This is a genomic window from Rathayibacter sp. CAU 1779 (genome assembly GCF_054551755.1).
Genome location: NZ_JBTOLK010000001.1, coordinates 1,567,927 through 1,617,242 on the forward strand (window position 1 = coordinate 1,567,927; position 49,316 = coordinate 1,617,242).

The following is a 49,316-nucleotide window of genomic DNA, read 5'->3' on the forward strand; positions in this document are numbered from 1 at the left end:
CATCCCCGAGCTGCAGGAGAAGGGCCGGTTCGTGCGGATCACGTCGGCGTCACTCAAGGAGAGCCACCCGCACGACGTGCAGATGACGGTCGAGGCGCCCAACTACTCGCGCTGATCCGACTCATGCTCGAAGCGCCCGGCCAGAAGGTCGGGCGCTTCCTGATCTGAGGCCGTGGTGCGACACGTGTCCGCCACCCACCCCTTTATCGTCGAGCCACCCGTCTCTTGCGCGTTCATTGCGGGGTGGTTCGGCGATAAAGGGGTGGCTCGGCGGACGGCGCGCGTCAGCGGCGGCGGCGGTACTCAGCTCCTGGTCCGTAGATCACGATGCCGCACAGTGGGACCAGCAGGAAGAACAGCCAGCCCCAGGCCCATCCGTTCCAGGCGAATCCCGCGATGAAGAACAGCCCAAGCGCGAGGAACGGGACGAACGCCATGATCGTGGCGCCTACCGCGCCGCCGAGGGCACGGGAGTGGCGGCTCCAGTCATCCTGGAGCGCGGGCGCAGGCGGTCGGGGGAGATCCTTGAACAGGGGAGCGAGGTCGCCCCAGGTCACGGCCGTGCGAGCGAAGTCGGAGCGCTCTTCGAACTCGGCGGACGACAGCCTGCCCTCGTCGCGGGCGGTGGCCAAAGCTGCCACGGCATCCGCGCGGTCGCGATCGGCGACACGTTCGGCGGGACGGAGGGGGTTCGCGTAGTCGACCATGACCCCAGCTTGGTCGCCGCGCGCCCCGGATGCCAGTGCCTCGCCGGTGCCGATCCGCATGAACGTGGCGAGCGGGCGAACGTGGCGAACGAGCGAACTAGCGAGCGACCGGGCGGATCGGCCGGCAGATCCATTGCGTCCACCGCTCGACTCTCTGCGCTCGCCAAGCGAGCTCGGGGGTCTGGTCCTCGCGCGCATCCGCGACAAGACTGGATGCGAGCGAGAGCGTCGAACGCGCTCGCCGATTGGGGGAAGCCATGAAGGCACTGCAGTATCGCGCCGTCGGCCGGGAGCCGGAGGTCGTGGAGCTCGAGACACCGGAGCCCGGGCCGGGCCAGGTGAGGCTGAAGGTGACGGCGGCCGGCGCCTGTCACTCGGATTCGTTCGTGATGAGCCTGCCGGAATCGGCGGCGGAGAACTACCATCTGCCCCTCACTCTCGGACACGAGGGCGCGGGGATCGTCGACAAGCTCGGCGACGGCGTGATCGGCGTGTCCGTCGGAGAGGCCGTTGCGGTCTACGGGCCGTGGGGCTGCGGATACTGCTACACCTGCGCCCAGGGCAAGGAGAACTACTGCGAGAACGCGGCGGCCCTGGGCATCCAGCCCCCAGGGCTCGGCGCACCCGGCGCGATGGCCGAGTACCTCATCGTGGACAACGCGCGTCACCTGGTGCCGCTCGGCGATCTGGATCCGGTGCAGAACGTCGCGCTGACGGACGCCGGCCTGACTCCGTACCACGCGATCAAGGGTGCGCTGGACCGCCTCGCGCCGGGTTCGACAGCTGTGGTGATCGGCGCAGGCGGGCTCGGGCACGTGGCGATCCAGATTCTGCGCGCCATCACGAGCGCGAGGGTGATCGCCCTTGACGTGTCTCAGCAGAAGCTCGACCTGGCACGTGAGGTGGGCGCGCACGAGGTGTTCTCCTCGGATGCCACGGCTGCGGACAACGTGCGTTCCGTTGCCCCGCACGGCGTGGACGCCGTCTTCGACTTCGTGGTCATCCAGCCGACGATCGACCTCGGGCAGGCGATCTTGGGCAGCCAGGGACGCCAGGTGCTCGTCGGAGTCGGGGCGGGATCCGCGAAGGTGGGCCTGGTCAGCGGCAACCCGTACGAGTCCTCGATCATGGCACCGTACTGGGGCAGCCGATCCGAACTGTTCGAGGTGCTCGAACTGGCGAGGAACGGCAGCGTGAAGGTGGAGACCGAGGTCTTCTCCTTCGACGATGCGCCAGAGGCGTATCGACGCCTGCACGACGGAACGCTGCGCGGACGGGCGGTCGTCGTGCCCTGAGCGGTGGTGCCCGCCTGCGCTGTGACCTGTGCCGCTGTGACCCGCTGCGCTGTGACGTGCCTCAGCGGTGAGGCCGAGCATCCCCGTGCGTTGTCGCGTCGGGCTCGGTCGGACGAGCGACGAGACGAAGCGGAGCCGCGAGGTCGGCGACGGCCGCACCGAGGTCGGGGAACGCGGGGGTCTCGAGACTCTCGAGCGGGACGGGCGCGCCCACGAGCATCCGTCGGTACTCGCCGAGGCGTCGCGCGAGCGCGCCCGCCTGGCGCGACTCCGCGGCGCTGAGCAGGTCACGGTGCTCGACGCGTGACGCGACGGCATCCGCCGGCGGAGAGCAGGCCTCGAGGGCGGGGATCACGTCGGCGCGGTGGTCCTCGGTGCGTCGTCGCATCCGGGTCGCGCGCTCCAAGCGCAGTGTCGGACCGAGCTGCTTCAGCCGGGTGATCGCTTCGTCGAGGTCGGCGCGGCGGTGGGGAACGGCGTCCGGTTCGCGGATGCACGCCAGCAGCAGGTCGGTCAATGCGGCGAGTGCGGCAGCCGTTCGCGCGCGCAGCGCGTCGCCGGTGCGCACCGGGAGCACCCACCACGCGACCGCGACCGCGAACGCGCCTGCGACCACGATCGCGGCGAGCCGCACGAGCATCACGGGCCCCGGCTGGGTCCCGGTGAGCTCCTGCAGGATCGAGAGCATGGCGGTCATCGCGGCCGCCCACCAGCCGTAGCCCGCAGGACGCAACCACAGGCCGAGCGCCAGGATGACGGCGATGGTGAGCACCGACATCCCCGCCGCCTGCGGGCTCATCGGGCCGGTCGCGGCCAGCAGCGACAGCACCGCGGCGACCACGGTTCCGGCCGCCGCGCCGATCGTGCGGTGGATGCCCTTGTACACGACGTCGCCCCGCCCGCGGTTTCCGCTCGCGACGAGGTACGCCGTCAGCACGCACCAGAACCAGTGCTCGCCGAAGACGAGGTGCCCGATCAGGAATGCACCGGTCAAGGTGACCGCCAGCTGGATGGCCATCCGCGTGCTGGCGATCGGGCGCATCCGTCCCCTGGCGCCTGCGGCGCCAGGGCGTTCCGAGCCCGCGGATGCGGCTGCGGCCGCCGGTGCTTGGGTGGTTGCCCTTGCGTCCGATGGCATGGCCGAGGCAGACGTCGTGACAGCCGAGCGCGGAGCAGCGGGAGCCCGCGGCGGTCGCGCCCGCCGCGGTGTCACGCCGGTCAGCCGCGCCAGCCACTGCACGAGCAGTGCGACGACGGCGACGAGCAGCGCCACCACAGCGCCCCAGAGCGAGAATCCCGCCCCCGGCTGCACCGGCGCGGGAACGACGAGCACCGCGATGAAGGGCAGAGCGACGAGCGTGCCGATGCGGGACGCCGTCGGGCCGTAGCGCCGCACCCAGATGCCGGCGGACAGCACGACGACGAACACTGCATCGCCCAGCACCGGAACGCCGACCATCAGTCCCGCCACCGCGACGGCGGCGATGCCGACGAGTGGCAGCATGCCGAGCGAGATCCAACGCTGGGCGGCCGTCGCGCCCGCTCGTTCGTCCGTGAAGCTGATCGACAGCATCACGGCCAGCACCACGATCGACGGTCCGATGCCGAGCATCGCGGCAGGGATGCTCGCGAGGGCGCCGCAGATCACCGCCGTCGCGTAGGTGACGGCGGCGGTCCTCAGGCGCAGGAGCCCGGGATCCGCCAGGCTGCGAGCCAGCATCCGCCACACGTTCCGCATGCTCCGGGGTCCTGATCGGTCGTCAGCCTGCGGCGCGGGCGAGGCGGTCGACGGCCTCGGTGAGCACCTCGGGCGAGCATCCGATGTTGAGGCGTACGAATCCCGCTCCCTCACGACCGAACGTCAGACCGCTGTTCACGGCCACCCGTGCGCGTTCGAGGGCGACGGCGGCGGGATCCTCGCCCCAGCCGATGGCCGAGAGGTCGAGCCACGTCAGGTAGCTCGCGCGGGGTTCGCGGTAGCCGACCTGCGGCATCCGCTCCGCCAGCAGCGACGTGAGGAGGCGACGGTTGTGCTCGATCGAGGCGATCACGCCGTCGAGCCAGGCGTCGCCGCGCTCGAACGCGGCGGTGGTCGCCATGCGGCCGAAGAGGCTCGTGCGCACCTCGACCTCCTCGGGAAGTCCCTTGACGAGCGCGGCCATGCGGTCCGAGGCGGTGACGAAGAGGGCGCACTTGAGGCCGGCGAGGTTGAACGCCTTGCTCGCGGAGTGGGCGGCGATGGTGTGCTCGCGAGCGGCATCCGACACCGTCAGGTACGGCACGAACGTGGCGTCGGAGTGCGTGAGCGGGGCGTGGATCTCGTCGCTCAGCACGACCCCGCCGTGCCGCTCGACGACGTCGCTCAGCGCGGTGAGTTCCTCACGGGAATGCACCAGCCCGAGCGGATTGTGCGGGTTGCAGAGCAGAACGGCGCGGGCTCCGGATGCCAGTGCCCGATCGACCGCGTCCAGGTCGATGTGGTAACCCCCATCGTCGGTGCGTGCGAGCGGAGCCTCGGCGACGCGACCTCCCGCCTCCGGGATGAGCTCGAAGAACGGCGGATACACCGGCGGCATGATCACGACGCCGTCGCCCGGCTCGATGAGAGCACGGAGTCCCTCGGCGATCACGACGCTGACATCCGTCGTGGTGCGAACGCGGTCGGCGTCGACGGTCCAGTCCCAGCGACGGCGGGCGAAGGCGGCGAACGCGTTCGCCGTGGCTCCGCCGTCGTCTCCGATGTAACCGGTGTCCGATCGGTCGATCGCCGCGTGCAGCACGGATGCCACGGGCTCGGCGAGCGGGAAGTCCGACTCCGCGACGAACAGCGGGAGAACATCCGGCGGGTACGACGTCCACTTCTCGCTGGTGCGGGTGCGGAGCAACTCGAGCGGCTGGGCGGCGACACGGTCCATGGGTGCCAGCATGCCATCCGCGGATGACGACCCCGACCCTGTCATCACCTTAACTATCGCGGCTGCGCCGCTCATGGGCTCAATCAGCGTGGAGGACGTGAGCAGAGCTCCCGTCCTCCACGCTTCAATCGCCCATAGACTTGCCGGGTGACCATGGAAATCGAGATCGGCCGTGCCAAACGAGCTCGACGCGTCTATGCGTTCGACGATGTCGCCGTGGTGCCCAGCCGCCGCACGCGCGACCCGGAAGACGTCTCGATCTCGTGGACCATCGACGCCTACACGTTCGAGGTGCCGATCGTCGCAGCGCCCATGGACTCCGTCGTCTCGCCTGCCACCGCCATCATGATCGGGCAGCTCGGCGGCCTCGGAGTGCTCGACCTCGAGGGCGTGTGGACCCGCTACGAAGACCCTGAGACCGTGCTCGCCGAGATCCGTTCGCTCCCGCCGGAGCGGGCCACGACGCGCATGCAGCAGATCTACGCGGAGCCGATCAAGGCCGAGCTGATCCGCGATCGGCTCGCCGAGATCCGTGAGGGCGGCGTCACCGTCGCCGGATCCCTGTCACCGCAGCGCACCCAGGAGTTCTACAAGACGGTGGTCGAGGCGGGCGTCGACCTGTTCGTCATCCGCGGCACGACGGTCTCGGCCGAGCACGTCTCCAAGAACCAGCAGCCGCTCAACCTCAAGAAGTTCATCTACGAGCTCGACGTCCCGGTCATCGTCGGCGGCGCAGCGACCTACACCGCGGCCCTGCACCTCATGCGCACCGGCGCGGCCGGCGTGCTCGTGGGATTCGGCGGAGGCGCGGCGTCCACGACCAGGGCGACTCTCGGCATCCACGCTCCCATGGCGACAGCCGTCGCCGACGTCGCGGGCGCTCGCCGCGACTACCTCGACGAGTCGGGCGGACGGTACGTGCACGTGATCGCCGACGGCGGCCTCGGCTCCTCCGGCGACATCGTCAAGGCGATCGCGTGCGGAGCGGATGCCGTCATGCTGGGCACGACGCTGGCTCGCGCCACAGACGCCCCAGGCGGCGGCTGGCACTGGGGTGCGGAATCACACCATCCGCAGCTGCCGCGCGGACACCGCGTCGAGGTGGGCCAGACCGGAACGCTCGAGGAGATCCTCTACGGCCCGGCCCGCGTCGCCGACGGCACAGCGAACCTCGTCGGTGCGCTGCGCCGTTCGATGGCCACCACCGGATACTCGGACCTCAAGGAGTTCCAGCGCGTCGAGGTCGTCGTCGCCCCTTACCAGGGGCACTGATCCGCCGGAGACACCTCCCTTGACGTTTGAGAGCTTCACCGACGCGGCAACGGAGCCTCGTACCAGCATCGAATCGAACAAGCACTGACGTAACAAGCACTGACGTAACAAGCACTGACGTAACAAGCACTGACGCGTAGTCGTCCGCAAGGAGATCTCGTCCATGGCCAGCCGTGAGCCGATCGAACAGTCCGCGAAGCTCGGCCCCGCCCAGCGTGCAGAGGCCATCGCCGCGATGCGCGCCGACGAGCTGGACGTGCTCGTCATCGGCGGCGGGATCGTCGGCACCGGATCCGCTCTCGACGCTGTCACCCGCGGCCTCAGCGTGGGACTCGTCGAGCAGAGGGACTGGGCGTCCGGCACCTCGAGCCGGTCGTCCAAGCTCGTGCACGGCGGCATCCGCTATCTCGAGCAGCTCGACTTCCGACTGGTGCGAGAGGCGCTGATCGAGCGTGGGCTGCTCCTGCAGCAGCTTGCCCCGCACCTCGTGAAGCCCGTGCGTTTCCTGTATCCGCTGAAGCGTCGGGTCATCGAGCGTTTCTACATCGGCAGCGGGATGCTCCTCTACGACCTGTTCAGTTACACCGGTCTGCGCCCGCCAGGGGTGCCGCACCACAGGCACCTCAGCCGCAACCAGGTGCGCAAGCTGTCGCCCTCGCTCGCGACGGATGCCTACATCGGCGGCATCACGTACTACGACGCCCAGGTGGACGACGCCCGGTACACGGCGTCCGTCGCCCGCACGGCAGCGCACTATGGAGCGCACGTCGCCAACCGCGTGCGCGTCGAGGGATTCCTCAAGGTGGGCGAGCGTGTCGTGGGCGTTCGGGCGCGGGATCGCGAGACGGACGAGCTGTTCGAGATCCGCGCGAAGCAGGTCGTGAACGCCACCGGCGTCTGGACGGACGACACCCAGTCCATGGTCGGCGAGCGCGGCAAGTTCAAGGTGCGTGCGTCGAAGGGCATCCACCTCGTCGTGCCGCGGGATCGGTTCCAGTCAGCATCCGGACTGCTACTGCGCACCGAGAAGAGCGTGCTGTTCGTCATCCCGTGGGGCAGGCACTGGCTCATCGGCACGACGGACACCGACTGGAAGCTCGACAAGGCGCATCCGGCAGCCACGGCCGCGGACATCGACTACCTGCTGGGCCACGTGAACGCGGTGCTCGGCGTCCCCCTCACCCGGGAAGACGTCGAGGGCGTCTACGCCGGACTCCGTCCGCTGCTGGCCGGCGAGTCGGACCAGACGTCGAAGCTCTCCCGCGAGCACATCGTGGCGCACGCTGTTCCGGGGCTCGTGGTGATCGCCGGCGGCAAGTGGACGACGTATCGGGTGATGGCGAAGGATGCCATCGACGCGGCCGCGGCCGCTCTCGACGGCAAGGTGCCGGCATCCGCCACCGCAGAAATCCCGCTCGTGGGTGCCGTCGGATACCGCGCCGCGTGGAACCGCAGGGCACGGATCGCGCGCAAGGCCGGCGTGCACGTCACTCGCGTCGAGCACCTGCTGAACCGGTACGGAACGCTCGCGCAGGAGGTGCTGGACCTCATCGTCAGCCGCCCGGAGCTCGCGGAGCCGTTGCCAGGCGCCGACGACTACGTGGCGGCCGAGGTCGTGTACGCGGCGTCGCACGAGGGCGCGCTGCACGTGGACGACGTTCTGGCCAGGCGCACCCGCATCTCGATCGAGGCGTGGGATCGCGGCGTCTCCGCCGCTCCCGTCGCCGCGCGCCTGATGGGCGAGGAGCTCGGCTGGGACGAGGAGCGCATCGAGCGTGAGGTCGCGTACTACCTGCGACGTGTCGCCGCCGAGCGAGCGTCGCAGGAGCAGCCGGACGACGCCTCAGCCGACCGCGTCCGCCTAGAGGCTCCCGACCTGGGGTGAGCAGCGTCGCGTTCACCCAGGGCGGAGGCCCGCCGGGCGGCGGGTCGCGGAGCGCTGACTAGACTGGAATGACGCAGATGCACGGGAGTCCACACGATGGTTGACGTTCGACGGGTGAAGCTTCCCGGGGTCGGTGTGCTGCACACATTCATCACGGACGACGGCGGCAAAGTCGGCGTGATAGCTCACCGCTCCGGGCATTCAGACCTTATCACGTTCTCCGACAACGAAGACACGGCCAATGTGACGAAGGTGTCTCTTCGTCTCAACGAGGACGAGGCGCACACCCTCGCCGAGCTGCTCGGTGGAACGCAGATCACGGAGTCGCTGACGGCGCTGGATCAGATCCCGGGGCTCTCGATCGACTGGTTCACCGTGGACTACGAGGACTACATCGCCGGCCAGCGCCTCGGCTCACCGGCGGAGGTCGGCATGGTCGGCCTCACCGTCGTGGCCGTGGTGCGCGGCGACTCGACCAACCCGGCACCCGCCGCCGACTTCAAGGTCTTCCCCGGCGACACTCTGGTCGTCGCGGGATCTCCCGAGAAGGTCGCCAAGGCGTTCACGTACTTCCGCACCGGAGAGGTGGCCAAGCCAGCCCTCGCCGACGCTCCGCCCGGAGTGTGACGTGACCGTCGCCGTCGTGCCCGCTTTCCTTTCCGCCCCCGGCGACGACATCGCCGCTCGACTCACTGCGCCGCACGCGGCTGTGGCCGCCGCATCTCACGCGACGGACTCCGTCGCCACCGACCTCATGGTGCTGGGCGCACTCTTCGTGATCGCCTATGTGCTCGGCCGTCTCGGCAAGCTCATCGGGCTGCCCGCCATCCCGATCTACATGGTCGTCGGTCTGCTCGCGAGCCCGAACACCGGCTTCTTCCCGCTGAACTTCAACTCGGGTGACATCGGCCTGATCGCCGTGTTCGGCCTGATCCTGCTGCTGTTCAACCTCGGCCTCGAGTTCGATCAGGACGAGTTCTTCGGCAACGCGGGCCGACTGCTCATCTCCGGCGGCACGTACATCGTGCTCAACATGGGCATCGGCTTCCTGTTCGGCGAGTTCGTCGGCTGGGGCACCCGCGAAGCGCTCATCATCGCCGGCATGGTTGGCACCTCGTCGAGTGCCATCATCACCAAGATGCTCATCGAGCTCGGACGTCTCGCGAACAACGAGACCCCGGCCATCCTCGGCGCCACCGTGATCGGTGACGTCTTCATCGCCGTCTACCTCGCGATCGTCTCGGTCGTGCTCAGCGGCCAGACGGAGTTCTGGCCGGTGGTGCTGCAACTGGGGATCGCCGCAGCATTCCTCGTCGTCATGTTCACGGTGGCCAGATACGGAGGGCGATTCCTCTCGCGGTTCTTCCGCACTCGTGACGACGAGCTGTTCACCATTCTGTTCTTCGGCCTGGCAGTGCTCTTCGCCGGCATCGGCGAGCTCATCGGAGTGACGGATGCCATCGGCGCGTTCCTCATCGGCCTCGTGCTGGGTGCGACCCGCTTCTCCGGCAAGATCGAGCGCATCTCGATACCGCTGCGCGACGTGTTCGCGGCGTTCTTCTTCCTGAACTTCGGACTCGCCCTGAACATCGCGGAGTTCGGCAGCGTGGCGTGGATCGTGGTGATCGCCATCCTGCTCACGGTGGTGCTCAACGTGGTCTCCGGACAGCTGATCGCGCTCTTCAACCGGCTCGATGCCCGAGACGGCGTCAACATCGCCGCGGTGCTGATGAACCGCGGCGAGTTCACGCTGATCCTCGCGACGCTCTCGCTCGCGGCCGGTCTCAACGAGAAGCTGGAACCGTTCGCCGGTCTCTACGTGCTCATCATGGCCATCCTCGGACCGGTGCTCACAGCCAACTCTGAGAGGATCGGTGCTGCACTCATCAAGCCGCGTCGACGCGCGGTGACGAAGGAGCGCAACCCCGTTCTCGACGAAGAGGCCGCGCTCGTCGACGCGGTGACCAGCGGTCAACTCGACGACGAGGGCGGCGAGTCCGACGGCGGGGATGCCGATGGCACAGACGTGCGCACTGGCGAACCCAGCAAGGCGACGATCGACCGTATCGTCGAACAGGCGATGCGTCAGACGGACGCCGATGACAGACGAAAGCAGAACTGACATCTCCGGCAACAACCCCCCAGCGGCGAGACCCGCGCCGCCGAGGATCGAGTCCCTGCCGCGCACCATGGTGCGGCCCAAGTGGGTGGCAGCGCTCCTGCTGGCCCTCGTCATCGCCGGCGCGTTCGCGTGGCTCGGCCAATGGCAGCTGGAACGCGCGGTGGAGTCGGGTCACGTGGTGGAGCATCCGACCGAGACGGTCAAGCCGCTGAACGAGATCGCCACCGTGAACTCGCCGCCCACGACGGCAGGCGTCGGACAGCTCGTGACGGCACGCGGCACGTTCGCGGCGACGGACTACGGAATGCTCACCGGCCGCCTCAACGACGGCGCGGCGGGCTACTGGGTGATCGCCAGGTTCACACCGACAGCGGATGACGCGCACGGCAAGACCGCGCAGCTCGCGGTCGCCCGTGGCTGGGCGCCGACGGAGCAGAAGGCGAAGGCCGCGATCGCGCAGCTGCGCGACCAGCCGACGACGACCGTCATGCTCACCGGTCGGCTGCTGCCGTCCGAAGCGCCGGAGGCGCCGAAGGAGAACACCGACCCCTTCGTCATGAAGGACATGGCGGTGGCGGCCCTGGTGAACACGTGGCACGGCATCGGCGACTCCGACATCTACAGCTCCTACCTCGTGGAGCACGGCACGCCGCCCGCCGGACTGACCGCGATCTACTCGCCGCCGCCCGTCGAGCAGGCCACCGTCAACTGGTTGAACATCTTCTACGCGGCCGAGTGGGCCATCTTCGCCGGCTTCGCGATCTTCCTCTGGTACCGCGTCGTGAAGGATGCCTGGGAGAAGCAGCGCGAAGACGCCGAGACCGCCTATGAGGCGGAGCTGGCCGCGTGGCGTGGCGACCCGGTGGGCGAGCCGGCCACCAGCAGAACCGACACCGAGCAGAACTAAACTGGATCCCATGCCGAACCCCCCTCAGAACACGGACGGCGGCAGCCTGCTCCACCGCACCATCGAGCAGTTGCGCTCGGCGAACTCGGCCCGTCCCCGGGCGGTCGACATCCCGAAGATCCCCGGCGCGCTGACGTTCTACCGAGTCACCGCGTACATCACCGGTGTCATGCTGCTGCTCCTCGTCGCGGAGATGATCCTGAAGTACGGCGTCGGGTACTCCGTGTATGCCTTTGCACCAGGCAAGCCGGCCATCGCCCTCGTCGCCTACGACCCGGCGAACACGGGGCAGGCGGGCTTCGACGTGTCGACGGCCATCTTGATCGCGCACGGATGGCTGTACGTGCTCTACCTGATCGCCGACTTCAGGCTGTGGTCGCTCATGCGCATGTCGTTCACGAAGTTCGTGCAGATCGCGCTGGGCGGCGTCGTGCCGTTCATGTCGTTCATCGTCGAGCACTTCATCACCAAGCAGGTGAAGCGTTTCCTCGCCGAGAATCCCGTCCCGTCGGCATCCGAGCCCAAGGTGGAGGCATCCCATTAACGTGAACACAGCCGTGAACACGGCCGAGAACGCAGCCGAGAATGCAGCCCTGAACGCAGCCGGGAACGCGGGCGAGCATCCGGTTCTCGTGGTCGACTTCGGGGCGCAGTATGCGCAGCTGATCGCTCGGCGGGTGCGCGAGGCGTCCGTGTACTCCGAGATCGTGCCGCACACCATCACGGCGGCCGAGGTCGAGGCGAAGCAGCCTGCCGGCATCGTGCTCTCCGGCGGGCCGTCGAGCGTGTACGAAGAGGGCGCTCCGAGCTTCGACCCGGCGATCTTCGAGCTCGGCGTGCCGACGCTCGGCATCTGCTACGGGTTCCAGGTGATGGCGACGGCACTCGGCGGCGAGGTGTCGAAGACCGGAGCACGCGAGTACGGATCCACCGACGTGCGCGTCACGGACGCCGGAACGCTGCTCGACGGCCAACCGGCCGACCAGACGGCGTGGATGAGCCACGGCGACTCCGTGACGAAGGCGCCGGACGGATTCGAGGTGCTCGCGTCGACGGACTCCACGCCCGTCGCCGCGTTCGCGAACGACGAGCGTCGTCTGTACGGCGTGCAGTGGCATCCGGAGGTCAAGCACTCCGCGTACGGACAGGCCGTGCTGGAGAACTTCCTGCACCGGGCGGCGGGTATCCCTGCCGACTGGAACAGCGAGAACGTCATCGAGCAGCAGGTTGCAGCGATCCGCGCGCAGGTCGGAACGGGACGCGTCATCTGCGGTCTCTCCGGCGGTGTCGACTCCGCCGTCGCGGCCGCGCTCGTGCACAAGGCCGTCGGCGACCAGCTCACGTGCGTGTTCGTCGACCACGGCCTGCTGCGCCAGGACGAACGTGAGCAGGTCGAGACGGATTACGTCGCTTCGACCGGCGTGCGCCTCGTCACCATCGATGCGTCGGATGTCTTCCTCGACGCTCTGGCCGGCGTGACGGATCCCGAGGAGAAGCGCAAGATCATCGGCCGCGAGTTCATCCGAACCTTCGAGCGAGCCCAGGCGGAACTCGCCGCCGAGGCAGCCGAGTCCGGCGACCCGATCAAGTTCCTCGTGCAGGGCACGCTCTATCCGGATGTCGTGGAGTCCGGCGGCGGAACCGGAACCGCGAACATCAAGAGCCACCACAATGTTGGCGGGCTTCCCGAGGACCTGCAGTTCGAGCTCGTCGAGCCGCTGCGCACCCTGTTCAAGGACGAGGTGCGCGCGGTCGGCCGCGAGCTGGGCCTGCCGGAGGTGATCGTCTCCCGTCAGCCGTTCCCTGGGCCCGGGCTGGGCATCCGCATCATCGGCGAGGTGACGCGCGATCGGCTCGAACTGCTGCGCAAAGCGGATGCCATCGCCCGCCGCGAGCTGACCGCCGCCGGCCTCGACGGCGAGATCTGGCAGTGCCCGGTCGTCCTGCTCGCGGACGTGCGCTCGGTGGGCGTGCAGGGCGACGGACGCACGTACGGGCATCCGATCGTGCTGCGTCCCGTCTCGAGTGAGGACGCGATGACCGCGGACTGGACCCGCCTGCCGTACGAGGTGCTCGCGCGCATCTCGAACCGGATCACCAACGAGGTGGAGGGTGTGAACCGGGTGGTCCTCGACGTGACGTCGAAGCCCCCGGCCACCATCGAGTGGGAGTGATCAAGGCGGCCGTCGCCGCGAGCCACCCCATAAGTAGCGAGCCACCCCCGAATCGACACGAATTCGGGGGTGGCTCGGCAACAAGAGGGTTGCTCGCCGAGGCCTGGGTCAGCCGACCTCGGTCAGCCGGCCGTCGGCATCCAGCTCCAGCGTGAGATCGAGCCCCAGCTGCCCGAGGAACGCGTCGTCGTGGCTCACGACGACAACGGCGCCCCGGTAGGCGCGCAGCGCATCCACCAGCTGCCCGACCGTGTCGAGGTCGAGGTTGTTCGTCGGCTCGTCGAGGATCACCAGGTGCGGCGCGGGATCCGCGAGCAGCAGCGTGGCCAATGCCACGCGGAAGCGCTCCCCGCCGGAAAGGGCGCCGACCGGCCGGTCCATGGCCGTGCCGCGGATGAGGAACCTGGCGAGTTGATTGCGCAACTCCTTCTCCGGCACGTGCGGTGCGGCCGCCGCGACGTTCTCCACGACGGATGCCGCGTCATCCAGTCCGTCCACCCGCTGCGACAGGTAGCCGATCCGGTCGGTATGGGCGTGGGCGCGCAGGTCCGGATGCAGGTCGAAGAGCTCCGTGTCCGGATGCTCCGGGATCAGCTTCCGCAGCAGCGTCGTCTTGCCGACGCCGTTGCGACCGATCAGTGCGACCCGTTCCGGACCCTGGATCGCCCACGACCGGGAGACATCCTCGAGTGTCGCGATCCGCCTGGCGGACGACAGCCCGGGATCCGGCAGTGCGATCTTCATCGACGCGTCGTCACGTACCCGATGGCCGGCAGCGTCGAGGGCCTGCCTCGCCGTCTCCTCCTTCCCGGCGACCTCGGTGCGGAGCTTGCCGGCGGAGACCTCCGCCCCCATCCGGCGGCCGTGCGCGACGATCTTCGGCACCCTCTTCTCGACCTCGGCCTTCTTCGCCATGCGCGCCCTGGTGGCGAGCTTCGTCTCGGCCTCGATGCGCTGCCGCTTCTCCTTCTTGAAGACCTGCTTGGCATCCTTCTCGGCCTGTCGCGCGGCATCCTGCTCGGCGTCCAGCCAGGCACGCCACTCGGAGTACGGACCGCCGAACACGCTCAGCGCGCTGCCGTACAGCTCGGCGGTGTCGTCCATGAGTTCGAGCAGCGAGACGTCGTGGCTGACGACGATCAGCGTCCCGCGCCATCCGCGCACCATCTCGCCCAGCCGCGCACGCGCGTCCCGATCGAGGTTGTTGGTCGGCTCGTCGAGCAGGGTGATCGGTGCGCGACGAAGACGGATGCCCGCCACGGCGACCAGCACGGCCTCGCCTCCTGAGAGCTCGCCGACGGTGCGGTCGAGGAACGACGGATCCAGTCCGGCGTCCGCGAGCGCGACCTGCGCGCGCGCCTCGACGTCCCAGTCTTCGCCGACCGCGTCGAAGTGCGCGGGGTCGACGTCGCCGGCGGTGATCGCCCGCACGGCGTCGAGCTGCTCGGCGACGCCGAGGAGTGCGGCGACCCTGGCATCCGTGTCGAGCGTGAGCTGCTGCGGAAGGTAGGCGACGTCGCCGGTGGCGGAGACGGAACCTGAGGTGGGGATCAGTTCGCCGGCGATGAGGCGCAGAAGCGTCGACTTGCCGGAGCCGTTGCGGCCGACCAGGCCGGTGCGTCCGATGCCGAAGGCGCCGGAGACCGAGTCCAGGGCGACGGATCCGTCGGGCCAGGCGAAGGTGAGACGGTCGAGCACGACCGATGAGCTAAGTGGTGTTGACATGAGCGACTCCCGAGGATGTTGGGGGTGCGCTGAACAACGAGGTCGTCGACAGTGTCGGAGGACCGGTGCCGGAGCCGGAGGCAGAAGCCAGGTGCAGAGGCTAGATGCGGAAGCACTGCGTGCTCGGAGCCTGGTGAGGCGCGGCGGGAAGGATCGTCGGATCAGCGCGTGGACAGAGCGCGAAGGCGACGATTCAGATCAAGGGACTTCCCAACACGGCGGACAGGACTCATCGAGGTTATCGACCGGACGCGATTCGTGCAACCCGGGCGTGTCGCGTTCGCCGTGCGAAGCGGGTCAGTTCCTGGCGCCGCCTGCGATGATGGCGAACAGCCGCAGGAACTCGACGTAGAGCCAGATCAGCGTGACGGCGAGGCCGAACGCGCCGTACCAGCCCATGACGCGCGGGGCGCGGTTCTTCACGCCGTTCTGGATGAAGTCGAAGTCGAGCACGAGCGAGTAGGCCGCCAGCAGCACGGCCACGATGCCGATGATGACGCCGAGCGGGATGCCGAACAGCCACGGGATGGGCATCGACAGCGCGCCGAACGCTCCACCGCTGCCTGCCCCGAAACCGCCGAAGGCCATGATGACCAGGTTGATGACGCTGAACAGCAGGTAGCCGATCATCGCGACGAGGAAGACCTTCGTGGCCCGAGCGGATGCGCGCACCTTGCCGTTCGCGAACAGGATGAGCGTCACCGCGAAGACCGCCAGCGTGGCCAGCACAGCCTGGATGACGACACCGTTCCAGAGACTCTCGAACACGGCGGAGATGCCGCCGATGAAGAGGCCCTGCGCTGCACCGTACGTGAGGATCAGGGCTGGCGACGGCTTGCGCTTGAACGAGTTGACCAGGCCGAGCACGAAGCCGACGATCGCGCCGGGCAGCGTGAGGACCGGGAAGAACCAGCCGACGACGGCGGCCGCGAGGATGACGGCGAACAACAGCACCGTCTTCACGATGGTGTCTTCGTACGTCATACGGCCGGTGTCGGCCGAGGTGGCGGCCGGTGCCTCGTACAGCGACTGGATGCCCTCTGCCGTGGCGAGAGCATCCGTCTCGGTGGCCACGGCTGCGCCGGGCACGGGGTTGTTCGGCTTGAACGCCGGATTGCGCGAGAACGCGGGGTTGGAGAGGGCCATGAACCAACGTTACCGGGTGAGCGCCCGTCGGGGGCTGGGCTTCCGCTGGGGAATGGGGCGCCGCGGTGCGCCGGCCGCGAACACCCGCTGCGCAGCGGAGCGGATGTCGCACGTGAGGCACCGCAGCTGAACGATGTCGCAGCGTCAGTGGCGCACACGTTGGCAGGTGTTCATGACCGTGGCGGCCGCCGTGACTATGATCTCCGGCATGTCCGCCGCGCGTTCGCCCCTGATCATCGGCCATCGGGGGGCGCCCGGATACCGTCCGGAGCACACCAGAGCGTCGTATGAGCTGGCGTTCGCGCTCGGTGCCGACGCGGTGGAGCCCGACGTCGTCGCGACGAAGGACGGCGTGCTCGTGCTGCGCCACGAGAACGAGATCTCCTCAACGACGGATGTCGCGTCCCGCAGCGAATTCGCACACCTGCGAACGACGAAGACGGTGGACGGCATCCGTCGCACCGGATGGTTCACCGAGGACTTCACGTGGACGCAGCTCTCCACGCTGCGGGCCGTTGAGCGACTTCCGGATCTGCGCCAGGCGAGCTCGAGCTTCGACCGTCAGTATCCGGTGATGCGGCTGTCGCAGCTGTTCGACCTCGTCGATCGCGAATCGGAGCGCGCGGGACGCACCCTCGGGCTCGTCGTCGAGCTCAAGCACGCGACGTACTTCGACAGGCTCGGCCTGCCGCTCGACGAACTGTTCGCTGCGGCTGTGCGGGATTCCGGCTGGCGCGACGAGCAGAGCCGGCTCGTCGTGGAGTCCTTCGAGCGCACCGTGCTGGAGCGCGTCCGGGCTCGCTCGGTGCGGGCGAAGACGGTGTACCTCATCGAGGCGACCGGGGCACCGTACGACGCCGTGGAACGGGACGGCGCATCGGCCAGGACCTACGCGCAGGAGATCGACGGCGCCGGCCTGTACGCGCTGGCCACGGGCACCGGTGCCGCCGCCATCGACGGCATCAGCGTGAGCAAGACGCTGCTGTTGGATGCCGCGGGCGACGGCACGACCGATCTCGTCGACCGCGCGCACGGCGTCGGCCTGGGGATCTACACGTGGACGCTGCGTCCAGAGAACCGGTTCCTGTCCAAGCGATTCCGCCGCGGGGGCGCTGCCGAGCATTTCGGCGACTGGCAGCGCGAGTTCGAGGTCGTCATGTCGACAGGCGTGGACGGCGTGTTCGCCGACCATCCGGACCTCGCGGTGGTCGTGCGCGACTCGTTGTAGGGGGCCTCAACCAGCGGACGTCTCCCGCGACGCGGCGATGTCCTGGCGGTGTTCGACGGCCCAGTCGGCGAGGGCGGACAACGGCGTGAGCAGTGACCTGCCGAGCGGCGTGAGGCTGTACTCGACACTGGGCGGGTTGGTGGGGAAGACGTCGCGGTGCACCAGACCGTCCGTCTCCAGACCGCGCAGCGTGCGGGTGAGCATCCGCTGGCTGATGGTCTCGATCCCGCGGTGGAGCTCGTTGAATCGGTACGGCCGCTTGCCCAGCAGCACGATGACCAGCACCGTCCACTTGTCCCCGATGCGGCGCAGCACATCGGTCACGGGGCATTGCTCGTATTCGTCGGCGGGCACCGGATGCGGCAGGTCGGCCTCCACCATCGAGGGAACAGCGGTGTTCGTATCGGGCACGAAACTGCCTCCTTTCGCGGCCGAGGGCAGTTACCGATGATGGTAGTGCTTACAAAGAGTTACTACCTGGAGGTCCGTCATGGCCGATTCGCCGAGCCATCCGCTCGATCCGTCCGCTCGTTCCCGCGTCATCGTCGTCAGCGGCGGCACGGACGGCATGGGGCGAGCCCTCGCGCTCGCCCGCCTTCGACGCGGCGACAGCGTGGTCGTGCTCGGATCCAGTCCCGAAAAGGCGCAGCGAGTCGAAACAGACGCGGCAGAGTTCGGGGCAGGCGATCGGCTGCACACGGTTGTCGTCGACCTCTCCAGCGTGAGGGCGACCAAGGACGCCATCGACCAGATCACGGCGCACCATGACCGGATCGATGCGCTGGCCCTGTTCGCGAACCGACAGGCGCCGAAACGGACGGTCACGACCGAGGGACTCGAGCAGACGTTCGCGCTGTACTACCTCAGCCGGTACCTGCTCGGTCACGGTCTGTCGCCGCAGTTGGAGCGCAGCGAGTCGCCCGTCGTCGTGAACGTCGCGGGGGTGGGGATGACGAGGGGAGAGATCCACTGGGATGACCTGCAGCTCGAGCACGGCTACGGCATGGCCACGGCCCAGCTCCAGGCGGGGCGCGCCAATGATCTTCTCGGCGTCGCGCTCGCGGACCGACCGGGCACCGGCATCCGCTCCGTGCTCTACCACCCCGGCTTCACCAGGAGCGGCGACCTCAGTCCTCTTCCGGTCGTGCTGCGGGCATCGATCCGGATGCTGGCACGCGTGTCCGCTCGTCCTATCGCTGACTCCATCGCGCCCATCCACCGCTTCATCGACGACCCGCCGGCCGCGCCTCTGACGGCGGTGGATCGGGGCAGACCCGTGCCGCTCGATCTCGAGACGCTGGATCCGTCGAACGCCAGACGACTGGCGGATGTCACGCGCGACCTGCTGCGCAGCCTGCCGGTCGGGTCGATGGCCGGGTAGGCCGGACCGGCGGGGTGCCGCGCTGCCGCGATGAGTCGAGGCAGGCGCTCGGACGACCAGGCGCTCGGACGACCAGGCGCTCGGACGACCAGGCGCTCACGCGATCGCGCTCAGGCGATCGGGTGTCAGACTCCTTGCCCGGCCGCGGCCGACGCGGCGCCCGCGATCGCCTCGGCCGTCTCCTCCGGCTTCGACCACATCGGCCAGTGGCCGGTGATGACGTCGACGAGGTCGACGGAGCCGTACCGAGCCAGTTCCGCGAACCAAGGATGCCCGGCCGCGATGAGCTGTCGCACCTGCTCGGCAGGGAATGACGAGCACACCAGAGTGACAGGGATCGCGTGGCGGCGCTCGTCGTGCAGGCGCAGCGCTTCGCGCATCGGACCGGCCGGTTGCGGTACCGCCCGTTCGCGGAACCGGAGGAGCGTCGCCTCGTCCAGCCCGTCGATGCTCGACCCGGCTGCGGTGAGCTCATCCCACGACGGCAGCGCCACTTCGGCGATGTCCTCGGCGAGATCCGGAGCATTGACCGTGCCGTCGTACGACGGTCCGCTGTCCACGAACACCAGCGCGGCGACCGCGGCGGGCAGCCGATCGGCGACGCCGGTCACGATCTCACCCGCACCGCTGTGGCCGACCAGGACGACGGGGGAGCCCGCCGAGCGCACGACGTCGGTGACGGCATCCAGCTGATCGGCGAGGGTGATGGCGGCCCGGGGTGTGTCCGTGGACTCGAGGCCGGGCAGCGTCACCTGGGTCACGGGAAAGCCGCGGTCGCGCAGGCGGGCGGCGACGGCATCCCACGCCCAACCGCCGAGCCAGAACCCGGGAACCAGCACGATCGTCGGTGATTCGCTCATGGAGACAGAATGCCGCGGGCCTCCGACATCGGCAGCCGTGCTCAGCCGTGACGCCTCTTGCGCTGACGGATGCCGTCCCGCCGCGCGCGGACCGTGCGCTCCTGCGGCACTGCGCGCCGCTTCGCGGCGTGTCCCACTCCACGGGCGGCGTGTCGGTGACACGTGCCGCAGGAACGTACAGCACGGGCGCATCGGCGGTGGCCGACGCCGGTCGCGTGTCGGCGGCTCCACCTAGACTTGAGGCAGCATGACGACGCCTCCCGACTCCCCGGTTCTCGACGACGCGACGCGCGACCCCGAAGCGTTCCGGGCATCCGCTCCGATCATTCTCGACGGTGTCGACGTGGGCGCCGACGACCGCTCGTTCCGTCCCAACATCGTCGGTCCTGGCGTCGGCCCCGGCAGCGGATCGACCGGTGACTCTCTGCTCGACGGCCTGAATCCGCAGCAGCGCGAGGCCGTCGAATACCGCGGACCGGCTCTGCTCATCGTTGCGGGTGCCGGATCGGGCAAGACGCGCGTGCTCACGCACCGCATCGCCGGGCTCCTGGCCAATCGCGAGGCGTGGCCGAGCCAGATCCTCGCCATCACGTTCACGAACAAGGCAGCGGCCGAGATGCGCGAGCGTGTCGAGTCGCTCGTCGGCGAGACGGCGCAGGGCATGTGGATCTCGACGTTCCACTCCGCGTGCGTGCGCATCCTGCGCCGCGAGGCCGAGCAGTTCGGCTACAACCGCAACTTCACCATCTACGACTCCGGCGACTCGAAGGCGCTGCTCAAGCGCATCATCAAGGAGCTCGAGGCCGACACCTTCGGCTTCACGCCCGGCAGTGCTGCTGCCCGCATCTCCAAGCTCAAGAACGAGCTGACGGATGTCGAGTCCTTCGCGCGAACGGCGAACCGCTCCGATCCCAAAGAGGCGGTGTTCCTCGAGATCTTCCGGCAGTACAGCCGCGACCTGGAGCGCGCGAACGCCTTCGACTTCGACGACCTCATCGGCCAGACCGTCTACCTGTTCCGCGCGTTCCCGCACATCGCCGCGCTGTATCAGCGGCGGTTCAGGCACATCCTCGTCGACGAGTACCAGGACACGAACCACGCCCAGTACGAGCTGATCCACGAGTTGACGAAGCCGATCGAGCCCGAGGAGGTCGCCGAGCTCGAGGCCAAGGACTTCAGCATGCGCGGGCTCGTGGACGGGACGGGTCGCGTGCCGGGCGCATCCCTCACCGTCGTCGGCGACTCGGACCAGTCGATCTACGCGTTCCGAGGCGCGGACATCCGCAACATCTCGGAGTTCGAGCGCGATTTCCCCGGCGCCAAGGTGGTGCTGCTGGAGCAGAACTATCGCTCGACGCAGAACATCCTCTCTGCCGCCAACTCGGTGATCGCCAACAACTTCGATCGCAAGGACAAGAAGCTCTGGTCCTCCGGCGGTGACGGCGAGAAGATCATCGGCTACACCGGATACTCCGGGCACGACGAGGCGCAGTTCGTCGCCGACGAGATCGAGAAGCTGCACGCCGCGGGCATGCCGTACAACGAGATGGCAGTCTTCTACCGCACGAACTCGCAGACGCGTGCGCTGGAGGAGATCTTCATCCGCTCGGCGCTGCCGTATCGCATCATGGGCGGCACCAAGTTCTACGAGCGGGCCGAGATCAAGGATGCGATGGCCTACCTCATCGCCGTCGCGAATCCGGCGGACGAGATGGCGCTGCGTCGCATCCTCAACACGCCCAAGCGCGGCATCGGGCCCGCCACAGAGACCCAGCTCGCCGGATACGCGGAGGCCAACGGATTCACCTTCCGCCAGGCGATGCGGGATGCGGCATCCTTGGGGCTAGGCCCCAAGGTCACGAAGGCGATCGTCGATCTGGCGACTCTGCTCGACACGGGCGCCGAGATGATCGACCCCGGAAACCCGGCCGGTCAGGCCAAGGTCAGCGACGTGCTCGTGCACCTCATCAAGGGCTCCGGGCTCGTCGAGGCGTTGCGCGCGAGCCGTGACCCGCAGAACGAGGCACGAGCCGAGAACGTCGAGGAGCTCGTCGCCGTCACCAAGGAGTTCGAGCGGAACAATCCGGAAGGCGGGCTCGTCGAGTTCCTCACCGAGGTGTCGCTGGTAGCGGCGGCGGACGAGATCGACGACGCGAGCGGAACCGTCTCCCTCATGACGCTGCACACGGCGAAGGGCCTCGAGTACGACGCCGTTTTCATCACCGGCGTGGAGGAGGAGCTGCTGCCGCACCGCATGTCCGCGAACGAGCCGGGCGGTCCCGCCGAGGAGCGCCGCCTCTTCTACGTGGGCATCACGCGCGCCCGCAAGCGGTTGTACCTGTCGCTGGCGATGACCAGAGCCCAGTTCGGCGACGTCGCCGTCGCGCTGCCCAGCCGGTACCTGCAGGAGATCCCGGCCGAGCTCATCGACTGGCGGCAGTCGCCCGGATTCGCCAACTCGCGCGGCGGCACGCAGTCGCGGGCGCTGAACGCGCGTCGTCCGGCGCGCGGTCCTGACCGCGGGCTCACCGGAGCCGGCGGCTCGTTCGGAGCCAAGCCGGACGTGCCGGCCAACGCCTGGCCCAACCGTGTCACGGCCCAGGTGCGGGACAACGGCGACCTGACGCTGGAGGTGGGGGACCGCATCCGTCACGTGGACTTCGGCGACGGCCGAGTCGTGAACGTCACGGGCGAAGGTGCGAAGAAGGTCGCGCACGTGCAGTTCGACAAGGCAGGCGCGAAGAAGCTGCTCATCAAGATCGCCCCGATCGAGAAGCTGTAGGCCATGGTCGACACGTTCCGTGCGCGGCACGCCTCGGGACGTGCGACCTCGGGACATGCGATCTCGGGACATGCGACCTCGGTAGGTACGACCTCGCGCTGGACCGGCCGATGAGGCTGCTGCCGCCGCGCGTCCCTCGGCTGCGCGGACTCGACGTCGAGGTGGCGTTCCGTGCGGCGGTCGCGGTGATGGTGCCGCTGCTGATCCTGATGGCGATCGGCCGTCTGGACTGGGGCGCCTACGCGGCATTCGGAGCCTTCACGGCGCTCTACGGACGCAGCGAGCCCTACCGTCAGCGGATCGTCAGCATGACGGTCGCCGCCGCCGGACTCGTGCTCTGCATCGCGGCAGGCAGCCTGCTCGCGGCATCCGCTGCACCGCTCTGGTGCGTCGCCCTCGTGCTCATCGTGGTGACCACCCTCGGCACGCTCGTCGCGGCAGCCATCGACCTCCTCCCGCGCGGCCCGCTGTTCTTCGTGTTCGCCCTGCTCGTGTGCGCCGGGCTGCCGACTCCCGTGTCGGAGTTGGGCCAGCGGATGCTCGTGGCCGTGCTGTCCGCCGCCCTCGCCTGGGCCCTCGGCATGTCGGGCTGGGTGCTGCGACGTCTCACGCCTGGGCGCCTGGCCCGCGTCTACCGCCCGCTCGGGCGCGTGACGACCAGGCGATCGGTCCTCCGCAACCGTCGGGTCTGGCTCGCCGTCGCGCAGAACGGAGTCGGCGCGCTCGCCGCAGGCGCGATCGCGGTGACGCTGGGGATCGGACATCCGTATTGGGCAGTGGTGAGCCTCACGGCGGTGATCCCGCCGCCGCACGGTCCGAACTCCACGGTGCGGGCCGTCGAGCGCATCGTCGGAACGGCGCTCGGCGTCGGTGCGGCGGCGCTGCTTCTCGTGCCGAATCCGTCCGACGGTGTGCTCATCGTCGCGATCGGCGTGTGCCAGTTCGTGACGGAGCTGCTCGTCGGATGGTTCTATGCGGCCGCCCTCGTCTTCATCACGCCGCTCGCCCTGTCGGTGTCGGAGCTCGGCCGCACGACGGCCGTCGGCCCACTTCTTGGCGACCGTCTGCTCGAGACGGTGCTCGGCGCCGGCATCGGGCTGATCCTCGTGGTCATCGGCCGATGGATCGTGCGCGACGGCGGCCGGCGCGGCGATGCGTCCGCTGGGCCGTCCGACAACGCGTCGGGAGGCGGCGCCGGCGAGGCGTCAGGCGCCGCATCCGGCGCATAGTGTGTGGGGAGACGCCGTGCCGCGGCACGTCTCGCCGCGCGATGCGGAGACAGCGGCATCCGCGTCAGACGAACGGAGCACCAGTGAGTGACGACGAGCGCGGCGAGCTGCGCGACAGCCTGACGACCTTCGCGACGGAGGCGGTCAATCCGGCCACCCTCGACCTCGACCTGCTGTCGCTCGACGAACAGGTCGCGCTGCTCTGCGCGGAGAACGCGACGGTTCCGGATGCCGTGACCGCCGCTGCACCGCAGATCGCTGCGGCCATCGAGCTCACGGTCTCTGGCATGCGCGAAGGCGGCCGCATCGTGTACGTCGGTGCGGGAACGCCGGGGCGCCTTGGCGTGCTGGACGCCAGCGAGATCCCGCCCACGTACGGCATGGATCCGTCGCGCGTGGTCGGCGTGATCTCGGGCGGTGACCTGGCCATCCGCACCGCAGTCGAGAACGCCGAGGACGACGACGTCGCCGGCGCAGCAGCGATGGACGAGCTGGGGATCGCCGCCGACGACACGGTCATCGGGATCTCCGCCTCCGGGCGCACGCCCTACGTGCTCGGTGCGCTGCTGCGTGCGAAGGAGCTGGGCGCGGCCACCGTGGGATTCGCGTGCAACGCGGGATCCGTGATCGGCGCCGCCTCCGACGTGGCGATCGAGACGGTCGTCGGACCCGAGGCCGTCACGGGATCCACGCGCATGAAGGCTGGCACCGCGCAGAAGCTCGTGCTGAACACCATCTCCACGCTCACGATGGTGCGGCTCGGCAAGGTGTACGGCAACCTCATGGTCGACGTGCGGGCCACGAACGAGAAGCTCCGGGCGCGATCCGAGCGGATCGTCATGCTCGCCACCGGAACGGATGCCGCAACGGCGGCGGCAGCGCTGTCCTCCGTCGACGGCTGGGTGAAGGCGGCGATCCTGGTGGTCGTCACCGGGCTCGAAGGAGCAGACGCGGTCCGTCTCCTGAACGAGCGCGACGGGATGCTGCGCGACGCGATCGCGGCGGCACAGGGATAGGGCCGCGCGGTCGCTACTCGGGCGGCGAGGCCTGGTCCATCCACCACTCCGTGTAGGAGGTGGCTCGCCCGTCCGGGGCGAAGTCGATCACCCACAGATTGCTGTAGGTGGTGTCGGCATACACGGTCGTCCCCTGCACGAAAACGCGATCGCCGTCCTCGCCGGCCACCTCCCAGGTGAACGCGGCATCGCCCGGCTCGTCTTTGCGGCGGATCCACTCCGTCACGATCTCGTCGACACCGCGCCAGGGATCCCGGAACGGTGCCGTGCGATAGGTGGCGTCCTCGGTGAACAGGGCGCGGATGTCGGCCGGTGCGTTCGACTCCCACGCTCGGATGTAGCCATCGATCCAGCGCCGTACTCGTTCGCTCATGCACCCGGTGTACCGCGACCCACCGACATGGCGGGCGGCTCGTCCGCTCTCTGTTCGCACCGGTTCTCGGTATCGCGCCAGGTTTTCGGTATCGTGCCGGAAAAGATGGCGCGATCGCGCAGAGCCGGCGCAATTGTCGTGCCGATGAATGCGAGCATTCACCGGCACGCCTCAATCGCATGTCGGTGGCCGGACCGACCATGGAGACATGACCCGAGACGAGCAGTTCATCATCGAGAACGCGGCGGCAGACGACGACCTCGACCTGCTGCTTGCCACCCACCGGTGCGCCGTGTGCGCGGCCGACGCCTTCCTCGAGGCGGATGGCGAGTGGTTCTGCGTCGAATGCATCGAGTCGGTCGACCACGAGCAGGTCACGACAGATGTGCCCCGTGCGGCGTGAGCGTCCGTGATCACACTCACGACGGAACGCCTGCAGCTCCGACCCTGGACGCTCGACGACGTCGACTTTCTCTTCGACATGTACTCGCGCTGGGAGGTGCAGCGCTTCATCGGGCGTGATCCGCGCGTGATGACGGATCGCGCCGAGGCGATCGCGCGCGCGGAGCGGCTCAGCTCGATGGATCATCCGGTGCACGGAATCTGGGCGATCACCGAGCTCGCGACCGGGCGCCCGCACGGCGCGCTGCTGCTGAAGGAGCTGCCGGCATCCGGTCCCGACGAACCGCTTCGTCCATCCGGTGACACCGAGATCGGCTGGCATCTGCATCCGGATGCGTGGGGTCGCGGCTACGCGACGGAGGCGGCGACACGCGTGCTGCAGCACGCCTTCGAGGGCGGGCTCGACCGTGTGCTGGCGGTCACACATCCGCAGAACACGGCGTCGCAGCGCGTCGCGCTGAGGATCGGCATGAGCGACCTCGGCATCACCGAGGAGTACTACAACGTGACGTGCTCGCTGTTCGGGATCGATCGTCCCGAATCCTGAGCGGCTCAGCCTCGGAGTCGCTCAGACCCGGAGCCGCTCAGGCCCGGAGTCGCTCAGGCCCAGTGGTGCTCGATCAGTCTCCGGTGTCGGTCAGCCCTCGGCGGTGTTGGTCAGGACGCCGGCGCCGAGCAGGGTGTTGTACATGGCGCCGGCCGTCTGGGCGAAGGCCGTGTCGATCTTGTTCAGGCCCCACACGCCGCCCTTGAAGAATCCGGCTGCGGTGTTCTTGTCGAGGCGGGCGACCAGCTGGCCGGCGGCATCCACGAAGAACTGCACGCCGAACGTGATCTGGAAGTCGTCGCCGGCGAGTGCGCCGGCGAAGACCGTCGTCGTCGCGTTGCCGCGGCGGGCGTACCAGTTGCCGTTCGGCTGCACCTCGACGATGAAGCCCTGCGAGTTGAGCGCGCTCGCCACGAGGTGCTTCGCAGCCTCGTGATCGCCGGCGATGAAGCAGTCGTAGAAGGAGGACACGGCAGGCCTTTCGTCGTGCGGCGCCTGCGCTTCGGGTGTGCGCGGCGGATCCGTCGGCGAAAGCATACGGGTCCCTGCGGTGGATCCGACAGCGAAGGCACCGTGCTCCTCTTCGCGGCAAGCATCCGCTGTCGCAGACCGACGAAGCAAGGCAGTCAGCGGAGGGCGCGCAGCCGGCGCAGCAGACGATTGCGCACGATGTGACGGATGCCGAGGGGCAGACGCGGGTAGACCGCGGCGGCGACCGACATCATCCGCTCGTACCTGCGCGCATTGCGGTCGGTCAGCATCAGGCCGTACTGCCGCCGCACGTGCTCGGGAAGCAGCGCCGCGGTGGCCAGCCGAGCCCACGGCATGATCGCGCGCATCCACAGCGGGGCGCGAACGGCGCGCAGCAGATCGTCGCCCACCCTGCGGGCGGCGGGCGTCACGTTCAAGCGTGATGCGACATCCGCCCAGTACTCGTCGAACGCCGCCCTGGTCGCCGGCCAGGCACCCGCCGGCAGCTGAAGCGACGTGCCCACCGCCGCGAACTCGAGGTAGAAGCGGTCGGCGGATGCCTCATCCAGCGTCCCGAAGACGCGCTCGTGCACGCGCACGGCCGTCCAGTACAGCGTCGCGGTGACCCACAGCTGAAGGTCGGCGTCGTAGGCGCTGTACGCGGGGGATGCGGCCTCCGCGGATCCGCGCACCCGAGCGTGCGCACGCCCGACGATGCGGCGCACCGTGCGGATGTCCTCCTCGGCTCCGCACGCCACGGCCGTCACGTACGTGAGCGTGCCGATCAGCCTGTCGTACGGGCGATCCGCGAAGTCGCTGTGCTCGGCGACCCCGCGTCCGACGGACGGATGCGCGAGCTGCAGCAGGATGGCGCACCCGCCGCCGGCCAGCATGATCCACTCGCCGCCGACATCCGCGATGCCCAGCGGTTCGCGAACCGGATCTGGGGCCACACAGCCAGAGTACCGACGACTCCCGCGCGCCCCGAGCCCTCGGTGTCGCCGAGCCACCCGGATGTCGCCGAGCCACCCCGGTATCACCGCGAATTCAGGGGTGGTTCGACAATCGAGTGCGGGCTCGCCGTCGGGAGGATGTGCGGGCAACCAGGGCGCGGAGAGAACGGCCACGAGCCTCGGGTAGGCTGTCGGTGGCAATTTATCTCGGCGTCGAGCTATCTGACTGGAGTGTCCACCAGCCCGGTCCCATCTTTCGACGGGGCCCGCACCGACTGCCATTTCACTCGCATATTGATTGGGAAGCAGTGGATCTTTACGAGTACCAGGCACGTGACCTGTTCGAGAAGTACGGAGTCCCGGTACTGCCGGGCATCGTCGCAGACACCCCGGAAGAGGTGCGGGCGGCGTCCGAGAAGCTCGGCGGCGTGACCGTCGTCAAGGCCCAGGTGAAGACCGGTGGCCGTGGAAAGGCCGGCGGCGTCAAGGTGGCGAAGACGCCGGACGACGCCGAAGAGGCGGCGAAGGCCATCCTCGGCCTCGACATCAAAGGCCACGTCGTGCGCCGCGTGATGGTGGCCGGCGGTGCGAACATCGCGCGCGAGTTCTACTTCTCCGTGCTGCTGGACCGCGCCAACCGCTCCTACCTCTCGCTGTGCAGCGTCGAGGGCGGCATGGAGATCGAGCAGCTCGCGGTGGAGAAGCCCGAGGCGCTGGCCCGCGTCGAGGTCGACCCGCTGACCGGCATCGACCTGCCGAAGGCGAAGCAGATCGCGAAGGCGGGCGGGTTCCCCGACGACCTCATCGAGAAGGTCGCGCCCGTGCTCGTGAAGCTGTACGACGTCTACAAGGGCGAGGACGCCACCCTCGTCGAGGTCAACCCGCTCGTACTCACGGGTGAAGGCGACATCATCGCGCTCGACGGCAAGGTGTCACTCGACGCCAACGCGGACTTCCGCCACGCGGACCACGAGGCGCTCGAGGACAAGTCCGCTGCCGACCCGCTCGAGGCGAAGGCCAAGCGGCACGACCTCAACTACGTCAAGCTCGACGGCCAGGTCGGCATCATCGGCAACGGTGCGGGACTCGTGATGAGCACCCTGGATGTCGTCGCCTACGCCGGCGAGAACCACGGCGGCGTGAAGCCGGCGAACTTCCTCGACATCGGTGGTGGCGCATCCGCCGAGGTCATGGCGGCCGGACTGGATGTCATCCTGAACGACCCGCAGGTGAAGAGCGTCTTCGTGAACGTCTTCGGCGGCATCACCGCCTGCGACGCCGTCGCCAACGGCATCGTCGGCGCGCTGAACACGCTGGGATCCGAGGCGAACAAGCCGCTCGTCGTCCGTCTGGACGGCAACAAGGTCGAGGAGGGCCGCGCCATCCTGAACGACTACAACCACCCGCTCGTCACGCTCGCCGAGACGATGGACCTGGGTGCCGACAAGGCAGCCGAACTGGCCAACGCCTGAACCCGCCGATTGAGCTTGTCGAAATCAAGGACTGAATAACTAATGTCGATCTTCCTCAACAAGGACTCCAAGGTCATCGTCCAGGGCATCACCGGCGGCGAGGGCACCAAGCACACGGCGCTCATGCTCAAGGCCGGCACCCAAGTCGTCGGCGGCGTCAACGCCCGCAAGGCCGGCACCACCGTGTCGCACACCGACAAGGACGGCAACGCCGTCGAGCTGCCAGTCTTCGGCGCGGTCTCCGAGGCCATCGAGAAGACCGGGGCGGATGTCTCGATCATCTTCGTGCCGCCGGCGTTCGCCAAGGACGCGATGCTCGAGGCCATCGAGGCCGAGATCCCGCTGCTCGTCGTGATCACCGAGGGCATCCCGGTGCAGGACAGCGCAGAGGCGTGGGCCGAGGCGAAGGCCAAGGGCAACAAGACCCGCATCATCGGACCGAACTGCCCCGGCATCATCACACCCGGCGAGTCGCTGGTGGGCATCACGCCCGCCACGATCACCGGCAAGGGCCACGTCGGACTCGTCTCCAAGTCGGGCACGCTGACCTACCAGATGATGTACGAGCTTCGTGACCTCGGCTTCTCCACAGCCATCGGCATCGGAGGCGACCCGATCATCGGCACCACGCACATCGACGCGCTCGCCGCGTTCGAGGCCGACCCCGAGACCAAGGCCATCGTCATGATCGGCGAGATCGGCGGTGACGCCGAGGAGCGCGCTGCCGACTTCATCAAGGCCAACGTGACCAAGCCGGTCGTCGGCTACGTCGCAGGCTTCACCGCGCCGGAGGGCAAGACCATGGGTCACGCCGGCGCGATCGTGTCCGGTTCGGCCGGCACTGCTCAGGCCAAGAAGGAGGCCCTGGAGGCCGCGGGTGTCAAGGTCGGCAAGACCCCGAGCGAGACCGCCGCGCTCCTCCGTGAGGTGTACGCCGCCCTGTAGGCGGCGTACCGGACAGGCAGGGTCGCCGCCCTGTAGGCGGCGCACCGGACAGGCAGGGTCGCCGCCCTGTAGTCGCTACCGGCTCAACCGCAGCCAGTTCGCGCGAAAGCAGCCACTCGACGTGGCTGCGGACGTGCGAACTGGCTGCTGTCGTCCAGGCGAGCGGGCACGCACGCGAACGGCAGGTGGGACGAGCGGATGCCGCATCCCACCGCCCGGGGCAGCTGCGGCAGCATGAGCCCCATGACCTCAGCAGAACTCACGCTCACGCTCCTCGGCGGTCCGACCGCGATTCTGGACTATGCGGGACTGCGGATCCTCACGGATCCCACGTTCGACGAGCCGGGAGACTACCCGAGCACGGGCGTCACCCTGCACAAATTGACCGGACCGGCGCTGCGTCCGGATGACGTCGGTCAGATCGACCTGGTGCTCCTCTCACACGACCAGCACTCCGACAACCTTGACCGCGCCGGCCGCGACTTCCTCGGCCGCGTCGACACGGTGCTCTCCACACCGGAGGCGGCAGGTCGCATCGACGGTGTCGCAGGGCTGACCCCCTGGCAGACCCACAGGATCGGGTCCGTGGAAGTGACAGGCCTCCCCGCGCGGCACGGCCCGGAGGGCGCCGAGCGACTCTCGGGTTCCGTCACGGGGTTTCTGCTGCGTGCGCCGGGGCATCCGACGATCTATGTGTCGGGCGACAACGCATCCGTCGACCTCGTTGCGGAGATCGCCTCGCGGGTCGGGACCGTCGACATCGCGGTTCTCTTCACCGGCGGTGCCAACGTCGGACGGTTCGGCGACGACGACCTCACGCTGAACGCCCGCACTGCGGTGGAGGCGGCGAACGTGCTGGGCGACGCCGTGATCGTGCCCGTTCACGCCGAAGGGTGGCACCACTTCAGCGAGACGCGGGAACGGCTCGTCCGCGAATTCGGCTACGCCGGTCTGTCCGGCCGGCTGCGGATCCCGACCGCCGGAACCCCGCTCGTGCTCTGAGCCCGGAATCGCACGTCTGTCGCGCACCTTGCGCGCTGTGCACCGCCGGTCTCCGCTTCCTCACCGCCAGTTCCCGCGTCTCCACCGCCAGTTCCCCCTCCCAGCTCCACGTCGTGCCTGCGGACGCGCGAACCGGTTGTTGTCGTGTTCGGTGCTCGGTCATCTGTTCCGGATGATCCCCCGCGGGAACTCCCCGGATGCGCGGCCGTCGGATCGTAGAGTCGACACACACCGCTGCGTGCGGCGACCACAGCCAGGGGGATGGCATGCCGCGTATGACCAACCAGCAATTGCAGGCCGAGCTCGACCGCGTCACGGCCGAACGTGCCGAGCTGAGCGCGAGGCTCGAGGAGGCGACCGCCAGGGCGGATGCCGCATCCTCCGCAGCAGAGCAGGCTCGCGGCGATGCCGCCGAGGCTCGCACCGCTGCGGCAGAGGCGCGAACGGCGGCCGATCGCGCACTCGCGGATGCCGAGGCCGAGCGGGCGCGGACCGCGGACGCCGTCGAGCAGGCGAGGGCGGAAGCGGCGGAGCGGGCGCGGGTGTCAGGGGACGTGGGAGGCTCCGGGGCGAAGGGCGCGGCATCCGGAGGGAAGAAGAAGCGCAGCTGGGCGTGGACGCTGCTGGCGACGGTGCTCATCGTGATCGCGTCGATCCTGGCGCCGGTGGCCGTGGTGTCCACGTGGGCGCAGCGCGAGCTCACAGACACCAGCTACTTCGTCGACACGTTCGCGCCGCTGGCCGACAAGCCGGCCGTGCAGGCGCTCGTCGTCGATCAGACGGTATCGGCGATCGAATCCAACGTGGACATCAAGGGCATCACGTCGGAGGTCTTCACGGGCCTGGAGAACCTCGGTCTTGGACCAAGGGCATCCGAGGCGCTGAACACGCTCCAGGCGCCCCTCGTCGCCGGGATCAAGAGCCTCATCACGTCGACGGTCACGAAGTTCGTGCACTCCGACGCGTTCTCGGACATCTGGAAACAGACTCTGACCATCACGCACAGACAGCTGCTGGCCACACTGAACGGCGACAAGAACGCCGCCGTCAGCGTGGGGCCGAACGGTCAGATAGGGGTGCAGCTCGGGCCCATCATCGACGCCGTCAAGGCGCAGCTCGTCGATCAGGGTTTCGCCTTCGCGAAGAACATCCCGACCATCACGAAGACGATCGTGATCGCACAGTCCAGCTCCGTCACGCTCTACATCGGCCTGTACAACCTCGTGGTCGCGGTGGGCATCTGGCTTCCGTGGGTGGTGCTCGTGCTGCTGGCGGCCGGGGTGCTCGTGGCCAGGCGGCGCACGATCGCGCTGATCTGGGCATCCGTCGCGCTCGGGCTCTCGATGATCCTGGTGAGCATCGGCATCTCCGTGGGCAAGACGGTCTTCGTGCTGTCGGTGTCGAATTCGATACCCGCGGATGCCGCAGGCACGCTGTACGCAGGCATCCTCGGCTTCGTGCAGTCCATCGTGGTGGCCGTTGCGGTGCTGGCCGTGACGGTGTTCGTGATCACCATGATCAGTGCGCCGTTCCGCTGGGCGAGAGCCCTGCGCGGTTACGCCGGCGCGGGATTCGCCGCCGCCCGTCGCGGCGCCGAGAAGCACGGGATCACGACCGGGAAGGTCGGCACGTGGATGTACCAGCAGCGCGTGCTGCTTCGCGTGATCGTCGGACTCGTCGCTGCCGCCGTCGTCGTGTTCCTGCGTCCGCTCACGCCGCCGGTCATCATCTGGACCGCCGTGATCGCCGTGCTCGTGATCGCCGTGCTCGAGCTGCTCAGCCGGCCGCCGGTGGAGGAGAGCGAGACGGATGCCGCGGCATCCGTCTCCGCGACCGCCTGAGCCAGCCGAAGAGCTGCCTGGGACCGGGCGCGCCCGCCCTGTCGGACCGCCGCCCGCAGGTAGGGTCGTCAGCGCATGAATCGCTTGACCGTCATCCTGCTGGCCGCGCTCGACGCGGTGATCGCCCTCGGCGTGGGCGTGGCGATCCCGCTCGTCCCGCTGACCGTGCTGTGGGCGCTGAAACTTGATCTCGCCGCCGACTGGGTCCCGTTCTGGCGCGCGGCGGCGGACATCTGGCTGCTCGGCCACGGCACGGACGTGACGATCACGCTGGCGCCGGCCGCATCCGCTCTCTTCGGGCTGAGCGGCACGAACGTGTTCCCGATCACGATCGCTGCGCTCGGATTCGCCCTGCTCACCGTTCTGCTCGGGTCGCGAACCGGACGTCGTGCGTGGGCGACGCCGCATCCGGTCACGGCCGCGATCGCGGCCGTCGTCGTCTTCGCCGTGCTGTCGGGACTCGTCACGATCAGCGCGCACAGCGGATCCGTCATCCCGTCCCTGCTGCAGGGGACGCTGTTGCCGCCCGCGGTCTTCGCCATCGGGATCGGCATCGGGATGATCGCGGGAGTGTTGCGCGACAGCAACGATCCGACCCGAGCGGAGCATCCGGTCTCCGATCGGGGCGCGGTTCTGCCGTGGCCGGTCGTGAACTGGAGCCCGTCCACGCGCGCGGTGCTGGCATCCGGACTGCGTGCCGGAGTGGCTGCCGCGCTGCTGCTGATCGCCGCGGCGGCCGTCGTGCTTGCTGTGCTGATGGCCGTGCGCTACGGGCGGATCGTCGGTCTCTACGAGACGCTGCAGCCCGGCATTCTCGGCGCCGGGGCGCTTACGCTGGCCCAGCTGGCGCTGCTGCCCAACGCCGTCAGCTGGACCGCATCGTGGCTCGCCGGCCCCGGGTTCGCCGTCGGGACGGGATCGTCCGTCGACGTCACGCAGACCACGCTGGGGCCGCTGCCGAGCGTGCCGATCCTCGGCGCGCTGCCCCAGGGCGACCCCGGATTCGGACTCATCGCCGTGCTCGTCCCCGTGCTGTGCGGCGCGGCCGCAGGTTTCCTCACCCGACAGCGGCTGGAGCGGATGCCCGCCCCGCGCACACCGTCGTCCCGCGCGTCGTCCGCAGCGTGGGGCGTCGGCAGGCTGACGCTCATCACGCTGTGCGCCGCTGTCACCTCCGGCGCGATCGTCGGCCTGCTTGCCTGGTGGTCAGCAGGATCGATCGGCCCAGGACGTCTGCACGACGCAGGACCGAACCCGCTGCTGGTCGCGGGCGTCTTCGCCGTCGAAGCGCTCGTCGGGTGCGCGATCGGGGTGGCGATCCGGCGGCAGCCCGATGAGGATGCGGTGCGTCTCAGCCTCCGCGAGCGGCGCGCCGCTTCATCGACGGATGTCGTCGCTCCGGTTCGCCCGTCTGGGCCGTCGCGACAGCCGACACCGGTTCCGGTGGGCGTCGCGGTCGGTGCCGGAGCGAAGCGCCGCGAGGCCGACGAGAACCTGCGGAAGGCGCTCGCCTGGTACGACCCGGATGCCATGGACGACGATCTGAGCGACGACCTGAGCGACGATCTGGAGGACAGGCGTCCCGGCGCAGGGCCGGTTCCGAAGCGCACCCCGCGCGAGGAGTTCGACACCGAGCCGGTGCCGGTGGTCTCGCGCGACCGGAAGAAGGGTGATCGGCGTCGCGGTGACTCTTCCCGCCAGGACGTCACGGCCCACCCGAGCGCCTCCGCTCGCCCGTCGGGCGCCGGGTCGCTCGCCCGGCCCGCCGCGCCTCGTGTCCCCACCCCACGCGGACGCCTTCCGCGCGTCTACCAGAAGCAGGACTTCGCCGGCCCCGACTTCGCCCGCCACGAGGACACTGATCGGGATCGGGATCCGGATCCGGCCCTCGACGAGTCGAAGCCCGCGCCCCGCACTCGGAAGAGTGGGAATCGCGGCACGGAGGGACGGCAGGGATGAGCGGGCCGTCGTCGTCCGAACCGGCCGAACCGTCCGACACGGTCGGGCCGTCGGCCGAGGGAGCGCCGACGACGGCGTCGACGCCGGCGGACCGTCCGAGACCGTCCCGGGCGAGTCGCTGGGAGTGGCGCTGGCCGCTGCACCGGCGGGGAATCGTTGTGCGTCAGCGGCAGGAGCGTCCGGCCGCCGAGCTGCAGGAGTTCCTGGTGCGACTCGGCGGCGCGCTTGCCGGAACCGGTACAGCCGTCACCGACATCAAGCGCACGCTGCAGAACGCGGCGGTCGCGCTCGGATCACCGGACGCCGTCGTCGTCGTGTTCCCGACGGCCGTGTTCGTCGGCATCCCCGGCGAACAGGAGACGCGGTTCGATCTCTCAGAGGCGGCGGGCGGCGAGGTGCTGTTCGACCGGGCGGCACTCGTGTCGGACATCGCCCAGGACGCCATCTCGGGATCGCTGACCGCGGCGGACGGGATCCGTCGGGTCGAGGCCGCACTGCGGACCCGTCCGCGATTCCGCTGGCCGGTGCGGGTGCTCGGGCACGGGGTGATCGCCGTGGGGGTCGCGCTCGTGCTGTCCGGAGCATCCGTCGCCTCGCTCGTACTCACCTTCGTGCTCGGCGTGCTCGTCGGCGGCATGAAGCTGCTGGTGCGCCCGGGTTCGTATGCGGCGGTCCTCCTCCCGACCTTCGCCGCGTTCGTCATCTCGTTCGTGGCCTTCGTCGCGGCCGACTGGGGATTTGCACGCGAACCCATCTGGGTGCTGGTCCCGGCGCTCGTGACGTTGCTGCCAGGAGGCGTGCTCACGATCGCCGTGCAGGAGCTCGCCGCCGGGGACATGCTGGCCGGGGCTTCCCGGCTCGTGTACGGGGTGGCGCAGCTCGTGTTCCTCGCCTTCGGCATTCTCGTGGCGAACCAGCTCGTCGGACTCCCGGAGTGGTTCGCGCTCTCCTCCAACGGCTCGGTCGTCGGTCAATACGCGGCCTGGGTCGGCGTCCTGCTCATGTCGGCGGGATTCTTCCTGTACTTCTGCGGACCGCGGTTCTCGCTCTACTACCTCGCGATCACGCTTCTCATCGCGTACGGCGGGCAGCTCATCGGCACCCTGCTCGGGGCGAGCATCGACGGCGGGACCGTGGCAGGCGGGATGCTCGGCGCGTTCCTGCTCACGCTCGTCGCCTACCTCGCGCAGTCGCTTCCCGGGGCACCACCTGCCGTGGTCTGCTTCCTGCCGGCGTTCTGGCTGCTGGTGCCAGGGGCGTCCGGACTCATCGGTCTCACCCAGTCCGCGAGCGGGACGGGAGCGACCGTCACGTTCGAGGCCATCGGCGCGAGCCTTGTGGCGATCGCGATCGGCGTGCTCATCGGCATGGCGGCGTATCGCACCATCTACCGCTTCGCGCCGGACCGGTGGCACCTGCGGCTGGTGTGAGTGGCTTGCAGGCCAGGAGAGGTCACCTGGGAACTGACCGCCGAGACGGCGGTCAGCGCTGGCGTCGCGGCGGAGGCAAGAAATGGCCTCCGCTCCTAGCTCCAGCGCGCGCTCCTAGCTCCACCGCGCGCCGGTAGGCTTGTGAGGTGCTGTCGCTCGTCGTACTGGTCTCGGGCCAGGGGTCCAACCTGCGTTCGCTGCTCGAGGCATCCCAGGATGCCCAGTTCCCTGCTCGGGTCGTCGCCGTCGGCAGCGACCGCGATGATGCCGGCGGGCTGCAGGTGGCCGAGGAGTTCGGCATCCCCACGTTCACCGTCGCGTTCTCGTCGTTCGACGACCGCGCCGAGTGGGGGGATGCGGTGCTCGAGCAGATCCGTCAGTGGAAGCCCGACCTCGTCATCCTCTCCGGCTTCATGCGGCTTTTCCCGCCGCGCGTCGTCGACGCGCTCAGCCCGCACATGATCAACACGCATCCCGCGTTCCTGCCCGAGTTCCCGGGCGCTCACGGGGTGCGGGACGCGCTCGCCGCCGGTGTCGGCCAGACCGGCGCGAGCGTCATCATCGTCGACAACGGTGTCGATTCCGGTCCGATCATCGCCCGCGAACGCGTGCCCGTCCTGCCGGGCGACACGGAGGCGAGCCTGCACGACCGGATCAAGATCGTGGAGCGTCGACTGCTCATCCAGTCGGTCCTCGACATCGCCAACGGACACATCGACCTGAAGGAGCTGGCAACAGCATGAGCGCCCCGCACGCCGCCGACCCGAGCCTCTACCGCGAACGGGACGTCATCCCGGTGCGCCGTGCACTGCTCTCGGCGATCGACAAGACCGGCATCGTCGAGCTCGCGACGGCACTGAACGGTGCCGGCGTCGAGCTGGTCTCGACAGGCAACACAGCGCGCACGCTCCGCGAGGCGGGCCTGCCGGTCACCGAAGTCAGCGAGCTCACCGGCTTCCCGGAGTCGCTCGGCGGCCGCGTGAAGACCCTGCACCCCGCCGTCCACGCCGGTCTGCTCGCCGACCTGAGGCTCGAAGACCACGAACAGCAGCTCGCCGAGCTCGGCATCAAGCCGTTCGAGCTCGTGATCAGCAACCTGTATCCGTTCGCGGAGGCCGTCGCATCCGGGGCCGAGCCGCTCGAGGTCGTCGAGCAGATCGATATCGGCGGGCCCGCCATGGTGCGTGCGTCGGCGAAGAACTTCGCCAACGTCGCGATCGTCACCTCGCCGGCCAGGTATGCCGAGATCGCGGATGCCGTGGCATCCGGCGGCACGACCCTCGCCTTCCGCACCGCGCTTGCCCGCGACGCGTTCCGGCACACGGCGAGCTACGACGTCGCCGTCGCGACCTGGATCGGCGGTGCCCTCGCGCCCGACGACGACAGCGCCCTCCCCGCCTGGGTCGGCAGGACGTGGCAGCGCGAGGCATCCCTCCGCTACGGCGAGAACAGCCACCAGGCCGCGGCGCTCTTCACGTCAGCGGGCGGCAACGGCATCGCCCAGGCGGAGCAGCTCGGCGGCAAGGAGATGTCGTACAACAACTACGTCGACGCGGATGCCGCCCTGCGCGCCGCATACGACTTCGCGCTGCCTGCCGTGGCCATCATCAAGCACGCGAATCCCTGCGGCATCGCCGTCACCGGCGAGCACGACGACATCGTGCTTGCCCACCGCAAGGCGCACGAGTGCGACCCCACCTCCGCGTTCGGCGGCGTCATCGCGGCGAACCGCACCGTGACGCTGGCGATGGCGCAGTCCGTGAAGCCTATCTTCACCGAGGTCATCATCGCCCCGCACTACGACGCGGATGCGCTGGAGCTGCTGCAGACCAAGAAGGATCTGCGCATCCTCAAGCTGCAGGAGGGCTTCGAGCTGCCGACCACGGAGGTCAAGCAGCTCTCTGGCGGCATGCTGCTGCAGGAGTCCGACAGGCACTTCGCGCCGGCAGCCGAGTGGACGCTGGTGGCGGGCGAGGCGGCGGATGCCGCGACGCTCGCAGACCTCGAGTTCGCGTGGACGGCGTGCCGCGCGGTGAAGTCGAACGCGATCCTGCTCGCGTCGGGCGGGGCATCCGTCGGCGTCGGGATGGGTCAGGTGAACCGCGTCGACTCGTGCGATCTTGCGGTGAAGCGTGCCGGGGATCGCGCTGCCGGATCGGTTGCGGCATCCGACGCGTACTTCCCGTTCCCGGACGGCCCCGAGATCCTGATCGCCGCCGGCGTCAAGGCCATCGTGCAGCCGGGTGGATCGATTCGCGACCAGCTCGCGATCGACACCGCGAAGGCCGCGGGCGTGACGATGTACTTCACGGGAGAGCGCCACTTCTTCCACTGACGGTCCTCCCTGGAATACCTGGCGCGTGTTGTCGCTTGCCGCTGAGGAAGCGACAACGAGCGCCAGGTGTTCCGGATTTCGGGGGTGGTGGGACGCCGACCGACCGGCCTGCATCCGTGCCCGCTACTGCAAGTACTGCGCGATGCCTTCGCCGAAGGACCAGTCCACGAGCTCGTTCTCGATCAGCACGATCGTCACGTTACGGGGCTCGACGCCGGCGGATGCGGCCCTCGCTGCGACCGCCGCATAGAACGCCTTCTTCTGCTCGACGGTGCGACCGGAGCGCAGCACCACCTGGACGATGACGGCGCCTTCGTCGCGGCTGACACCGAGGTAGCCGGGATCCGCGATCACCCTGGACGTGCCGCTGCTGAGCACCTGGAAGTGGTCGTCTGCCGGAATGCCGATCGCCTCGACGAGGGCTTCGTGCACGGCCTGCCCGAGGCGGTCGAGCACGTCGATCGGGGTGTTCATGCTGTCGATGCGTACGAGAGGCATGATCCGACAGTACCGAGCGGGTCGTCGGCTGTCGTCACGCATGACGAAGAGCACTCTCGGGTGGAGGAACGGGCACTCTCGGGAGGGGAAACCGGCACCTTTCGGGTGGAGGAACGCGCACTCTCGGGTGGAGGAACGGGCACTCTCGGGTGGAGGAACGGGCACCCTCGGAAGGGGTGGCGGGAGGCGCACCGGCGTGCTTACCGTGACGGGATGAGCCCGTCGTCGAAAGCCGAGACGTTCCTCGAGGTGGACGGTGTTCAGGTGCGGGTCTCGCATCCGGACAAGATCGTGTTCCCTGAGCCAGGTCTCACGAAGCTCGACCTCGCGCGGTACTACCTGTCCGTCGCGGACGGTGCGCTGCGTGGCGCAGGCGGACGTCCGCTGGTGCTCAAGCGCTTCGTGAAGGGACTGTCCCAAGAGCCCTTCTTCCAGAAGCGGGTGCCGGAGGGGCATCCGGACTACATCGACACCGCGACGCTGCACTATGCCAGGGGAACCTCCGCCGAGGAGGCCGTGCTGCGCAACGCGGCCGGCCTCGCCTGGGTGTCGAACCTCGGATGCCTCGACCTCAACCCGCACGCCGTGCGTGCCGAGGATCTCGACCATCCGGACGAGCTGCGGGTGGACCTGGATCCGATGCCCGGCGTCGACTGGTCGCAGATCGTCGACGTCGCGTTCGTGGTGCGCGACGTGCTCGACGACAGCGGGCTCGTCGGCTGGCCGAAGACGAGCGGATCGCGAGGCCTCCACATCCTGGTGCGCATCGCGCCGCAGTGGACCTTCGCCGACGTGCGACTGGCCGCCGAGACGCTCGCGCGCGAGGTGGAGAATCGCGCGCCCGGACTGGCCACCGCACGCTGGTGGAAGGAGGAACGCGGCGAGAGCGTGTTCGTCGACTTCAACCAGAACGCGAAGGACCGTACCGTGGCATCCGCGTACTCGATCAGGCCGCTGCCCGACGCGCGCGTCTCGACCCCCGTCGACTGGGACGAGGTGCGCTCCCGTCGCCCCGAGGAGTTCACGGTGCTGACCGTGCCGGAGCGGTTCGCCGAGCGCGGAGATCCGCACGAGGGAATCGACGACGCCGTCGGCTCTCTCGGCGCGCTGCTCGCGCTCGCCGAACGGCTCGGTCCCGCCGAGAAACCGCCTCGCGGCGAGCGGACGCAGAGCGGGGATGCCGCCGGCCGGCGTGTCTCGTCGATGCCGCTCATCGAGGTGGCGCGCACGAAGACGAAGCCGGAGGCACTCGACGCGCTGGAGCGCTGGAAGGCTGCGCATCCGTATGCCGCCGGTCGCCTTCGCCCCGCCGACATCCTCGTCGACGGCATGCGGGGGTCCAGCTCGCAGTGGTACCGCGTGCGCGTTAACCTGCAGCACGTGCCCGAGGACGAACGTCCAGAGCAGGGCGAGCTGATCGCGGACTACGACCCGTGGGCGCGGTGGAGCTGAAAGCAAAGGCCATTTCTGGCCTTTGCCGCGACCCCAGCGCCGACCGCCGTCTCGGCGGTCGGGTAGGCGGTGGAGCTGAAAGCAAAGGCCATCGCGAGGAGCGCCCCGGGCGGTGAGCCGACGCCCGACACAGCAGGACGGCTGGCCCTGTCTTGTCGTTCGGACGGAGACGAGCGCTCGCGGCATCTCACCCCCGGTCGGCGGAGATCCCGAACATCTCGTGCGCCACCCCGAACGCGAGGTCGTCGACCAGCCGGCGTTTCCACGGGCGTTGGGCGATGGCGTGCGTCAGCCGTCGTGCGGCGCGAGGCGCCTCCATGATCTGGTTCGCGATCGCCCACGCGCGCGGAAGCAGCTCGTCGGACGGGAGAACCTCGTTGACGACCCCGAGTCGGAGCGCCTCTGCGGCGTCAAGAGGACGTCCCGTGTAGAGGTGGTACGCGGCCCGCTTCGTCCCAGCCAGTTCCTGCAGAGTCAACTGTTGCCCGTCACCCGGCGTGACGCCCACGAGCAGATGGGGATCGACGATGACCGCCGTCTCCGCGGCGAGCGTGATGTCGCACAGCAGTGCGAACTCGGTGTGCGCGGGGCTCGGTCCATTGATGGCAGCGATGGTCGGGATGTCGATCGCGAACACGAAGTTCTCGAGAAGCTTGACCGCGTCGTAGTACGTGTGCTCGTACGCGAAGCCCGACGGGCGCTCCTGCTCGATCAGACGTTCGGAGACCTCCTCGGGGCTGACCGGTCGCGTCGACAACCACTCGTCGTCGGTTCCGGTGAGGATGAGCACCTCGTTCTCCGGGTCGTTCCCGATCTCCTGCCAGGCCTGACCCCACGCGTTGTGGACGGCGAAGTCGAACTGCGCGGGACCCCCGCGGGTGTGCATCCGCAGCTCGAGGATCCCGTTCTCCCGACGCATCGTGAAGTAGTCCGCGTACTTCTCCGCGTAATCGGCGAGGTTCGGCCGGGGCACGTAACCGCCGACGCGGGAATGCCATTCGTCCAGTTCTCGAGTCATGCCGATGCTCCTTCTCGGTTCTCGTTCGTCTTCTCCGGGCGGTCGTTGCCGACGGTCCCCGATCCGCTGTCGGTATCCGCCGGTCCTAGAGCGCCGAGCGCCGCTGCGAGAACGGCGTCGCGCGCCGCACGACGAGCGGATGCCGGCCCCTCCGCGACGAGCCGTCCGGCGTTCTGGGCGATGGTCAGCGCAGCATCGGCCCGAACCCTGGTCGCCAGACTTCCGGATCTCGGCGCCATGGCGTCCAGGATCCGATCGCAGTGCCTGCTGAAGCCTCCGAGATCGAGCCCGTCGCGCGCGGAAGGATCGCTCCACAGCGCGGTGATCAGCTGTCCCTTCGCGATGACGCCGTCGATGTAGGCACCGAGGATCTCCTCGCGCGATGCAGCGGATGTCTCGGCCCAGGTGGCCAGCCGACCGAGGTGCGCGAGGTGATCGCTGCTCAGTCCCTCGAGAATCTGAGCCTTCGAGTTGAAGTGGTAGTAGATGCCGGCCTTGCTTGTGCCGAGCGCGTCCGCGATGTCGGCGATCGACGTCGCCGCGAAGCCTCGTTCCACGATCAGGTCCGACGCCCTCTCGAGTATCCGATCCCGGCTGAGCGTTGCTCGTGCCATGTGGTTCCCCTCTCGACGTGGCGGTGCGGGCGGACCCGTGGTCGTCTCCGTCTCGTCCTCGCCTGCGCTATTTTGTCGACCGATCGTCAAAATAACATATCCCGGCGGCCGTCATCCAGCGGTCGCATAGCCTGCTCCCCGGTAGGGTCGTAGCCATGACTGTCGCCTGGAGCCGCAAGATCGTGGCATCCGTCCTCACCGGTTTCCTCGTCGCGCTCCTCGTGCACATCGGGACGGTCGTGCTCAGCAACGAGGCCTTCCTGGGGGCGCAGAGCGCCGGCTGGCCGGCGATCCTCAGCCTGAGCGGCTTCTTCACCCTCGCGTCCGTCTTCACGTTCGTGCTGCTCGCCGTCGCAGCGATCTTCGACATCTTCGCCACCTGGTGGGGCGCTCTCATCACGGGTCTCGTCGTCGGCGTGATCGCCACGGCGCTCGACACGATGATCTATTTCGTGAGCAACGGGCAGAAACCCACCATCTCCGTGCTCTGGGCGATCACCGGCGAGCGCAACCTGCTCTTCATCCTGCTCGTCACCGTGCTCACGCCCACGTTCGGTCGCTGGCTGTACCGCGCCATCGTGCGCTTCGACACGGCTGCCGCGACGGGCCGCCGGGTCGCGCTGGTGCGCGTTCCGGCCACGAACCTCGCCGAGGGCATCGTCACGAACATCGGCCGCGTCGCCGTGGATCCCGCCAAGGCGGACGAGCAGTGGGACTCCTACGTCGCGGCGCTCGCCGACAACGGCTGGGAGACGGTCGAGGTCGCAGCGGCCGAGGTGCTTCCGGACTCCGTCTTCGTGGAGGACACGGCCGTCATCCTCGGAAACCGTGCCGTCATCGCCCTTTCCGGCGCCGAGCAGCGCCGTGGCGAGACCCCCGGCACCGAGGCAACACTGACGGATCTCGGCCTGCGCATCGACCGCATCCAGGAGCCTGGCACGCTCGACGGCGGAGACGTTCTCCGCGTCGGCACGACGATCTACGTCGGACGCAGCGAGCGCACGAACGCCGAGGGCGTACGCCAGCTGCGCGCGATCGCCGCCGAAGAGGGCTACAGGGTCATCGCGGTCCCGATCAAGGGTGCGCTCCACCTCAAGTCCGCCGTCACCGCACTGCCAGACGGCACGGTGATCGGCGACGCCGACCTCATCGCCGACCCGAGCGTCTTCGACCGCTTCCTCGCCGTGCCGGAGCGTGCGGGCGTCGCCGTCGTCGTGCTCGCACCGGACGCCGTGCTGGTGGCGGCATCCGCTCCCAAGACGGCGGAACTCATCGCGGATCTCGGCTACCGCGTCGTCACGGTCGACATCTCCGAGTTCGAGAAGCTCGAGGGCTGCGTCACCTGCCTGAGCATCCTCGTCGGCTGAGGCGCAAGCGCGATCCTGCGGACGGCGAGTTCCTGGCGCGTGGTGCCGCCTCGACGTCGCTAAGCGACCAGATCCGCCAGGAAGTTCCGCGGTTCGTGTAGCGGCGGTGCCCGCCTCACTGAGGAACTCTGCTGCCTGCGCCCGCAGCCGCGACCGCGCCCGCGGCGAGTGGTCACGATGGCAAGATGGTGGTGTACCTCCCGCTCATGAGGCGGGATCGTCGCCCCGACACACCACCCCGTTGTCGCGGCCCGCGCGCAAGGAGACGCCGATGTCTGTCCTGTCCGAATCTGTTTCGGCCGAAACCGCTCGTTCCGGGTCGGCCTTGGCCGAATCCGTTCTCGCCGAACTCGTCGAGTCGACCGGATCCGACCTTCCCCACGAGAAGCTCCTCATCGTGAAGGGGCCGCGCAGCGGGTTGACGATCAGCATCGCTGTGCACTCCACCGTGCTGGGCCAGGCCCTCGGCGGATGCCGGCTGTGGACCTACGACGACTGGGCGCAGGCCGTCGCCGATTCGCTGCGCCTGTCGGAGGGCATGACGTACAAGAACGCCGCCGCCGGCCTCAACCGCGGCGGCGGCAAGACCGTCGTCTACCTTCCCCGCGGAACGCAGCTGGATGCCGAACGCCGCCGTGCCGTCATGCTCGACCTCGGCGACGCGATCGCGAGCCTCGACGGCGCATACATGACCGCCGAGGATGTCGGCACCAGCGCAGACGACATGGCCGTCGTCGCCGAGCGCACGAAGGATGTCTGCGGCCTGCCCTCCGACAAGGGCGGGGTCGGCGAGCCCAGCGACGCGACGGCGCACGGCGTGTACGCGGGCATCCTCGCCACGCTCGACGCCGTGTACGGCGACCGGACCGTCGCCGGCCGGCGCTTCACCGTGCTGGGGCTGGGTCACGTGGGATCCCTGCTCGCGACGCGGCTGGCATCCGAGGGCGCCCTGCTCACCGTCACCGACGTGAACCCCGCGAAGCGCGAGCTGGCTGCCCGTCTCGGCGCCGCCTGGACGACGCCGGACGAGGCCATCCGCGTGCCTGGCGACGTGTTCGTGCCGGCCGGAGTGGGCGGCATCCTCACGACCGAGGTGATCGAGTCGCTGCAGGTGCGGGCTGTCGTCGGGCCCGCCAACAACCAGCTCGCCGACCGCTCCGGCGCGGAGCTGCTGCGCGAGCGCGACATCGCCTGGGCGCCCGACTTCGTCGTGAACGCCGGCGGCGTGATCTTCCTCGACACCCTGACCAGGCCGGGTGCGAACGCCGAGGCGACCCGTGAGCGTGTCGAGCGCATCGGCGACACCGTCGCCGACATCTTCGCGGATGCCCGTGCCCGCGACATCACGACTCTGGCGGCGGCCGAGGCGGTCGCCCTCGCCCGTCTCGACGCCGTCCCCGCCATGGCCTGAGGCATTCCCACCGCCTCAACCCGGGTCACCCCGACTCTCAGCCACCCCCATCCGGTCGCGTCGACGGACACCAAGGTTTCCCGTCGACACGACGGTCAGCGCTCTCAGCCCAGGAACATGCCAGATCGGCATGTTCCTGGGCTGGTGTCATGTCGGCGCACATTCCGACGTTGCGCCAGTTCACAGCAGAGGTATAGCCTGATCTGCTGTCGCATCCCACCCACTTCGGCGCTGTCGCCGTGTGTTCACGCAGTACAGCGACGTCACGCGGGGTGGGCGCGGCATCGGAAGACTGGTCGAGAAGGATCCGTCCTGCCACACGGATCCACACCTGAGGAGGTCGCCATGAGCACGAAGACCGAGATCACGCCGCTGGTGCGCGCGGGAGTCGCGGGTCGCGTCGTGCCGACGTCTTTCGCGGGCCCGGCCGGATATCGCCTCGCAACGGAGCTCCGTCCCCGCGCGGTCCTCGTCGAAGTCTCCGGAGTCGTACCGGGTTCCGGACTCGTCGTGGGCTCAGGGATCGGCGCCGCCACGGTCCAGGCGATCGGTTAGCTGACAAGGCCGAACCAGGCTTTCAGCACCACTGCGCCACCGGCCGCACCACCGCCGGCACAGGCCGGCGAGCGGAATCCACCGCCCGCCAACGCGAACGTCCGACCCGCACGGGGCATCCGTCGAGACCTCGACTCCTGCGACCCCCGCTCACCGCCCGGACCTCTTCGGCTCCAGCGTCGCTCGAAGCGTCGCACCCCATCGCCAGAATCGTCTCGACAGACGATTCGCGTCCAAGCGAGAGCCCTACCAGGGCAACCGCTGAAAGCACCCAGCACACCATCCACACGAAACGGTGAACATGTCTGCCTCACAGGCACCCCAGGTACTGACTGAACAGAAGCACCCGCCTGAGCACGCGGCTCAGTCGGGTGGCGACGGCCGGCGGCTGAGCACGTTCCGCTCGCTGGCGCGCATCTATCCCTTCGCGAAGCCCGCCATGCCGCGCATCTACCTCGGCATGGTGGCGGCGATCGGCGCGTCCGTCGTGGCGCTGCTGATCCCGATCGTGCTGCAGGCCCTCGTCGACGGTCCGATGAAGAACGGCGACCCGTCGCACGTCGTGCCGTCCGCGGTGCTCGTGCTCGTGCTCGGCGTCGCGGAGGCCGTGCTCATCTCGCTGCGCCGCTGGTTCGTTCTCACGCCTGGCACGAAGGTGGAGGCGGACCTGCGCAACGCTTTCTACGCCAAGCTGCAGGACCTTCCGGTGAGCTTCCACGACGGCTGGCCGTCCGGCCAGCTGCTCAGCCGCGCCGTCAGCGACCTCAACCTGATCCGCCGCTGGATCAGCTTCGGCTTCGTGCTGCTGTTCGTGAACATCCTCACGATCATCATCGGGTTCGTCGTGCTGATCACGTGGAACTGGCTGCTCGCGGTCATCTTCATCGTGTGCTCGATCCCGCTCTGGATCTACGGCTACGTGTTCGAGAGCCGGTACTCGGTCATCGCACGACGCAGTCAGGACCAGGCCGGCGACCTCGCGACGGCCGTCGAGGAGTCGGTGCACGGCATCCGCGTGCTCAAGGCGTTCGGCCGCGGCCGTCACGCGCTGCGCAACTTCGAGAAGCAGGCCGAAGACCTGCGAGGCACCGAGATCGCCAAGGCGAAGGCCGTCGCGGGCATCTGGCTGTGGCTGCTGCTGGTGCCGGATGTCGCGTTCGCGGTCTGCCTCGTCGTCGGCGTGTGGCTCGTGTCGACGGGCTCGCTGACCGCCGGCCAGCTGCTCGCGTTCTTCGCCACCGCAACGGTGCTGCGGTTCCCGATCGAGTCGATCGGATTCCTGCTGTCGATGACCTTCGACACGCGCACGGCGGCCGACCGGTTCTTCGACGTGATGAACACGCCGAACACGATCGGCGACCCCGAACATCCGAAGACGATCGAGCGACCGGAGGGACGGCTCAGGTTCAACGGCGCGCACTTCAGGTACGCGGACACCCCAGAGGGGTATCCGGACCTGCTGTCGGGCGTCGATCTCGAGCTGGAGCCGGGCGAGACCATGGCGCTCGTCGGCCTGACGGGCAGCGGCAAGTCCACGCTGACAGCCCTCACCACGCGTCTGTACGACGTGACGGGTGGATCCATCACGCTCGACGGCGTCGACATCCGCGACCTCACCAGGGGTGAGCTGCGCACGCACGTCGCCATGGCGTTCGAGGACGCGACACTGTTCTCCGCGTCCGTGCGTGACAACGTGCTGCTCGGCCGCGCCGACCTGGTCGGCGACGACGACACCACGAAGAAGCGAGCGGATGCCGTGCTCACCGAGGCCCTCGAGGTCGCCCAGGCCGGCTTCGCGTACGACCTGCCGGAGGGCGTGGACACGAAGGTGGGCGAGGAGGGGCTGAGCCTCTCCGGCGGCCAGCGTCAGCGGCTCGCGCTCGCGCGAGCGGTCGCTGCGAACCCCGAGGTGCTCGTGCTGGACGACCCGCTGTCGGCACTGGATGTCGACACCGAGGCACTCGTCGAGGCGGCGCTGCGCAGGGTGCTGGCCTCCACGACGGCCCTCATCGTGGCGCACCGCCCGTCGACGGTCATGCTGGCCGACCGGGTTGCTCTGCTCGAGGACGGACGGATCACCGCGGTGGGCACCCACCATGATCTGCTGGCGACCAACGAACACTACCGATTCGTCATCTCGAGCCTCGAGGACGACGAAGAGGAAGAACTCATGACGGAGGTGAACCTGTAATGACCACCGCAACGGTTCAGGGCGTCACCGGCGAGGAGCGCAACGACTTCACCAAGGCGGAGTCGCGGCAGATCCGGCGCCGGTCGCTCTCACTGCTCGGGGTGCTGCTGCGCCCGATGCGCGGCAAGGTCGCGTTCGCGCTCGTCGTGATCGTGGTCTCCACGCTCGCCCAGGTGATCGGGCCGACGCTGATCGGTATCGGCATCGACCAGGGCATCTCCGCGCTGAAGACGCAGGACTGGTGGCCGATCGCGCTCACCGGTGTCGCCTACCTGGTGACCGGTGTCGTCGGCGCGGTCACCGTGTCCTGGTACACGGTGCAGTCCGCGCGCATCAGCCAGGCCATCCTGTTCGACCTGCGCAAGCGGGTGTTCCTGCACACGCAGCGCCTCAGCTTGGAGTTCCACGAGTCGTACACGTCCGGCCGTATCATCTCGCGCCAGACGAGCGACCTGGATTCCATCCGCGAGCTGCTCGACTCCGGCATCAACCAGCTCGTTCAGGGTGTGCTGTACTCCGGATTCATTGCGGTGTTCATGTTCATCAACGACTGGGTGTCCGGCGTGATCCTGTTCGTCTCGCTGGTGCCGCTGTACTTCCTGACGCGGTGGTTCCAGAAGCGATCGCAGGTGCTCTTCCGGCGCTCGCGCGTGGCATCCGCGAAGCTCATCGTGCACTTCGTGGAGACCATGACGGGCATCCGGGCGGTGAAGGCGTTCCGCAAGGAGAAGCGCAACGAGAAGGAGTTCGGCGACCTCGTCGAGGACTACCGCGACGTCAACGCGAAGACCATCCAGCTGTTCGGCATCTTCGATCCCGGACTGGTGCTGATCGGCAACGTGACCGTCGCCGTGGTGCTGCTGGTCGGCGGATTCCGCGTGGCGAGCGGTGCGCTGCCCATCGGCATCCTGCTGGCCGTGCTGCTCTACACCCGTCGGTTCTTCGACCCGATGGAGGAGATGGCCATGTTCTACAACTCCTACCAGTCGGCGGCCGCCGCGCTCGAGAAGATCTCGGGTGTGCTGGAGGAGGAGCCGAGCGTGCCGGATCCGGTGCATCCGGTCGACCTGTGGAACTCGAAGGGACACGTCGCTTTCGACGACGTGACGTTCGCGTACAAGAAGGATCGCGTCATCCTGCCGGAGTTCACGCTCGACGTGCCTGCGGGGCAGACCATCGCGCTCGTCGGATCCACCGGCGCGGGCAAGTCGACGCTGGCCAAGCTCATCGCGCGGTTCTACGACCCGACGAAGGGCTCCGTCACGCTCGACGGTGTCGACCTGAGGGATCTGCATCCCAAGGATCTGCGCCGCGCGATCGTGATGGTCACGCAGGAGGCGTACCTGTTCTCCGGAACCGTCGCCGACAACATCGCACTGGGCAAGCCGGATGCGACGCCGGAGGAGATCCGCGCGGCGGCTGAGGCGGTGGGCGCAGCCGCGTTCATCGAAGGTCTTCCTGACGGATACGACACCGACGTGAACAAGCGCGGCGGTCGTGTCTCGGCCGGTCAGCGTCAGCTGATCTCGTTCGCGCGGGCGTTCCTGGCGAATCCGTCGGTGCTCATCCTGGATGAGGCGACCAGTTCGCTGGACATCCCGAGCGAGCGCCTGGTGCAGGAGGCGTTGCAGACGCTGCTGAAGGACCGAACGGCCCTGATCATCGCGCACCGCCTGTCCACGGTCGCGATCGCCGACCGCGTGCTCGTCATGGAGCACGGCAAGGTCGTCGAGGACGGCGCGCCGTCCGACCTCATCGCCGGCACCGGACGTTTCGCCCTGCTGCACGCCGCCTGGCGAGACTCGCTGGTGTGAACGACGGCGGATCGCCTCCTGG

At 68.8% G+C, this 49,316-nt stretch carries 43 protein-coding genes (1 of these 43 running past the window's edge); 30 read left to right on the forward strand and 13 right to left on the reverse strand.

Annotated features, from left to right (window positions below; translation table 11 throughout):
- A protein-coding gene (gene guaB, locus ACX9R5_RS07165; RefSeq protein WP_459409047.1) for an IMP dehydrogenase crosses the window boundary here: on the forward strand, window positions 1-115 show its final stretch. 1,385 nt of this gene lie to the left of the window's left edge; the window shows 115 of its 1,500 coding nt (coding positions 1,386-1,500); its start codon lies beyond the left edge, outside the window; it ends in the stop codon at window positions 113-115.
- 169 nt (window positions 116-284) lie between these two features.
- Here guaB and ACX9R5_RS07170 read toward each other — a convergent pair whose 3' ends face one another.
- Entirely contained in the window at window positions 285-767 is a 483-nt protein-coding gene (locus tag ACX9R5_RS07170; RefSeq protein ID WP_459408298.1) for a DUF1707 SHOCT-like domain-containing protein, read from the reverse strand.
- A 197-nt stretch (window positions 768-964) separates the two neighbouring features.
- Between ACX9R5_RS07170 and ACX9R5_RS07175 the strand changes: the two genes are divergently transcribed.
- Window positions 965-2,002, forward strand: a complete 1,038-nt coding sequence (locus ACX9R5_RS07175; RefSeq protein WP_459408299.1) for an NAD(P)-dependent alcohol dehydrogenase — start codon at window positions 965-967, stop codon at window positions 2,000-2,002.
- Between the two features lie 61 nt (window positions 2,003-2,063).
- On the opposite strand, the gene ACX9R5_RS07180 is transcribed toward ACX9R5_RS07175, so the two are convergent.
- Together ACX9R5_RS07180 and ACX9R5_RS07185 are read right to left on the reverse strand one after the other, a co-directional pair.
- The gene (locus ACX9R5_RS07180) at window positions 2,064-3,740 is read right to left on the reverse strand and encodes an FUSC family protein (protein WP_459408300.1); all 1,677 of its coding nucleotides are present in this window, start codon (window positions 3,738-3,740) and stop codon (window positions 2,064-2,066) included.
- Window positions 3,741-3,762: 22 nt separating this feature from the next.
- Window positions 3,763-4,992, reverse strand: coding sequence for a MalY/PatB family protein (locus tag ACX9R5_RS07185; RefSeq protein ID WP_459408301.1), 1,230 nt, complete (start codon window positions 4,990-4,992; stop codon window positions 3,763-3,765).
- A 78-nt stretch (window positions 4,993-5,070) separates the two neighbouring features.
- On the opposite strand from ACX9R5_RS07185, the gene ACX9R5_RS07190 reads away from it, so the two are divergent.
- From ACX9R5_RS07190 to guaA, 7 genes are all read left to right on the forward strand, one after another.
- Window positions 5,071-6,189 carry a GuaB3 family IMP dehydrogenase-related protein gene (locus ACX9R5_RS07190; protein WP_459409048.1) on the forward strand — a complete coding sequence of 373 codons (1,119 nt, stop codon included), beginning with the start codon at window positions 5,071-5,073 and terminating at the stop codon, window positions 6,187-6,189.
- 163 nt (window positions 6,190-6,352) lie between these two features.
- On the forward strand, window positions 6,353-8,074 hold the full coding sequence (locus tag ACX9R5_RS07195; RefSeq protein WP_459408302.1) for a glycerol-3-phosphate dehydrogenase/oxidase: 1,722 nt from the start codon (window positions 6,353-6,355) through the stop codon (window positions 8,072-8,074).
- 96 nt (window positions 8,075-8,170) lie between these two features.
- Complete coding sequence (locus tag ACX9R5_RS07200) at window positions 8,171-8,701, forward strand: cation:proton antiporter regulatory subunit (RefSeq protein ID WP_170024891.1); 531 nt, start codon at window positions 8,171-8,173, stop codon at window positions 8,699-8,701.
- A gap of 1 nt (window position 8,702) precedes the next feature.
- Window positions 8,703-10,196: a cation:proton antiporter gene (locus ACX9R5_RS07205; protein ID WP_459408303.1), complete on the forward strand. Its 1,494-nt coding sequence runs from the start codon at window positions 8,703-8,705 to the stop codon at window positions 10,194-10,196.
- Between the two features lie 67 nt (window positions 10,197-10,263).
- The gene (locus ACX9R5_RS07210; protein WP_459408304.1) at window positions 10,264-11,103 is read left to right on the forward strand and encodes an SURF1 family protein; all 840 of its coding nucleotides are present in this window, start codon (window positions 10,264-10,266) and stop codon (window positions 11,101-11,103) included.
- A 10-nt stretch (window positions 11,104-11,113) separates the two neighbouring features.
- Complete coding sequence (locus ACX9R5_RS07215; protein WP_459408305.1) at window positions 11,114-11,647, forward strand: DUF3817 domain-containing protein; 534 nt, start codon at window positions 11,114-11,116, stop codon at window positions 11,645-11,647.
- A gap of 49 nt (window positions 11,648-11,696) precedes the next feature.
- Window positions 11,697-13,277: a glutamine-hydrolyzing GMP synthase gene (gene guaA, locus ACX9R5_RS07220; protein WP_459409049.1), complete on the forward strand. Its 1,581-nt coding sequence runs from the start codon at window positions 11,697-11,699 to the stop codon at window positions 13,275-13,277.
- Between the two features lie 108 nt (window positions 13,278-13,385).
- Here guaA and ACX9R5_RS07225 read toward each other — a convergent pair whose 3' ends face one another.
- Together ACX9R5_RS07225 and ACX9R5_RS07230 are read right to left on the reverse strand one after the other, a co-directional pair.
- Complete coding sequence (locus ACX9R5_RS07225; protein WP_459408306.1) at window positions 13,386-15,002, reverse strand: ABC-F family ATP-binding cassette domain-containing protein; 1,617 nt, start codon at window positions 15,000-15,002, stop codon at window positions 13,386-13,388.
- Window positions 15,003-15,299: 297 nt separating this feature from the next.
- Window positions 15,300-16,148 (reverse strand): Bax inhibitor-1/YccA family protein, encoded by an 849-nt coding sequence (locus ACX9R5_RS07230; RefSeq protein ID WP_459408307.1) that lies wholly within the window; start codon window positions 16,146-16,148, stop codon window positions 15,300-15,302.
- A gap of 208 nt (window positions 16,149-16,356) precedes the next feature.
- Here ACX9R5_RS07230 and ACX9R5_RS07235 point away from each other — a divergent pair, with 208 nt between their 5' ends.
- Window positions 16,357-17,376 (forward strand): glycerophosphodiester phosphodiesterase family protein, encoded by a 1,020-nt coding sequence (locus tag ACX9R5_RS07235; protein ID WP_459408308.1) that lies wholly within the window; start codon window positions 16,357-16,359, stop codon window positions 17,374-17,376.
- A 6-nt stretch (window positions 17,377-17,382) separates the two neighbouring features.
- Here ACX9R5_RS07235 and ACX9R5_RS07240 read toward each other — a convergent pair whose 3' ends face one another.
- Window positions 17,383-17,787, reverse strand: a complete 405-nt coding sequence (locus tag ACX9R5_RS07240) for a winged helix-turn-helix transcriptional regulator (RefSeq protein ID WP_459408309.1) — start codon at window positions 17,785-17,787, stop codon at window positions 17,383-17,385.
- Between the two features lie 79 nt (window positions 17,788-17,866).
- On the opposite strand from ACX9R5_RS07240, the gene ACX9R5_RS07245 reads away from it, so the two are divergent.
- On the forward strand, window positions 17,867-18,757 hold the full coding sequence (locus tag ACX9R5_RS07245) for an SDR family NAD(P)-dependent oxidoreductase (RefSeq protein ID WP_459408310.1): 891 nt from the start codon (window positions 17,867-17,869) through the stop codon (window positions 18,755-18,757).
- A 125-nt stretch (window positions 18,758-18,882) separates the two neighbouring features.
- On the opposite strand, the gene ACX9R5_RS07250 is transcribed toward ACX9R5_RS07245, so the two are convergent.
- Window positions 18,883-19,617 (reverse strand): alpha/beta fold hydrolase, encoded by a 735-nt coding sequence (locus ACX9R5_RS07250; RefSeq protein WP_459408311.1) that lies wholly within the window; start codon window positions 19,615-19,617, stop codon window positions 18,883-18,885.
- 247 nt (window positions 19,618-19,864) lie between these two features.
- Between ACX9R5_RS07250 and ACX9R5_RS07255 the strand changes: the two genes are divergently transcribed.
- The 3 genes from ACX9R5_RS07255 (at window position 19,865) to murQ (ending at window position 24,644) form a co-directional block, all read left to right on the forward strand.
- Window positions 19,865-22,399: an ATP-dependent helicase gene (locus ACX9R5_RS07255; protein WP_459408312.1), complete on the forward strand. Its 2,535-nt coding sequence runs from the start codon at window positions 19,865-19,867 to the stop codon at window positions 22,397-22,399.
- A gap of 110 nt (window positions 22,400-22,509) precedes the next feature.
- Complete coding sequence (locus ACX9R5_RS07260; protein WP_459408313.1) at window positions 22,510-23,628, forward strand: FUSC family protein; 1,119 nt, start codon at window positions 22,510-22,512, stop codon at window positions 23,626-23,628.
- Between the two features lie 83 nt (window positions 23,629-23,711).
- Entirely contained in the window at window positions 23,712-24,644 is a 933-nt protein-coding gene (gene murQ, locus ACX9R5_RS07265; RefSeq protein WP_459408314.1) for an N-acetylmuramic acid 6-phosphate etherase, read from the forward strand.
- A 13-nt stretch (window positions 24,645-24,657) separates the two neighbouring features.
- On the opposite strand, the gene ACX9R5_RS07270 is transcribed toward murQ, so the two are convergent.
- Window positions 24,658-25,017 carry a nuclear transport factor 2 family protein gene (locus tag ACX9R5_RS07270; RefSeq protein WP_459408315.1) on the reverse strand — a complete coding sequence of 120 codons (360 nt, stop codon included), beginning with the start codon at window positions 25,015-25,017 and terminating at the stop codon, window positions 24,658-24,660.
- 208 nt (window positions 25,018-25,225) lie between these two features.
- Here ACX9R5_RS07270 and ACX9R5_RS07275 point away from each other — a divergent pair, with 208 nt between their 5' ends.
- Together ACX9R5_RS07275 and ACX9R5_RS07280 are read left to right on the forward strand one after the other, a co-directional pair.
- Entirely contained in the window at window positions 25,226-25,420 is a 195-nt protein-coding gene (locus ACX9R5_RS07275; protein ID WP_459408316.1) for a hypothetical protein, read from the forward strand.
- A 6-nt stretch (window positions 25,421-25,426) separates the two neighbouring features.
- Window positions 25,427-25,966: a GNAT family N-acetyltransferase gene (locus tag ACX9R5_RS07280; RefSeq protein WP_459408317.1), complete on the forward strand. Its 540-nt coding sequence runs from the start codon at window positions 25,427-25,429 to the stop codon at window positions 25,964-25,966.
- A 90-nt stretch (window positions 25,967-26,056) separates the two neighbouring features.
- Here the strand turns inward: ACX9R5_RS07280 and ACX9R5_RS07285 are convergent, their stop codons facing one another.
- Window positions 26,057-26,437: a hypothetical protein gene (locus ACX9R5_RS07285; RefSeq protein WP_459408318.1), complete on the reverse strand. Its 381-nt coding sequence runs from the start codon at window positions 26,435-26,437 to the stop codon at window positions 26,057-26,059.
- A gap of 155 nt (window positions 26,438-26,592) precedes the next feature.
- Window positions 26,593-27,390, reverse strand: a complete 798-nt coding sequence (locus ACX9R5_RS07290) for an oxygenase MpaB family protein (RefSeq protein ID WP_459408319.1) — start codon at window positions 27,388-27,390, stop codon at window positions 26,593-26,595.
- A gap of 308 nt (window positions 27,391-27,698) precedes the next feature.
- Between ACX9R5_RS07290 and sucC the strand changes: the two genes are divergently transcribed.
- The 8 genes from sucC (at window position 27,699) to purH (ending at window position 38,374) form a co-directional block, all read left to right on the forward strand.
- Window positions 27,699-28,862, forward strand: coding sequence for an ADP-forming succinate--CoA ligase subunit beta (sucC, locus tag ACX9R5_RS07295; RefSeq protein WP_459408320.1), 1,164 nt, complete (start codon window positions 27,699-27,701; stop codon window positions 28,860-28,862).
- Window positions 28,863-28,904: 42 nt separating this feature from the next.
- Window positions 28,905-29,807 (forward strand): succinate--CoA ligase subunit alpha, encoded by a 903-nt coding sequence (gene sucD, locus ACX9R5_RS07300; protein WP_459408321.1) that lies wholly within the window; start codon window positions 28,905-28,907, stop codon window positions 29,805-29,807.
- 243 nt (window positions 29,808-30,050) lie between these two features.
- Window positions 30,051-30,809 (forward strand): MBL fold metallo-hydrolase, encoded by a 759-nt coding sequence (locus ACX9R5_RS07305; RefSeq protein WP_459408322.1) that lies wholly within the window; start codon window positions 30,051-30,053, stop codon window positions 30,807-30,809.
- A 266-nt stretch (window positions 30,810-31,075) separates the two neighbouring features.
- Window positions 31,076-32,650 (forward strand): hypothetical protein, encoded by a 1,575-nt coding sequence (locus tag ACX9R5_RS07310; RefSeq protein WP_459408323.1) that lies wholly within the window; start codon window positions 31,076-31,078, stop codon window positions 32,648-32,650.
- Between the two features lie 75 nt (window positions 32,651-32,725).
- Entirely contained in the window at window positions 32,726-34,609 is a 1,884-nt protein-coding gene (locus ACX9R5_RS07315; RefSeq protein ID WP_459408324.1) for a cell division protein PerM, read from the forward strand.
- Window positions 34,606-36,039 carry a threonine/serine exporter family protein gene (locus ACX9R5_RS07320; RefSeq protein WP_459408325.1) on the forward strand — a complete coding sequence of 478 codons (1,434 nt, stop codon included), beginning with the start codon at window positions 34,606-34,608 and terminating at the stop codon, window positions 36,037-36,039. Before ACX9R5_RS07315 ends, ACX9R5_RS07320 begins: the two co-directional genes overlap by 4 nt.
- Window positions 36,040-36,185: 146 nt before the next feature.
- Window positions 36,186-36,782, forward strand: a complete 597-nt coding sequence (purN, locus tag ACX9R5_RS07325; protein WP_459408326.1) for a phosphoribosylglycinamide formyltransferase — start codon at window positions 36,186-36,188, stop codon at window positions 36,780-36,782.
- Window positions 36,779-38,374, forward strand: a complete 1,596-nt coding sequence (gene purH, locus ACX9R5_RS07330; protein WP_459408327.1) for a bifunctional phosphoribosylaminoimidazolecarboxamide formyltransferase/IMP cyclohydrolase — start codon at window positions 36,779-36,781, stop codon at window positions 38,372-38,374. The genes purN and purH overlap by 4 nt, the downstream gene beginning before the upstream one ends.
- A gap of 123 nt (window positions 38,375-38,497) precedes the next feature.
- Here purH and ACX9R5_RS07335 read toward each other — a convergent pair whose 3' ends face one another.
- Complete coding sequence (locus ACX9R5_RS07335; protein WP_459408328.1) at window positions 38,498-38,872, reverse strand: tautomerase family protein; 375 nt, start codon at window positions 38,870-38,872, stop codon at window positions 38,498-38,500.
- Window positions 38,873-39,085: 213 nt separating this feature from the next.
- Between ACX9R5_RS07335 and ACX9R5_RS07340 the strand changes: the two genes are divergently transcribed.
- Window positions 39,086-40,324, forward strand: coding sequence for a DNA polymerase domain-containing protein (locus ACX9R5_RS07340; protein WP_459408329.1), 1,239 nt, complete (start codon window positions 39,086-39,088; stop codon window positions 40,322-40,324).
- A 187-nt stretch (window positions 40,325-40,511) separates the two neighbouring features.
- Here ACX9R5_RS07340 and ACX9R5_RS07345 read toward each other — a convergent pair whose 3' ends face one another.
- On the reverse strand, window positions 40,512-41,342 hold the full coding sequence (locus ACX9R5_RS07345) for an enoyl-CoA hydratase/isomerase family protein (RefSeq protein WP_459408330.1): 831 nt from the start codon (window positions 41,340-41,342) through the stop codon (window positions 40,512-40,514).
- A complete protein-coding gene (locus tag ACX9R5_RS07350) occupies window positions 41,339-41,956 on the reverse strand; it encodes a TetR/AcrR family transcriptional regulator (protein WP_459408331.1) in 618 nt (205 codons plus the stop codon). The genes ACX9R5_RS07345 and ACX9R5_RS07350 overlap by 4 nt, the downstream gene beginning before the upstream one ends.
- A 155-nt stretch (window positions 41,957-42,111) precedes the next feature.
- Between ACX9R5_RS07350 and ddaH the strand changes: the two genes are divergently transcribed.
- The 5 genes from ddaH to ACX9R5_RS07375 all read left to right on the forward strand — a co-directional run bounded on the left by ddaH (window position 42,112) and on the right by ACX9R5_RS07375 (window position 49,294).
- On the forward strand, window positions 42,112-43,323 hold the full coding sequence (gene ddaH, locus ACX9R5_RS07355) for a dimethylargininase (protein ID WP_459408332.1): 1,212 nt from the start codon (window positions 42,112-42,114) through the stop codon (window positions 43,321-43,323).
- Window positions 43,324-43,594: 271 nt separating this feature from the next.
- Window positions 43,595-44,734 carry a Glu/Leu/Phe/Val dehydrogenase family protein gene (locus ACX9R5_RS07360; protein WP_459408333.1) on the forward strand — a complete coding sequence of 380 codons (1,140 nt, stop codon included), beginning with the start codon at window positions 43,595-43,597 and terminating at the stop codon, window positions 44,732-44,734.
- 345 nt (window positions 44,735-45,079) lie between these two features.
- Window positions 45,080-45,289, forward strand: a complete 210-nt coding sequence (locus tag ACX9R5_RS07365) for a hypothetical protein (RefSeq protein WP_459408334.1) — start codon at window positions 45,080-45,082, stop codon at window positions 45,287-45,289.
- Window positions 45,290-45,590: 301 nt separating this feature from the next.
- Window positions 45,591-47,480, forward strand: a complete 1,890-nt coding sequence (locus ACX9R5_RS07370) for an ABC transporter ATP-binding protein (protein WP_459408335.1) — start codon at window positions 45,591-45,593, stop codon at window positions 47,478-47,480.
- Window positions 47,480-49,294: an ABC transporter ATP-binding protein gene (locus ACX9R5_RS07375; RefSeq protein ID WP_459408336.1), complete on the forward strand. Its 1,815-nt coding sequence runs from the start codon at window positions 47,480-47,482 to the stop codon at window positions 49,292-49,294. Before ACX9R5_RS07370 ends, ACX9R5_RS07375 begins: the two co-directional genes overlap by 1 nt.
- Window positions 49,295-49,316 lie beyond the last annotated feature (22 nt).

What these genes read in the sequence shown, in the direction of transcription:
- ACX9R5_RS07170 (WP_459408298.1), bottom strand. Translation starts at nt 767, where the DNA reads ATGCGGATCGGCACCGGCGAGGCACTGGCATCCGGGGCGCGCGGCGAC.
- ACX9R5_RS07175 (WP_459408299.1), top strand. Translation starts at nt 965, where the DNA reads ATGAAGGCACTGCAGTATCGCGCCGTCGGCCGGGAGCCGGAGGTCGTG.
- ACX9R5_RS07180 (WP_459408300.1), bottom strand. Translation starts at nt 3,740, where the DNA reads ATGCGGAACGTGTGGCGGATGCTGGCTCGCAGCCTGGCGGATCCCGGG.
- ACX9R5_RS07185 (WP_459408301.1), bottom strand. Translation starts at nt 4,992, where the DNA reads ATGAGCGGCGCAGCCGCGATAGTTAAGGTGATGACAGGGTCGGGGTCG.
- ACX9R5_RS07190 (WP_459409048.1), top strand. Translation starts at nt 5,071, where the DNA reads ATGGAAATCGAGATCGGCCGTGCCAAACGAGCTCGACGCGTCTATGCG.
- ACX9R5_RS07195 (WP_459408302.1), top strand. Translation starts at nt 6,353, where the DNA reads ATGGCCAGCCGTGAGCCGATCGAACAGTCCGCGAAGCTCGGCCCCGCC.
- ACX9R5_RS07200 (WP_170024891.1), top strand. Translation starts at nt 8,171, where the DNA reads ATGGTTGACGTTCGACGGGTGAAGCTTCCCGGGGTCGGTGTGCTGCAC.
- ACX9R5_RS07210 (WP_459408304.1), top strand. Translation starts at nt 10,264, where the DNA reads ATGGTGCGGCCCAAGTGGGTGGCAGCGCTCCTGCTGGCCCTCGTCATC.
- ACX9R5_RS07215 (WP_459408305.1), top strand. Translation starts at nt 11,114, where the DNA reads ATGCCGAACCCCCCTCAGAACACGGACGGCGGCAGCCTGCTCCACCGC.
- ACX9R5_RS07225 (WP_459408306.1), bottom strand. Translation starts at nt 15,002, where the DNA reads ATGTCAACACCACTTAGCTCATCGGTCGTGCTCGACCGTCTCACCTTC.
- ACX9R5_RS07230 (WP_459408307.1), bottom strand. Translation starts at nt 16,148, where the DNA reads ATGGCCCTCTCCAACCCCGCGTTCTCGCGCAATCCGGCGTTCAAGCCG.
- ACX9R5_RS07235 (WP_459408308.1), top strand. Translation starts at nt 16,357, where the DNA reads ATGTCCGCCGCGCGTTCGCCCCTGATCATCGGCCATCGGGGGGCGCCC.
- ACX9R5_RS07245 (WP_459408310.1), top strand. Translation starts at nt 17,867, where the DNA reads ATGGCCGATTCGCCGAGCCATCCGCTCGATCCGTCCGCTCGTTCCCGC.
- ACX9R5_RS07250 (WP_459408311.1), bottom strand. Translation starts at nt 19,617, where the DNA reads ATGAGCGAATCACCGACGATCGTGCTGGTTCCCGGGTTCTGGCTCGGC.
- ACX9R5_RS07255 (WP_459408312.1), top strand. Translation starts at nt 19,865, where the DNA reads ATGACGACGCCTCCCGACTCCCCGGTTCTCGACGACGCGACGCGCGAC.
- ACX9R5_RS07260 (WP_459408313.1), top strand. Translation starts at nt 22,510, where the DNA reads ATGAGGCTGCTGCCGCCGCGCGTCCCTCGGCTGCGCGGACTCGACGTC.
- ACX9R5_RS07270 (WP_459408315.1), bottom strand. Translation starts at nt 25,017, where the DNA reads ATGAGCGAACGAGTACGGCGCTGGATCGATGGCTACATCCGAGCGTGG.
- ACX9R5_RS07275 (WP_459408316.1), top strand. Translation starts at nt 25,226, where the DNA reads ATGACCCGAGACGAGCAGTTCATCATCGAGAACGCGGCGGCAGACGAC.
- sucD (WP_459408321.1), top strand. Translation starts at nt 28,905, where the DNA reads ATGTCGATCTTCCTCAACAAGGACTCCAAGGTCATCGTCCAGGGCATC.
- ACX9R5_RS07305 (WP_459408322.1), top strand. Translation starts at nt 30,051, where the DNA reads ATGACCTCAGCAGAACTCACGCTCACGCTCCTCGGCGGTCCGACCGCG.
- ACX9R5_RS07310 (WP_459408323.1), top strand. Translation starts at nt 31,076, where the DNA reads ATGCCGCGTATGACCAACCAGCAATTGCAGGCCGAGCTCGACCGCGTC.
- ACX9R5_RS07315 (WP_459408324.1), top strand. Translation starts at nt 32,726, where the DNA reads ATGAATCGCTTGACCGTCATCCTGCTGGCCGCGCTCGACGCGGTGATC.
- ACX9R5_RS07320 (WP_459408325.1), top strand. Translation starts at nt 34,606, where the DNA reads ATGAGCGGGCCGTCGTCGTCCGAACCGGCCGAACCGTCCGACACGGTC.
- purH (WP_459408327.1), top strand. Translation starts at nt 36,779, where the DNA reads ATGAGCGCCCCGCACGCCGCCGACCCGAGCCTCTACCGCGAACGGGAC.
- ACX9R5_RS07335 (WP_459408328.1), bottom strand. Translation starts at nt 38,872, where the DNA reads ATGCCTCTCGTACGCATCGACAGCATGAACACCCCGATCGACGTGCTC.
- ACX9R5_RS07340 (WP_459408329.1), top strand. Translation starts at nt 39,086, where the DNA reads ATGAGCCCGTCGTCGAAAGCCGAGACGTTCCTCGAGGTGGACGGTGTT.
- ACX9R5_RS07345 (WP_459408330.1), bottom strand. Translation starts at nt 41,342, where the DNA reads ATGACTCGAGAACTGGACGAATGGCATTCCCGCGTCGGCGGTTACGTG.
- ACX9R5_RS07350 (WP_459408331.1), bottom strand. Translation starts at nt 41,956, where the DNA reads ATGGCACGAGCAACGCTCAGCCGGGATCGGATACTCGAGAGGGCGTCG.
- ddaH (WP_459408332.1), top strand. Translation starts at nt 42,112, where the DNA reads ATGACTGTCGCCTGGAGCCGCAAGATCGTGGCATCCGTCCTCACCGGT.
- ACX9R5_RS07360 (WP_459408333.1), top strand. Translation starts at nt 43,595, where the DNA reads ATGTCTGTCCTGTCCGAATCTGTTTCGGCCGAAACCGCTCGTTCCGGG.
- ACX9R5_RS07365 (WP_459408334.1), top strand. Translation starts at nt 45,080, where the DNA reads ATGAGCACGAAGACCGAGATCACGCCGCTGGTGCGCGCGGGAGTCGCG.
- ACX9R5_RS07370 (WP_459408335.1), top strand. Translation starts at nt 45,591, where the DNA reads ATGTCTGCCTCACAGGCACCCCAGGTACTGACTGAACAGAAGCACCCG.
- ACX9R5_RS07375 (WP_459408336.1), top strand. Translation starts at nt 47,480, where the DNA reads ATGACCACCGCAACGGTTCAGGGCGTCACCGGCGAGGAGCGCAACGAC.